This window comes from Collinsella aerofaciens, assembly GCF_040910245.1.
Lineage (GTDB): Bacteria > Actinomycetota > Coriobacteriia > Coriobacteriales > Coriobacteriaceae > Collinsella.
Genome location: NZ_JBDGAY010000009.1, coordinates 1 through 57,671 on the forward strand (window position 1 = coordinate 1; position 57,671 = coordinate 57,671).

Sequence of the window (57,671 nt, forward strand, 5' to 3'; positions counted from 1 at the left end):
GGGGCCGCGGGGGCGTTCGGCTAACTGCGGGAACGGCCTATTCGCTCAATATGTTCGGTTGAGATCGGAAATCAACCCCCAGTCATCAGGGACACTCTCCCTCAAAAGCGCCTTGAAATGTCGCGCCAGAGGAGTGAAGCCGTGGCATCCGGAATAGCCGCGCCACGTAACGCGCCTATCTACTACGTTTGACCCGCGACCCCTGACCATCCCCTCGATCTTCCTAAAATCGCAAGCCCGCTACCTGCGGTTTTAATATCGCACCTTTAATCATGGTTCGGGGTATGCGACTAAACGTAGTAGATAAGCCCGATTCGTGGCGGACGGTTTCGCATCGCTCCCCCCCCCGGACAAAAATAATCCGTTTTCCTCCGTCCCCAAGGGGTCGTTTTCAAAACGATAGCGGATTACGGTGCAAGAACGGCACAAGCCAACCATACCCTGCATTTTCAAGAAACAATAAACCGTCTACCTGCGGTTTTAATTTCGCTATTGGCGCCATGGTCGCCAGTTGGCGATTCAGCCCCGTAAACCGGTATAGTTGCGTTTTTGTAGCATTTTCCAACACGCCAAAAAGCCCCGTCAAACGCAAAAAGCCCGACCTCCGCGATGGAGATCGGGCTTTCAAGGCTCAGTTAAACCAAACCTGGACAGTCAAATGACCCGCAGCTTACATCTGCTCGGGTGCGGAAACGCCAACGAGGGTAAGCACCAGGGCGAGCGTTACGCGGACGGCGTCGCAAGCGGCCAGACGGGCGCGCGAGAGCTCGGGGTCGACGGGACGGCCCTCGCTCGGCAGGACCTGGCAGGCAGCGTAGAAGCTGTGGAAGTCGCCGGCGAGCTCCTCGGCAAAGTGCGTCAGGCGGAACGGAGCGCGGTCGCGAGCGCAGCTGGCGATGAGGTCGGTGAGCTCGTTGAGCTTGCGCGAAAGGGCGAGCTCGGTCGGGTCGGTCAGCAGCGAGTAATCGACATTCTCACCGATGGCCTTGGCGGCAACGGCCTTCATGCCCATCTCGGCGGCCTGCTCGGCGGTAACGTCAGCGGCGCGACGCAGGATGGAGCACACGCGGGCATGAGCGTACTGCACGTAGTACACCGGGTTGGAGTTGTCGCGCTTCTTAACGGCTTCGATGTCGAAGTCGACCATCTGGTTGGAGCTCTTGGAGATGAGCGTGTAACGAGCGGCGTCGGAACCGACCTCGTCGACGAGCTCCTGCAGGGTCACCATGGTGCCCTTGCGCTTGGACATACGGACGGGCTTGCCGTTGCGCAGCAGGTTGACGAGCTGGCCCAGCAGAACCTCAAACTTGCCGGGATAGCCAAGAGCGTCGCAGACGCAGCGGACGCGCTCGATGTAGCCGTGGTGGTCGGCGCCCCAGATGTCGATGACGTGGTCGACGCGCTGGAACTTATCCCAGTGATAGGCAACGTCGGAGGCGAAGTAGGTGTACTCGCCGTCGGACTTGATCAGGACGCGGTCCTTGTCGTCGCCCAGATCGGTGGAACGGAACCACAGGGCGCCGTCCTTGGTGTAGAGGTAGCCCATCTTGTCGAGCTTCTCAAAAGCGCGGTCGACGGCGGAAGTGCCGACAGTCTCGCCCTCGGTGTCCTTCACATACAGCGAGCGCTCGGAGAACCAACGATCGAAGTCGCAATTGACGGCGTGGCAGAGGTCGCGCATGTTGTCGACCATCTTTACGTAGCCGCGCTCGCGGAAGCTCTCCATGCGCTCCTGCGGATCGGCCTCGACCCACTTGTCGCCGTCGGTGCGCCAGAACTCGGCAGCCTCGTCGATGATGTAGTCGCCGCCGTAGGAGTCCTTGCCCAGGGTCTCGGCAAAGTTGTCTTGATACGGATGGGTCTCGGGGTGCTCGTCGTTCTCGTCGGCGACAAAGGCATCGCGGTCGGCGATCAGCAGCTTGTGAGCCTCGTCGATATCCACGCCCTGCTTGGCGATGATGTCGGCAAGCTGCATATAGCGCGTGCTGATGGAGTTGCCGAAGGTGTTCATCTGAGAGCCGTGGTCGTTGATGTAGAACTCACGCTGGATGTCGTAACCGGCGTGGTCCATAACACGGCAGAGGGAGTCGCCCAGCGCGGCCCAGCGGCCATGGCCGATGTGCATGGGGCCGACGGGGTTGGCGGAAACGAACTCGACCTGGGTCTTCAGGCCGCCGCCGACGTTGGACTTAGCGAAGTCCATACCCTTCTCGCGGGCCTCGCCAAAGATGGCGTTCTTGACGGCAACGGAGAGGTAGAAGTTGATGAAGCCAGGGCCGGCGATCTCGACCTTCTCGATCGCGGGATCCTCGGGCATATGGGCAACGACGGCCTCGGCAATCTTGCGCGGGGCGCAGTGGGCCAGCTTGGCGGACTTCAGGGCCATGGTGGAGGTCCACTCGCCATGAGAAGTGTCAGCCGGTCGCTCGATGGCGCAATCGTCAAGTTCAAATGCGGAAAGGTCGCCGGCCTCCTGGGCCGCAGCAAGCGCAGCGCGTACCAGCTCTTCAATCTTCTCGGGCATAGATCCTCCTTGTGTTAAAGCCCCCGAGCTCTTGGTCACTCGTAGGGCAAAAGCCAGAGTTTGTAGCACTCTATCACAAGCGACGCACACTGTCGCAGGGTAAAGCTAATAGATATTGCATATGCACAAAAATGACTACCGCTCCTGCGCGGCAGTACAAAGTTGGCGGTTTGCCTGCAGATTATGCACGCGTTGGAACTGCATAAACATATGAATGGGTGGTGTATTTTATCGAATACTCTTACCTATCGGAGTTGTGTGCTTTTCCTGCATAAAGTAAGGGTTTACGCACGTCAGCGTGGTATTCTAAACATACGTGAATTCGTATAAGTTGGAGGTAGCATGTTCTCAATCGGTCAACACGTCATTCATCCGGGTCAGGGAGTCTGCACCGTCGTCGGTTTTAGGGACGACACGCCGCAGCCCATGCTGTTGCTCGAGACCAAGCAGGGACATGCGCAGACGATTCTCATGTACCCCGTGGCGCAGGCCGACCGTTTGCATGCCGCCATCTCCCAGCAAGATGCCGAACACCTGCTGAGCCACTACGACGAGTTGGAGTGCGACACCTTTACCGAGCGCAACAGCTCGCTGGAGGAGACGCACTTTAAGCAGCAGCTCAAGCTGGGTGCGCCCGAGACGGTCCGCGTGGCGAAAACCATGATGCACCGTATTCGCCAGGCCGAGGAAGCAGATAAAAAGCCAAGCTCTTACTACATGCGCGTACTCAAGGAAGCCAAGCGCCGCTCCATCGAGGAGTTCGCCGTGGCCCTGGGCGTCACCGAGGAGGACGCCGAAGCCCGCCTAGCCCAAGCCGCCCTCAACTAACCCATCCGCACCAAAAACCACCACAAAGGGGACAGGCACCTTTGTGGTGGTTTTCTTGTTCTAGTAGTATTCATTCTTATCGATACCCACGAGCAAAAGGAGTCCCTTATGGCAGAGCCGCTTACCGCCGGAATCACCCGCGACCGCGCGTTCGAACTGCTCAACGAGCACAACAAGGACCCGTTCCACATCACCCATGGCGAGACGGTCGAGGGCACTATGCGCTACTTTGCGCGCGAGTTCGACCCCGAGAACGAGGAGTTTTGGGGCATCGTCGGTCTGCTGCACGACTTGGATTGGGAGGAGCATGAGGATGACCCCATGAACCACACCATCTATGCCGCCGAGATTCTTGAGGGCGAAGGTGCGTCTCCCGAGCTTATCCGTGCCATCCAGACGCACACGTCGGACTTCAACTCTTCGCTGCCCAAGCCCGAGCTGCAAATGGAAAAGATCCTGTTTGCCTGCGATGAGCTCACCGGCCTGATCGGCGCCGCCGTCATCATGCGCCCGAGCAAGAGCGTCATGGACTTTACGACCAAGTCGCTCAAAAAGAAATTCAAGGACAAGCGCTTTGCCGCCGGCTGCTCGCGCGACGTGATTTCGCAGGGTGCCGAGATGCTGGGCTGGGAGCTTCCCGAACTCTTCGACCGCACCATCGCAGCCATGCAGTCCTTCGCCCCCGACCGCGACACCTTCCAGGCCTAACCGCTCACGCCACCTAAAACCACCGCAAAGGTGCCTGTCCCCTTTGTGGTGGTTTTCGTTTATACGGAGTTTAGGGACGGACCTGGCCGGTGCCGCGGAGCTTGTATTTGTAGGTGGTGAGGGCCTCGGCGGCAAAGGGGCCGCGGGCGTGGAGCTTTTGGGTCGAGATGCCGATCTCGGCACCCAGCCCAAACTCGCCGCCGTCAGTGAAGCGCGTGCTGGCGTTGGCATACACAGCCGAGGCATCGACCGCATCCAGGAAGCGCTCGCAGGCATCCTCGTCCTCGGCAACGATGGCCTCGGAGTGCATGGTGCCGTAGCGGTTGATGTGTGCGATGGCCTCGTCCTCGTTCGCCACGACCTTCACGCTCATCTCGAGTGCCAGGTACTCACGGCCCCAATCCTCCTCAGTCGCGGCAACATAGTCGTCGCCCTCGGCAAGCCCAGCGTCAGCGCATGCAGCGCACGTGGCCTCGTCACCGTGAATCAGCACGCCGTGGTCGTGCAACACGGCAACGACTGCGGGCAGGAAGCGATCAGCAACGGCACGGTCGACCAGCAGCGACTCGGCAGCATTGCACACGCCCACTCGCTGGGTCTTGGCATTGACGATAATGTTGAGCGCCTTGTCAAAGTCGGCGGATTCATGCACGTAGATATGACAGTTGCCCGTGCCCGTCTCGATCACCGGCACAAGCGACTCGCGCACGCAGCGCTGAATCAGACCCGCACCGCCACGCGGAATAAGCACGTCGACGATGCCGCGGAGCTTCATGAGCTCGCCGGTGGCCTCGCGGTCGGTAGACTCGATCATCGAGATAGCCTCGCGCGGGAAACCCTTGGCCTCGAGCGCATCGGCCAGCAGCTCGGCAATCATGGCGCACGAGTGATAGGCCAGCGAACCGCCGCGCAGAATGCAGGCGTTTCCGGTGCGGATGCAGATGCCCGCGGCGTCGGCCGTCACGTTGGGGCGCGCCTCGTAGACCATGGCGACCAAACCCAGCGGCACGCTCACGCGGGTGAGGTCCACGCCACTTGCAAGCACGCGATGGTCGAGCACGCGGCCGACAGGATCGGGCAGCTCGGCGAGCTTCTCCAGGCCGGCGGCCATGCCCTCGACGCGCTCGGGCGTCAGCAACAGGCGATCGAGGAGCCCCGCCGAGGTCCCCGCATCGCGCGCGGCGGACATATCGAGCTCGTTGGCGGCGACGATGGAGTCGACACCGTTGCGCAGTGATGCGGCCATGGCGCGCACGGCCTCCTGGCGCTGCTCATCGCTCGCCGTGGCAAGCGAGGCCGACGCTGCCTTGGCGGCAACGGCAAGATCGTGGACATACGTGGCTATATCGACCGACATGGGCGGCCCTTTCTCCTAGAAGTTTGCAACCATGGTAGCCGATTTGCGCATGGCCTCGCCCGCGGCGGTAGAATTGGTCAACCCGAAACACCGCAACGAACGGAAGTACCGCATGGCCCTCATCACTTCGTACCACGTCCCCGGCCTCTACGTCGAGGACCACAGCATCGACGTCCCCCTTGACTGGCGCGGCCTGGAGCCGGTGCTGTTGGCCGTCGGCAGCACCATGCGCCGCGGCGCCATGCCGGCGCCCATCGCCGGCGCGCCCGAGAGCATCAAGCTTTTCTACCGCGTGGTTTGCGCACCCGACCGCATTAACGACGATCTGCCGCTGCTCCTGTTTTTGCAGGGCGGCCCCGGCGGCGAGAGCCCGCGTCCGCTCTCGCCCACGAGCGACGGTTGGATTGAGGAAGCCGTCAAGCACTTCCGCGTGGTCCTCCCCGACCAGCGCGGCACCGGACGCAGTAGCTGCGTGGACGGGCGCACGATCGCGGCTCTAGGCGAGCGCGCGACGGCGGCCGGCTCCGATGCCGCACGCGCGCAGGCGGACTTCCTCAAGCGCCACCTCGCCAGCTCCATCGTGCGCGATTTTGAGTACCTGCGCCTGGTGGGCTTTGGCGGCAAGCCGTGGGTCACGCTCGGCCAAAGCTACGGCGGCTTTTTGACGCTGAGCTATCTGTCGCTCTTCCCCGAGGGCGTGGCGGCGAGCTTTACCTGCGGCGGCATCCCCCACGTCCCGGCGAGCGCCAACGAGGTCTACGCGCACACCTTCCCGCGCATGGCCGCCAAGACGCGGCAGTATTACGACCGCTACCCCGCCGACGTCGAGCGTGTGGCGGTTCTTGCCGATGCGCTTGAGGAGCAGAAGCCCGTGCTGCCCGACGGCTCGCCAATGACGGTGGAGCGTCTACAGCTTATGGGCAGCGACTTTGGCATGAAGCCGAGCTTTGAGCGCATGCATTGGATCATCGATCACGCTTTTGTTAACGGCGACGGCACGCTGAGCTGCGGTGCCTCAGTATCCGATAGCTTTTTGATGCGTGCCTTCGAACGCACCAACACGCGCACGAATCCGCTGTACTGGACGCTTCAGGAGTTCATCTACGCCGACGGCGACACCATGCCCATTCGCTGGGCCGCGGCAGAAGAGAAAGCTCATCGTGCCGAGTTCGACACACTCGCGCGCCCGCTCATGTTTACCGGAGAGGCCATGTTCCCGTGGATGTTCGAGCAGATGCCCGAACTTAAGCCCTTCAAGCCCGCGATGGACCTGCTGATGGAAGACACCAGCTGGGACAAAATCTACGACCCGCAGCGCCTAGCATGCAACGAGGTGTCACTCCAGGCCGCGGTGTATTTCGACGACATGTACGTCGATTCGGGTATGCAGCTCGACACGCTCAGCCGCGTGGGCAACTCGCATGCCTGGGTAACGAACGAGTTCGAGCACGACGGCCTGCACGGCAGTGTGGTATTCAAGCACCTCTTCGACGAAGCCCTCAACCGCGGAGACCTGCGCCGAATCTTCTAGCAAAGGAGTGTCCCCACCTGCCGGCACAATAGGAACGTCCCCAAGTGCCAGGTTCATGAAGTCATTGCAGAAAGAGGACGGAAAGCGAAAACGCCCCTAAGCGAGTGGCTTTGTATCGTAGGTCGAACAAAAGAAGCGAGCGCCGCCCAGAGCGAACAAGTTGGCATGAAAAAGGCGAGGCATAGACCTGATGGTCATGCCTCGCCTTTTGAATGACAAATTGTCGCTCTGGGCGGCGCGCAGCGTCGACCCGTTAGGCGAAGACAATTAAGTTGTCTCGATGAATCGCGGGCTTCTCGGCCAGGTCTGCCAGCAGGCGGTTGCCGGCGATCTGGTCCTGGCGGCGGCCGGCAGCAAGCTCCATCACGTCCGAATCGGCCTCGGCGATACCGCGGGCGACAACCATACCGCTCGGATCGCACACATCGAGCACATCGCCCTCGGCAAACTCGCCATCGACCTCGCGAATACCCACCGCGAGCAAGGACGAGCCACGGCTGACCAGCGCCTTCGCGGCACCGCCGTCAACCGTTACCGAGCCATGTGCCTTGTCACCCAGCGCGATCCACAGCTTGCGCGGCGCAATATCCAGGCGCTCCGCCGGCGGGTCGAACAGCGTGCCCACGCTCTCGCCGCGGGCCAGACGCACGAGCGCATCGGGTTCCTCGCCCGAGCAAATCACGCTCTGAATGCCGGCCGTCATCAAAATGCGGCTCGCGCGAATCTTGGTGATCATGCCGCCCGTACCCACCGACGTCGAAGAATCTCCCGCCGAGGCAATGATCTTGGCATCGATCTTATGCACGACCGGGACAAACTCGGCCGTCGGATCCTCATGCGGATTGGCGGTGTAGAGGCCGTCGATGTCCGAAAGCGTCACGCACAGGTCCGCCGAAACCAGGCAGCTCACGAGGGCCGCGAGTGTATCGTTGTCGCCGAACTTGATCTCGTCGACGGTGACGGTGTCGTTTTCGTTGACGACCGGCACCACGCCCAGCTCCACCAGGCACAGCAGGGCGTCGCGCGCGTGCAGGTAGGATGTACGGCGCGCCGTGTCGTGGCGTGTGAGCAGCACGAGCGAGGTGAGTAGGTCACGCGCATGGAACTCCTCGTCGTAGGCCGACGAGATGATGCACTGGCCGGCCGAAGCGCATGCCTGCAGGCTCGGCAGATCGCCAACCGGTTTGCGGTCGAAGCCCAGCACGGGATAGCCACAGGCAATGGCGCCGGAGCTCACCACGACCAAGCGCCAGCCGAGCTTGCGCAGGGCCGCGGCCTGATCGGCCAGGCCACCGATAAACGCACGGTTGACCTTACCGTCGGCACCCACCACCGTGGACGAGCCGATCTTTACCACCATCGTTTTATAAGAAGTCGTCATACGTCAAACCAATCGAGTGTTGAGCAGGCGGGCGAACGGGCGAACGGGAATATGGTCCGTTTTTCTCCGTCCCCTTCGGATCATTTTGCCCAGGGGAAGGCCGAAGCCGCGGCCATGTTCTTGCGCACGAGCTCGTCGCGCACCTGGGCCAAGCCCTGTTCCATGCCCACCACGTAGGTCTGCGGATACAGGAAGCGCTTGAAAGCCGCGTCCAGATGATCGAGCGCCCAAGCACAGCGCTCGCGCGCATCCTCGATGCTCTCGCGAGGAGCCACCGCGCTGCCGTCGCGCACAATCGGCACCAGCAGCTCACGATACTCAAGCTCGGACACATCGGTCACCAGCGCCGCATCGTTTACGGCCACGAGGGTATTACCGCGCGCGGCGCCCTCCCCTGCCAGATGGTCCTCGTCATAGATCATGTCGCAGACCGGGCCGCCAAAGCCGTCGTAATAGCGGCGCACACGCTGCACGCCCGGAATCGTGCGCTTGTAGGGCTGCTCGGAAAGCTTCACCACCGGCGTCCACGGTTCCGCGTCGCTCGCGCGGCGGGCCGAAAGCTTGTACACGCCGCCCAGCGCCGGCTGATCGTAGCAGGTCGCAAGCTTGGTACCCACGCCAAAGCTGTCGATGGGCGCGCCCTGGTCGAGCAGTGACTGAATCGTGTACTCATCCAGGTCGTTGGACACCGAGATTCCCACATAAGGCAGGCCCTCGGCATCGAAACGACCACGGACATACTTGGAGAGCTTGGCCAAGTCGCCCGAGTCGATGCGAATGGCCGACAGGCGCTCGCCCGCCGCCTCCATCTCCTTGGCAACCGTAATGGCATGCTCGCAGCCCTCGCGCACATCGTACGTGTCGATGAGCAGCGTGCAATTCTTGGGGCTCGACTTGGCAAACGCACGGAAGGCCTCGAGCTCGGAGTCAAAGCTCATCACCCAGCTGTGCGCGTGTGTGCCAAAGACGGGAATACCGTAGCGGCGACCGGCGAGCACATTAGACGTAGAGGAACAGCCGGCAACGTAGCTCGCGCGCGCGACGGCCAGGCCGCCATCGGGACCCTGGGCACGGCGCAGGCCAAACTCGGCCACGGGACGACCGTCGGCCGCCAACACCACGCGCGCCGTCTTGGTGGCGACAAGCGTCTGGAAGCCGACGATGTTGAGCAGCGCGGTCTCGAGCAGCTGGCACTCCAGCGACGGGCCGGTGACGCGCACCATGGGCTCGCGCGGAAAGACGAGCTCGCCCTCGGGCACGGCGTCAATGTTCACGTGCGCACGGAAGTTGCGCAGGTAGTCGAGGAATGCAGGCTTAAACATCGCGCCGCCGGCCGGAGCCTGGAGCGAAGCTAAATAGTCGATGTCCTCGGGCGTAAAGCGCAGGTTCTCGACAAGCTCGGGCAGCTCGGCGGTGCCGCACATGACGGCATACGCGCTGCCAAAGGGATGGTCGCGGTAAAACGCCGTAAAACAACCCTGCTCATTGGCCTTGCCGCTCTCCCACAGGCCCTGGGCCATAGTGAGTTCGTACAGATCGGTGAGCATTGCGATGTCGGTGGGATGCGAGATGTCGGTCAAAGCCATGGGGCGACCTTTCGGATGTGTTGTGCAGAGGTTGAGGGTTGGGCGAGGCGGACGTACGGGCATGGAGCCCGGCGTGAACAGGTTAGTGCAGGCCCATGCTGCCCGTGATCGTGTAGACCATAAAGACGATAAACGCGATGAGGGCGAGCACGATGATGATTTTTTGAGCCGGAGCCATGCCGGGGATCTCGTTCTCGCCCGTAGGCTCCTTGGAGGTGACCATGCGCTGGGCAAAGGTCATCTCGTCACGGCTCGGTCTGGGCTCGACGGGCTTGGGACGAGCGGCCTTTTTAGACTGAGGTTTGGGTGCGGTGGGTGCGGGCTTCGCAGCGGCAGGCTTGGGTGCAGGCGCGGGCTTGGGCGCGGGCGCGGGCGCAACCTTCGCAGCGGCCTCCTCGGCCTTCTCGCGCTCGGCACGCAGGGCGGCCAGCTCCTCACGCTCGCGGCGCGCCTCTTCCTGGGCCTCGCGACGAGCCTTCTCGGCGCGGAGCTCTTCCAACTCGGCGCGCTCCTCGGCAGACAGTGGTTGGGACTCAAGCTCGGCCATGGTATTGCCCTTTCTTTTTAAAAAAAGCCGCCGACACAATGTCAGCGGCTTATCAAATCCAAGGGTGGAGACGAAGGGAGTCGAACCCTCGGCCTCTGCCATGCGACGGCAGCGCTCTCCCAACTGAGCTACGTCCCCAGGACAAGTTGATATTTTACCTACGGCTCGCCAACTGTCAACGCCCAATACCCAGTCTTTTTGGGACGGGGCTGTTTTGACTACTTTTCGAACGCCCGAGCCACCCGATGATTTTTCTGGGACGGGGATTAAAAAATCATCATGTACCGAATGATTTTTTAATCCCCGTCCCAGAAAAATCATCGGCGAACGCGCTACTTTGCGCTGGTGAGGACACCGGTGGTGTCGAACGCCGGGGTAAAGCTCTCGTCTACCGCTCCGCCTTCTTGCCAGAACATCGTCGTAAAGCCCAGGTCGTCGGCATGATCGAGCACCTGCTCGTACTCCTCGCGCGTCACGGCGCGTGCCAACTCGCCGCCTTGCTCGCGCATGAGCGCATTGGGCGTGTACTGGTTCATGACCGAAATCGGCACGTCGCCCACCGTCTGCCACACCAGGTCCAGCACGCGGCACGAATCGTCCGCATGTCCCGGCAGCACTAGGTGACGCACGATGATGCCGCGCTTCATGAGCCCGTCCTCGTCCACCAGCTCTCCCCCGCGGCGCTTAATCTCGCGCGCCATCTGAGCCAGGCCCGACGCGGCCACACGCGGGTAGTCCTGAATATGAGAGAGCGACTGCGCAAGCCCCGCATCGGCATATTTAAAGTCGGTAAGCCACACATCAACCAGGTCACCCAGGGCAGCCACGGCACTCGCCCGCTCATAGCCGCTCGTGTTGTAGACGATCGGGATGTCCAGCCCGCGCTCCCGCGCTGCGGCAATCGCGGACGGCAGCAGGTGAGCATAATGCGTCGCAGTCACCAGGTTGATGTTGTTGGCACCCTGGTCCTGAAGCTCCAGCATAATCTCGACCAAACGCTGGGGCGTAATCTCAAGACCGAAATTGCCCGTCGAAATCTCGTGGTTTTGGCAGTAGACGCATTTGAGCGAACAGCCGCTAAAGAAAATCGTGCCCGAGCCGGCCTCACCCGAGATGGGCGGCTCCTCCCACATATGAAGCGCCGCGCGGGCGACCTTAAGCGTGTCGTCGGCGCCGCACACGCCACGCGCGCCCTCGTCGCGTGCCGCGCCGCAACGGCGTGGACACAAATGGCAGGCGGGCGAAAAAAGTTCGGTCAACGACGTCGGCATAAAAACATGCTCCAAAACAACGATTCAGCAGCTCAAACGTAAAGGCTCGGACCGCACAGACGGCCCCAAGCCCAAGGCGCCGTAATCGTCCGACACGATTTTTGTAATGTCAAGACTGGAATCAACAAAGTGCCGCTTTATGATGTAGGTATTCCGCCCCCCGCGGAGCAACTGGGTGAACCGTCGCGTTTATTTAGGGAGCCCACACAGTCGTACTTAGTACAGGTATCCTTCGTTGTTAAGGACGCTGGAACAGTCGATGAGGGCACCCACCTGTTTTAGGTGGGTTCATTTTCGTAACGTGGGGGGTGGTTTTCTTTTGCCGATTTTGCCAAAAATTGCCATCGCAGATCCCGTATGACACCCAACAGCACTCGGCAGAACCCCCGCCAACATCCCAATATCTGGTAAGCGCGTGATAATCGCACGGCGCAAACCCCCGCACCCCCTCGGTCGAGTATCATGGGTAAGCTATGCCCTTTTGCGCGTAGCGCCCTTTGACCTTTTCCTTCGACGCTTGGCGGTTTTTTGATTCATGGCTTCCTCCACGAGCTTCATACCGTACTTATGCGTGGCGGCCGCTGCCTTTATCACGACCTTTCTCACGGTACCCCTAGTCAAGCGTCTGGCGATTAAGCTCGACGCCGTCGACTATCCCTCAAAGCGCCGCATTAACACCAAACCCATCCCGCGCATGGGCGGCACGGCAGTCTTTTTGGGTCTCGTCGTTGCCTGCATCGTGCAGATCCTGGGCACCTGGTACCTGGGCTGGCCGCCCGCTTTGGTGCCGCACCCGCGCCTGCACATCAGCTACCCCGTGTTGGCACTCTCCTTTACCGTCATCTTTGCGACCGGCGCGATCGACGACGTCTTCCAGCTCAAGCCCAAGCAAAAGCTAGCCGGCCAGGTCCTCGCCGCGCTCATCGCCTGCATCGGCGGCTTAAAAATCGGCGTCATCATCAACCCGTTTGCCCCCGGCGAGATCATGCTTGGCTGGCTCGCCTACCCCATCACCGTGATCTACCTAGTGGCGTTCACCAACATCATCAACCTCATCGACGGCCTCGACGGCCTGGCCACGGGCATTTGCGGCATCGCATCATTCACCATGTTCACGATGGCCATGCTTTCGGGCCGTATCGACGCCGCCGCGCTCTCCATCGCGCTCTTTGGCTCGTGCGTGGCTTTTCTGCATTACAACTTCAACCCCGCGAGCATCTTCTTGGGCGACTCGGGGTCGCTGCTGCTGGGCTTCGCTTTGGGCTCCATCTCGCTGCTCAACGTGAGCCGCACCGCCGCGCTCACCTCGCTCATCATCCCGCTCATCGTGGCAGGCGTGCCCATCATCGACACGTTCAGCGCCATCGTGCGTCGCAAGCGCGCCCACATTAGCATCGGACAGGCCGACAAGGGCCACATCCACCACCGCCTGATCCAAGAGGGCTACAACCAAAAGCAGGCCGTGCTGCTCATCTACGCCTGGTGCATCATGCTTTCGGCCGGCGCCGCCGCGATCAATCAGGTCGAGGTGCCCACGCGCGTGCTCATCTTTGTCGTGCTCGCCATTGGCTCGGCGGCCTTCGCCAAGCACCTGCACCTGTTCGAACCTGTGCTACGCCACCATTACAACAAGCGCACGCACGAGGACGAGCTGGTAACCCCCGACGATCCCGCTTTTAAGCAGGAGGAGCAAGCAGCCGAGGAACGTAAAGAAGAGCGCCACCACAAGCTCTAGGATAAGCTGCCGAGGATGCGCCCAGGCAACGCTGGCCAAGCACAGCCGCGCCGCTCCCATCGCACAAGCCGTCCCTCTCCCGCCCCTCGCCTACTTACGCCCCGACCCTCCAATAAACGCGTTATCATCTTGACCCATGAACATACGTTAGGAGCAATCATGCCAAACGAGAACAGCTACGAAGTCGCGCTGCAAAAGAGCAACGCCATTCGCGAGGGCCTAGCGAGGACGCCCGAGAAGTTCACCATGCTCACCGGCGACCGCCCCACCGGACGCTTGCACCTGGGTCATTACTTCGGCACCCTCAAGGGCCGCGTTGAACTGCAGAACATGGGCGCCAAGACCAACGTGCTCATCGCCGACTACCAGGTCATCACCGACCGCGACACCACCGAGCATATCCAGGACAACGTGTACAACATGGTCATGGACTACCTTGCCTGCGGCATCGACCCCGACAAGACCATGATCTACGCGCACTCCGCCGTGCCCGCCGCAAACCAGCTCATGCTGCCGTTCCTGTCGCTGGTGTCCGAGGCCGAGCTGGCGCGCAACCCCACGGTCAAGGCCGAGATGGAAGCCTCGGGCCACGAGCTCACCGGCCTTCTGCTCACCTACCCGGTGCACCAGGCCTGCGACATTCTGTTCTGCAAGGGCAATGTGGTGCCCGTCGGCCGCGATCAGCTGCCGCATATCGAGCTCACCCGCACTATCGCCCGCCGCTTTAACAACCGCTATGGCAAGGTATTTCCCGAGGTCGAAGCGCTACTGTCCGAGACCCCGCTGCTGCCCGGCCTGGACGGTCGCAAGATGAGCAAGAGCTACGGCAACGCCATCAACATCTCGATGACTGCCGAGGAGACGGCCAAGCGCATCAAGAAGAGCCAGACCGACTCCGAGCGCATGATCACGTTCGATCCCGAGAACCGCCCCGGCGTATCCGGCCTGCTCTCGACGGCTGCCATCTGCACCGGTCGTTCCGAGGTTGAGATTGCCGAGGAGATCGGCATGGGCGGCTCCGGCCAGCTCAAGAAGTACGTGACCGAGGCCGTCAACGAGTACTTTACCCCGATCCGCGAGCGCCGTCAGCGCTACGAGAACGACTTGGATTACGTGAAGGACGTGCTGCACGAAGGCAATCGTCGCGCCAACGAGATCGCCGAGCAGACCCTGGCCGAGGTTCAGGACGCCATGGGCATGGTGTACTAGGCAAAGCGCTTTCGCACAACATAGACGGTGAGATTAGATTTCTCCCCGAAACAGGAACAGGCCCGCTGGCAGTTAGTTGCCAGCGGGCCTGTTCCCGAAGTACACCGTTGAATCGCACAGAGGGGAGGAATGCGAATCAAACTCAACAGGGCAGGCTTTTTCATCGCCTATTGCCTGCTCCGTTGCTGAAACCAATATAGTTCACCGTGGTTTACTTTCTGGCGAGAATATACGCCAACACATCGTCTCCATAAGTTAACCCCGGTAAACCTGCAACGGAAAACCACCACAAAGGGGACAGGCACCTTTGTGGTGGTTTTGGCCACGGCGGAGCCGCTAGAGCCCTGCTGGCCAGCGACAGGCGACCAAGTCGACGTGCATGGGATCGGTAAACGTCACGCCCTCCCCCATTAAGAACTCACGCTGAGCATCGGGGCCGCCAAAAGCAAAACCCTCACAGATACGGCCGTCGGCAAACACCACGCGGTGACAGGGAATCTGACCAGGGCGCGGATTGCTATGCAGGGCATACCCCACGTACCGCGCACTTCGTGGACGACCGGCAAGCAGCGCCACCTGACCATACGTGGCGACCATCCCCTCAGGGATCTGCTCGACTACCTCGTACACCCGCTCAAAAAAGCCCTCAGACGCCAACATGCGCTCCTTTCAACCGAAACCAGCATAAACCACCACAAAGGTGCCTGTCCCCTTTGTGGTGGTTTTTGGCGGGTAGGTTAGTTGGCGGGGCGAAAGAAGGCTACGGCTACGGCGCCGGGACCCACGTGGGTGCCGATGGTGGCGCCGATGGTGTGGACGGGAAGCTCGCTTTCGGCATGGCCGGCCCACAGCGCCGCGCTGTCCTCGATATATTTCTTGAGCACGGCATCCGAAAGACCCGTGTAGCCGAGCGCCAGCGGCATGGAAAAATCGACGCCGCCCGCCTTCTCGACCTTCTGGTTCAGCAGGTTGCGGCCGTTCTTGGAACCGCGCGCCTTGCCCAGCTGCACAATCAGGCCATCCTCGGCGGCAACAACCGGCTTCACGTTGAGGAGCGTACCCACAGCGCCCGCTGCGGCAGACAGGCGACCGCCGCGCACCAGGTACTCCAGCGTCTCAAGTAGGCCAATGACGACGACGCGGTCACGGACGGCCTCGACGGCAGCCGCAATCTCAGCCGCGCCGCGGCCCTCATCCACCAGGCGCAGCGCGTACTCGACCAGCACACGCTCACCCAGCGTCACGTTATTGCTGTCCACGACGAACACGTCGCCACCCGGCATCTCGGCAAGGGCCGTGCGCGCACTCTGGTTGGTGCCCGAAAGCTTGGCGCCCACGGTAATAATCACGGCCTCGTCGCCGGCCTCGCGCGCCTCGGCAATCGCCTGCGAAAAGGCATACGGGTTGACCTGGCCGGTCTTGGGCAGCTCGTCGCGCTCCACCAGCATCTCGTAAAAGCGCTGATGATCGATGTCGACGCCATCCATATACACGTCAGTGCCAAAGCTAACAGACAGCGGCAGGACGTGCAGGGCAGGATGCTCCGTAGGCGACATATCGCTCGCGGAGTCGGTAATAATGCGAACGGACATAGTGAATCCTTTCTTGCGCGTACGGCCTCAGGCCGCTCGGCGCGGGAATTTTGACAGCAATGCCCCAGCACGGCATGCGCGCTCAAACGGGACGATGCAATTATTAGTTGAAAGCTAACGCCGGCGCGGCTCTACATCTCGCGCAGGGTGTTGAGAATCGTGCGCAGCGACGCATACATCATCTCGCGCTGCTCCACACCCATGGCCTTGCCGGTTGTATCGAGCACTTCGCGAATGATGCGATCGGCCTCGCTCATGCTCTCGCCGCCCAGGGCGGTCAGGCGCACCGGGGCACGGTACTTGACGGCGGCATCGCCCGAGTCGTCGACCTCGACGTAGCCACCTTCCTCAAGATGTGCCAGCGTACGCGAAACGGCAGCACGAGTCACACCGGCCATGCGGGCAAGATCGGCACCAGTCAGGCCGTCCTTGCTGCGCTCGAGATAGTACAGGCACATGACATCGGAGCCCTTGAGGCCCAGCCTTGCGCCCTCGGACGTCTTGATGCGCTGGATCTCCTTGTAGAGGCCGCTGATCAGTCCGACAAAGTCCTCAAAACGTGTCTCGTCGTTCTGCTGCATGAGAGACGACCGCCTTTCGCTTGCATGATGCTAACGGGTAAACATCTTAGCCGTACCAGACAACCCGCGTACCCAAATACCTCATTTGTTAACCCATCAACATAAAAACCACCACAAAGGTGACAGGCACCTTTGTGGTGGTTTTGGCCGTCGAATAGGATCCGCAGGCGTCGCTACAGCTCCACGCAGGGATTGTCGCGAGTAACGAGCGTCTTAACGACCACCGTCGCGCTCAGGTAACGCTCGAGCAGCTCAGCCAAACGGCCAATCGCGGCCTGGCAATCCCCCATCCGCGCGGGTTCGACGCATTCAATCGCCAAAAACGCGTCAGCGGAATCGTCAGTCAACGCCGTTCGCACGCCATCACGCCAGTTCCAGCAGCGACACACGGCACCCGCATCATCGATATAGGCAAGCTCACCGGGCAATGTGGGGTCATCTGTGTCTTCACCAAGCGGCAAGAACGCATCCCCGCCGTCGGTAACCGCCAGACGCAGGTCGCCCTCAATCGCCTGCAGATCCTCGCCGCCCACAGGCAGTGCGTAAGACAGCGACACCGTGTTGTAAATATCCACCGCTGGCGTGATATGACCCACCGGCTTGCCCTTGAGCACGCGCTTCAGCAGATTTTCGATCGAGCAACGCGCGCCCTTCTTGGTCTTGAACTTGCGATACGCCTCACGCCAGGCCTTCACCGGCGCATTCTCGCTGATGGTATCGCTCGTTAGATAACGCTCGGCATCAATGTTGGCGCGGTCGAGTAGCGCCGCGACCGCCTTGACGTCCTCCTCGGAAATCTCTGCAGCGGGCTTCATGCCCGTCACGACCACGACACCCACCGCTGCCTGCGGAAACAGCTCCCAAAACGAATCCTCGGCAATAAAGTTCTTCATGCGCGCTCCCTTCGCGATTCGCCCGTGCGCGGGCACCCAAACAAAAAGCGCTCTTACGACGGCCACCTTCAAAGTCCTACGGTGCCGCCACAAGAGCGCTTACGCTGCCCCCATCCGGAGAAGGGGACGATATGTCAGACGTATTGTAACCCTACTTACTGCGGCATGCAGGCAAAACCACCACAAAGGTGCCTGTCCCCTTTGTGGTGGATATGGACTCGAGGCGACGCTAGTGGCGGAGTCCCAGCAGGCCGCGGCCGCGGTGACGAGCCTCGGCGGGCACTTGGGCGTGCGGACCGGCGGCCTTGACGGACTCAGGCAGGTGCGAGTACTTCTTCTCGAAGTTCTCCTCGAACATCACGGCCAGGTTGTGCGCGGCCTCGTCGTAGCGCGCGGTGCTCTGCCAGTACTGGCGCGGCACCAGGATGCCGTCGGGCACGCCGTGGCACGTGGTGGGAATGTCGACGTTAAAGATGTCGTCGTGCACGAACTCGCTCTCCTCGATGGTACCGTCGAGGGCGCGGGCGACCAGGGAGCGCGTGTAAGCCAGCTCAATGCGATGGCCCACGCCGTAACCGCCGCCGATCCAGCCGGTGTTGACCAGGTAGACGCGCGTGCGGCCGTCGGCGATGCGCTCACCGAGCATCTTGGCGTAGACCATGGGGTCGAGCGGCATAAACGGCTCGCCGAACAGCGAGGAGAACGTGGGCGTGGGTTCGGTGACGCCAACCTCGGTGCCGGGGACCTTGGCCGTAAAGCCCGTCACAAAGTGGTACATGGCGGCGTCGGCCGTCAGACGCGAGATAGGCGGCAGCACGCCAAAGGCGTCGCAGGTCAGGAAGAGCACGACGCTCGGAGTGGTGCCCATGCCCTTGGTCCACGCGTTGGGAATGTGCTCCACGGGGTAGGCCACGCGCGTGTTGTGCGTGATCGAGACGTCGTCGTAGTTGGGCTTGCGATTCTCATCGAGTACCACGTTTTCACAGATGGCGCCAAAGCGAACGGCGTTGAAGATCTCGGGCTCGTGGAACGCGTCCAGGCCCTCACACTTGGCGTAGCAGCCGCCCTCGACGTTAAAGATGCCCATATCGGACCAGCCGTGCTCGTCGTCGCCAATCAGCAGGCGCGTGGGATTGGCCGAAAGCGTGGTCTTGCCGGTGCCGGACAGGCCAAAGAACACCGCGGTCTCATGCGTGACGGGGTCCATGCTGGCGGAGCAATGCATGGGCAGCACGTCGTCCTCGACGGGCAGCAAGTAATTCATGACACTGAAGATGGACTTTTTGATCTCACCGGAGTAGCCGGTGCCCGCGACCAGAATCACGCGCTCCTGGAAGTTGATGACCACCGCGGCGCTGGAGTTGAGGCCCTTGATGGCGGGGTCACACTGGTAACCTGGCGCGGCAAGGACGCAGAAGTCCGGCTCGCCGGTGCGCGCGATTTCGCGAGCGAGCGGGCGGGCGAGCATCTGCTTAATAAAGAGCGCCTGGCTGGCACGCTCGCAGGCGACGAGCAGACGGCGCGTGTGGTTGCGGTCGGCGCCGGCCATGCCGCGGGTGACGAACACATCGCGCTCGTTGAGATAGTCGACGATGCCGGCTTTGATGACCTCGTAGCTTTCGACGGACAGCGGGCGGTTGACGGCGCCCCAGGCAATCTTGTCGTGCACGTCGGGCGTATCGACGATAAAGCGGTCGTTGGGCGAACGTCCGGTACGCTCCCCCGTCTCGATCACGAGTGCGCCGTTGGAGGCCATACGGCCCTCTTCGCGGCGAATCGCATGCTCGACGAGCTCGGCTGCCGGCAGGTCAACCAGCAGGCGGGGCTGGTTCTCGGCGGGATCTTCGACCAGCGTAATGCCAAAGTTGGATAGAACTTCTGCAGGGGTAACACCAGGCATGGGGCCTCCTTTAAAAGCGCGACACGTGGACGCGGCACGCACTTTACTCACGTAAAGCCCGTTGTACCCGATATGCAAAAACGTTTTTGCGGCAACGGCGAAGCGCCCGCTCAACGGTCAAAAATCGCACGCAAGCGGCCTAGTCATTTGGGACGTTCTTAAACGACTAGTCGTTGGGGACACTCTTGAACAGGCAACAGCCAAGGAGTGTCCCCAGATGCCGGCACTTAGGGACGTTCCTAAAGTGCCGGCACATAAGTAATGTCCCCAAGTGCCGACTACAGCGGCAAGCCTTGGCCGAGCATGGCGATGGCACTCATGAGGACCAGCATGCCGGCGGCGTAGGGCAGCACTGCGCCCAGGAGCTCGGCATCCTTACCGCGCACGTGAACGGCGGCAAGACCGATGGCGAGGGTCTGTGGCGAGATCATCTTACCGGCGGCGACGCCCAGGGCGTTCAGCGCGACCATCCAGTAGTCACTCACGCCCAGCGCCGTAGCCGCCTGGCTCTGGATGGGACCAAACAGCATGCCCGAGGACGTGCCCGAACCGGTCACGAACGCACCGACGGCACCGATCCACGGGGCCAGAATCGGGTACAGACCACCGGCGACGGCGATGCAGAACGCGCTAATCGAAGAAATCATGCCCGCATAGCCCATCACCTTGGCGCAGCCCAGCACCGAAAGCATGGTAATGACCGTCGGCATCATCTGCTTGACGGTCGCGGCCAGTACCTCGCCCATCAGACGCGGCGAAGCGCCCTGAATCGCGCCGCCGACAAACGCGGCCAGGAAGATCCAAACACCCGGTGTGTTGATCCACGAAAACGTAAGCGTACCGGGGTTCTCGCCGCAATACACCTGCACGTGGCTCGCAAACGGCGCGAGCACGGCGTGCACGACGGGAACCAGGTTGGAGGTACCCAGCAGCAGCACAAAAATCAGGATGAAGCACGACCAGGCAGAAAGCGCCGACTTAACGGTGAGCTGTTCGCCGGCCTCGATATTCATATGGAAGCGCGCATCCAAATGCCCCGACTTCTCGGCGCGCATGGCAAGCGCGGCAGTCAGCGCAAGCGACACGATGGAGCCCACGACTACGGCAAGCTCGGGACCCACAAACATGGCAACGATCAGGGCCGCGCCGACAAAGGACACACCGGAAAGCAGTGCCACGCCGGCAACGCCGTGCAGACGCTCGCTCACGCTTGCAACATTGCCTTGGTCATCAGCGACACGGCCCGCAACCAGCACGATAAGCAGCGGCATCGCCACAAAGAAGGGCGCGAGCTGCACCAGCTGAACGGTCGCCAAATGCAGGGAATCCAGGCCCACCAGGTCGGCAACGGACACCGTGGGGATGCCAATGGAGCCGTAGGGCGTGGGCACGCCATTGGCCAGCAGACAGATCAGCACGGCGGGAACGGCCTCAAAGCCCAGACCAGCAAGCATGCCGGCGGGAATGGCAACGGCAGTGCCAAAACCAGCCATGCCCTCCATAAAGCCGCCGAAGCACCAAGCCACGAGCAGCGCCAACAGACGACGGTCGCTGCTGATGGAGGTAATCATGCTGCCGATCACGTCCATGGCGCCCGTGCGCACACACAGGTTATACGTGAACACCGCGGCGATAATCACGAGCACGATGGGCCACAGGGCCATCAAAAAGCCCTCGAGCGAGGCCGTGGCTATCTGCGCCGCCGGCAAATGCCACCACGCAAAGGCGAGCACGCACGAAAGGGCGAACGAGCCAATGGCGGCCTTCCAAGCCGGCCATTTAAAGCACAGCAGCATCACGACGAGCCAGATGATCGGCACAAGAGCCAGCAAAAACGCAGCGACATCCATGGGTAAAAGCTCCTTGGTACCGCGCAAGCGGCATCGGGGGGTCACAAAACTTCAACAGGATACCGCACGTTTACCGACAAATTACAGCCGCCCGCCGAAATTATTGAACAACCTGTTCAAAAATACGAATGGACACCACCGCGACTATACTAGAGCACAGTAAGAGAAAGGAACCGCCTTGAGCATCACGCCCCTCGATAGCATCCGCCGCGCCATCGCCCGCCGCAATGGCGTCGCCGACCCCGCCGTATCGGGCGGGGCGCACGGACAGGGCGGACGCATCGAGAACGGCCTGTTCCCCGCATCGCACACCGCCGAGGAGCTCGCACGAATCCAAGAGCTGAGCCAGCGCAACGCCGGCGGTCCCGACAACAGCCAGGCCGCACGCCGTCGCCGCGAGCGCGATCGCCAACCCGGGCCCATCCACCGCATGGTCAATGCCTGGTGGAACCGCCTGCTCGGAGCCGTCTACGGCGGCGGTTTCTCCACGCAAGAAGCCGAGTACGAAGATCACGCCACCCGTCGCGACTACCTTTGGAATACCCTGGGCACCGCCGTATGGGGCATGGCATTTCCGCTGCTCACCATTGTGTCGACGCAGCTTGCGGGCGCCGAGGAAGCCGGTAAGTTCTCCATCGCCTTTGTCACCGGCACGCTCATCATGATCGCGTGCAACTACGGCGTGCGCAACTTTCAGGTCTCGGACATCGACGAAAAAACCTCCTTCGCCTCCTACCAGCTCAACCGCTGGCTTTGCGGAGCGCTCGCCCTAGGCTGCGGCCTCATGTACAGCAGCGCCCGCGGCTATGACGCGCAGATGGCAACGATCGGCCTGGGCGTCTACCTCTATAAGGTGATCGACGGCGTGGCGGACGTGTACGAGGGCCGACTGCAGCAGGCCGATAAACTCTACCTGGCCGGCATGAGCCAAACGCTGCGCTCCGCCGGCGTCATCGCGGTCTTTAGCGTGGCACTGTTCCTCACGCGCAGCATGCCTATCGCGGCCATGGCCATGGGTGTCACCGCCATCGCCTCGCTCGTGCTGGTCACCGCCCCGCTCGCCCTGCTCGAAACCGAAAAATCGCGCCGCGTGAGCCTGCGCGAGGTCGGCCACCTGTTTGTCCAGTGCGCCCCGCTCTTTGGTGCGCTGTTCCTGTTCAACCTTATCGAGAGCATGCCCAAGTTCGTGATGGAAGGCACGCTGGCCTACAAATACCAGCTGTACTTTAATGCCCTGTTCTTTCCGGCGCAGGCCATTTTGTTGAGCATTGGATTTATCTATAAACCGCAGCTTTTGCGTCTGTCGAGCATTTGGGCGAATCCGCGCAAGCGTCGCCGCTTTGACCTGATTATTGTTGCCGTTATGGTACTGATCGTGGTCATTACCGGAGCGTGTGCCGCATTTATGGCAGGCCCCGGCATCCCCATCATGAGCTTTATGTACGGCCTCAACTTTGAGCGCTACCGCACGCTGGCGCTACTGATGGTTATCGCCGGTGGCATCACCGCGGCAATCGACTTTATCTACGCCATCATCACGGTGTTGCGCCACGCCGGCGACGTCACCAAAATCTACCTGATCTGCTTCGCCGTAAGCGTGGTGCTGCCGTTGATCCTGATTAAGATGCTGGGTCTGATGGGCGCTGTGGTGAGTTACCTAGCCATCATGGCCCTACTCCTGGTGCTACTGATTATCGAGTACGCCCACATCCGCCAACGCATCGAGCGCGACCGCAACCCATACGGCGCCTAATTAGCTGCCCCCGGTCGCCGGAATTTGCGATGGAATCGCCCCGGCTGGGGTCTCGTTGCGGACAATACGCATCACGCAAAACTAAGTGAGTAGACTTTTACCGAATCCCCGACCACACCGACATAGCACAAGTCTGTGACCTGCGGTTTTATTGAGGCAAATTTGTTGGGTGCTCGGCATTCCCAAAAAAGTCTACTCACTTAGCCAGCGGGCAGCCAAATGATTGTTTAATCCCCGTCCCAGAAAAATCAATTAACGGACAGAAGGGCAAAAGTAGTCAAAAAAAGCCCTGTCCCAAATTAGCTACCCTTTGCGTAATCATTTGCCAGGAAGAATGTTCGCGTAGAACTCGGCCCCGTCGTCTAGGCGAAGGATGCCCACGCGGCCGAACTCGGAGCCCGTTGCGGCGGCGCAGTCGATGTCGATGCGATCGGGCACGCCAGCGGTATCCTCGCCGCCCAGGCGCACAATCTGCCCGCGCCCCGACTCCTCATCGAGCCCCGCCAAGCCGCCGACCTCACAATAACGCCCGAGCGACACCGTGGGCGTGTGGCCGCTCACCACGACCGGACCCTTGCCCTCGGCAGAAAGCAGCCCCGTCGGCGCATCCCAATAGCCGTGACGAATCCACAGCAGGTCATCGGACGACTGCACGGCAAGCATCTGCTTCAGCAGTTCGCGATCGACATCCACCGCCCCCGTACCATCGGCACAATCAACCCCATGTTCAAGCAAAAACGCCCGGGCCGCCTCGGTCTGGATGCCGGCATGTACCAGCAGGTACGGACGCTCGTCAGTCTCGACCACCGCGTAGAGCGGCAACGTCGCCATCCAACGCACGAGCTCCTCGTACGCCTCAAATTCCATATCGTTGAGCTGCTGACGGGTAGTCCAACCGCCGTTGATGTCCCAGGTCTCGGCGTCGAGCGGATCCTGGCCAATGATGGCATCGAGCATAATCTGCTCGTGATTGCCCTTGAGCACGCGAGCGTTGGGCAGCGAGCGCACCAGTTTAATAACGCCAACCGGATCGGGCCCGCGATCGATCATGTCGCCCAGCACGTACAGTGTATCGTCGGACGCCAGCGAAATCTTGGACAGGGCCTCGTCAAGCGCACGCACGTGCCCGTGAGCATCGGATGTCACATAGATCGCCATGGAACGCCTCTCTTTACATTGCGGCCGAAGCCCGGAGTCGCAACTAAAACTTCAAGTTGAACTTAAACGTTACCCATTGTACTCCGTTGCAATAAAGCTGGAAAGGGTTGCATACCGTCAACGGTCACCAGCGCACGCCTGCCAACCCGCATCGCTCACGCCACGTCGTCTGGCCCGGCGCCCCAACCAATGCCGCCCGCGCCTCTGCTTCGTGTCGAAAATGCGCGTGCCCGCAATCCAGACCCATAAACCCACCACCTTTGGGTACAAATGACTGCAGACAACTGACCGTGCCACGCCAACCACCCAGGAGCGGACACCATCCATGAACCAGATACTTCTCTTTATCGGCCTCGTCATTATTCTGTGCCTGACCATCAAACCCGTCGGAAAAAAGCTCCCCTTTCCCACCCTGCTCATCTTTATCGCGCTGGGCATGCTGCTGGGCGTCAACGGTCCGGCGCACATCGACTTTAGCGACTATGCACTCACCGAAACCGTCTGCAGCACGGCGCTGCTGTTCATCATGTTCTACGGCGGCTTTAACACCAACATCAACCGCGCCAAACCTGTCGCCGTGCCCGCGGTGCTGCTGAGCACGCTCGGCGTCGTCATCACTGCCGGCATCACGGGTGCGTTTGCGCACTTTGTACTGGGTTTCGACTGGATTGGTGGCCTGCTGCTGGGATCGGTCGTGGCATCCACCGACGCGGCCAGCGTCTTTAGCGTACTGCGCGAGCACAGTCTTTCGCTGAGAGGTGGCACCGACTCGCTGCTCGAGGTCGAATCGGGCTCCAACGACCCCGTCGCCTACATGCTTACCGCGGTGCTCGCGACCCTTGCGGCGGGCGGCAATATCGACATTCCCGTGCTGCTGACCAAGCAGATCATCCTGGGCGTGGGGTTGGGCCTTGCCATCGGCTGGGCATCGGGCCGCTTGATCGAGTGCGCGCATGCAACGGCCGAGGGCGCGCAGACTATCTTTTTGTTCGCCGTAGCGATTGTCGCCTACGCGCTGCCGAGCTATCTGGGCGGCAACAGCTTTTTGGCCGTATACCTTGCAGGCATCGTGCTGGGCGCAAGCGACATCACCGACAAGGTCGAGATGGCGCACTTCTTCGACACCCTCACCGAGATGGCCGAGATGACTATCTTCTTCTTGCTCGGCCTGCTCGTGACGCCCGCCCGCCTGCCGCAAATGCTGCTGCCGGGCCTGGCACTCATGGCGTTTATGCTCTTTGTGAGCCGCCCCATCGCCGTCGGTGCGCTCCTGGCGCCCTTTAAGACGAACCCTCGCCAGGTCGCGCTCGTAAGCTGGGCGGGCCTGCGCGGCGCGGCTTCGGTCGTCTTTAGCCTCTTTGCCGTTGTGGCCGGCGTTCCCGGTGGACACGACCTGTTTGACCTGGTCTTTGTGATTGCCGTGTCGAGCATTGTGGTGCAGGGCTCGCTGCTGCCGGCAGTAGCGAAGAAACTCGATATGATCGATGCAGAAGGCGACGTGCGCCGCACGTTTAACGACTACCGCGACGAGGACGGCATGTCGTTCGTTAAGCTCAAGGTGGGCGCGGGACATCCGTTTGCCGGTCGGTCGCTCGCCGATATTGGCAGCGCGACGGACATGCTGGTGGTCCTGGTGCTGCGCGACGGCGCGCACCCGGTGCTGCCCAACGGCGATACCGTAATTGAAGAAGGCGACCTTCTGGTTATGGCCGCGGCGACGTTTGAAGAACGTGCCGAGGTTACGCTGAGCGAGGTCACCGTGACGCCCCATGGACGCCTGGCCGGACAGCGCCTGCGCGACGTGCCGCAGGGCAAGCACCCGTTTATCGTCGTGATGCTCAAGCGCGACGGCCAAACGATCATTCCCGACGGCAACACCCTCATATACGCCGGCGACGAAGCCGTCATCGCCACGCTGGCGTCGTAGCGGCAAGGGGATAACCGTCCCGAATTGGCTACATTTGAGCATCAATCGCCCCGGCTGGGGTCTCGTTGCGGACAATTAGCGCCTCTCAAAACTAAGTGAGTAGACTTTTGTAGAATCGCCGACCACGTCACCAAAGCACAAGTCTGTGACCTGCGGGTTTGTTGAAGCAAAATTGTCGGGTGCTCTGGATTTCCAATAAAGCCTACTCACTTAGCCAGCGTGCAGTCAAAATAGATCGGTCGCGAGCTCATTGGACTCCATTGCGACGGCTTATCGTGCATTTTCGCGCAGCTGCGGGTACAGACGCCCGTCCCAAATTAGCTACCCTAGTCATCGTCGACGGCAAAATCGCGGAGGTCGAGGCCTTCGCGTTCGGCTCGGGCCAGGAGCTCTTGGGGCGACTCGTCCTCAATATCCACCACGTCGAGCATGGCGGCCGGAAAGCCCACGCCCGCCGCACTCCCCGCACGATCGAGCAGGCTCTCGCGCAGCTGGTCTACATCGACATCGATCTTCACGGTGGAACCTCCTACCGAGCCAAGCCCTACTTAGCAGCGCCAAGCTCATTCACAGCAGCGACAAAAGCCGCAACCTGCTTGTCGTCCATCTGCGCAGCCAAACGCCCCACCGGCTCGTCGTAGGCGAACTGAACCTTATCGATAAAGCAATCCCAAGCGCGCTCGTCCACACGCACGGCGGCCTCGCAATACTGGCTGAGCTTTTTGAGTCCATACCAAAACGCATTCACATGACGCGCGGGGTCCTCGTCCAGCACACCATCGTAGCGGCGCCCGTTAAACTCCTGCATGCGCGCCACGGCGACCTCGAGCGAATCGCCGCCATCAGCCGAAGCCTCGTCCACAAGCTCGGGAATCGGAACCTCGCGCCGAACATTATGCCTGGTAGCACCGTCGTACTCACCCACCAGTACGTCCTCATCAAGCCGAGAATCGTAGTCCAAATAGCTCGAGCCCCTGCAAATCCCATGCGGCGAACCGGTTCCAAAGGCGCAGAACAACCCACCGTCGGCGACAACGCGACGGTAGGTTTCAAACGACTTCTTAACCTGAGCGAGCAACTCGGCGAGCAAACCGGCATCGCACACAACCTCGCATGCAACGCGAGCAGCCTCCGGCAGCCCCGAAGGCTCCACCGTGCTCCCTGCAACGCGGGCGGCACGCTCGGCCCGATACGCCTGCGCGGCCAAGCGCGCCCGCTGCGCAGCGCCGCGCACGTTAGCAAGTTCATGCTCCAACGCCACGTCGCCAGCAACATCACCGACCACGTCGTCCACAAGCCCGTCAGCGTCCTGCGACCCCGTCGCACTCAGCTCGGACTCAAACGTCGCCGTGATCATGCCCGTAAGGTCCGTTGCGTCGGCGGCACAGCGCATCTGCTCCAGCTGCGTACACAGCAAATCGGCATCCAGGGGCACGGCATCCACAACGCGCACGTCACTCAGACGCGCCACGCCCTGCAACACCAAAGCCCCCGCAGCATCGTACGCCGCACGAACCCTATCCGCTGTATTAGCCCGCAGCTTTATCTCGATAAACGAAAGCGTCTGCTCCAGGCGCGTCAACAGCTCAGCCTTGTCCTCCATGCGCAAAAAGGCAGCATAGCGCCGCTCCATCTGCAACGGACCCGCAACGCCCGCTTGCTTCCGAGCACGCGCAAGGGCCGAACCCTCAACACGGCGCACGTACGTATCAACAGCCCGCACGGCAGACTCGCGTGCAGCGCGCTCGGCGGTCTCGACGCCCCTAAGCACACCCAGTAGCTCGCGGGAGCGTGCCTTGCGCACCAACTCCCCGCGATCGTACTGCTCGAGCGCCGTCTGACGCTTGGCTACCGATTCAAAGCCAAACAGCTCGTCGAGCAGCTCGCCAACAGAACACTCGTCCGCCATGGCAAAGCCTCCTCACGCACTACGCACCAACACGCCCGCGGGCCCACGCGCACGCAAGCCCACTCACCCGCGCTCCTACAGATCCAGTGCCTTCTTCGCGGCATCGACCGGGTCGCCATCCATGTAGAACACCGGGCTCAAGCCCGAGATAATCTCGGACGGCACGCTCTGCAGGCCCGCAATGGCGCTCAGCGGCAAAATCACGCGCTTGGCACCGGCATTTTTGGCCACGCGCATAATGTCCTCGAGCCCGCGGATCTCGTCCATAGAGCCCGACATGCGCAGGATGCCCGGAACCGCCAGCGCAGGCATCACCGGGCGGTTGCACGCCGCGGAGCACAGACCCACAAACTCGGCGAGCGAAACCTCCTCGGACAGGCCCTTGCTCTGTAGGTCGTTATAGAACAGCAGGTAATCCTTGGAGCCAATGTGCATGCCCGGTGCCACGCGGTTCGCCAGGCCCACAAAGTTGTCGAACGCGGCTTCCAGCGTATCGCGCACCGGCTTGTTAAAGGCCACGCCCTCGTACTTAAACTTGCACTCGCCGGCAACGGCCTTGTTCTCCAGCTTGTACACGGCAACCTCGCCGCCCTGCGACCTGCCAACGCCAAACACGTGGCCGGACAGCAGCGGTCCGTCGGGAATCAGCGTGTCCTCGCTCTGCTCGGGCACACGCACCACGTGCACGTCCTGCGGGTTGTCGGCATCCATATAGCCCAGGTTGACGTCGATAAACTCAACGCCCGCCATAATCTTGAGCTGCTCCTTTACGCGGCGACGGCCCTCAATGGCGTAGTCCAGCAGCCAGTGCACGTCGTCCTTGTCCATGGCCTCGTCGGGGAACAGCAGCTTGGCCAGACCGCTAAAGGTCTTGCGCACGGCGATCTCGTCACGCTTGTTAAAGTCACTGTTAAAGCGGAAATAACGGTCGATATGGTGCGTAAAGTCCTTGCGGCGCATCTCCTTGCAAAACTCCGACAGGCAGTCGGTGATCAGGCCGTAATGCCCGGTCAGCAGGCTCGAGCGCATCTTGGGAATCTCCCAGCCCGGCAGGTAGTAATGGATGCGGTCGAAGAAGGCCGAATCGTTGTTAAACTCCGGCGGGAACGGATCAAACAGGTGCGTGGTCTTAAGGACGTTTTGCACGGTGTCGTTGATGTTACCCTCAAAGACCATGGAGGCATCGGCGTTGATCTGGTCGCGGCCGCGCGCATAGCTGCCGCTCGCCATATAGTCCTTCATGACCTGCACGGCATTGGTATCCTTAAAGCGCAGGCCGGCGACCTCGTCGAACGTCACGCAGTCCCAGTGACCTACCAAGCCCACACGGTCGGCGCGCATGGAGTTCATACGGCCGAACAGGTTGGCCGTGGTGGTCTGACCGCCAGAGAGCAAGATGGCGTAGGGCGAGACCTCTTTGTAGATATGGCTCTTGCCGGTGCCGCGCGGACCCAGCTCGCATAGATTGTAGTTGCGCTCGATGAGCGGCACCATACGCTCGATAAAGTGCAGACGCTCTTTCTCGGAAAGCTCACTGGGCTCATAGCCAGCGGAGCGCAGCAGCATGTTGAGCCACTCGTCGCGCGTAAAGTACTGGCGCTCGTCGACCATGGCATCCAGGTCCAGATTGGGCATCTGGATGGGCGTGAGCGACGCCACGCTAAACGGAGAGTCCTCGGGTCCGCGCTTTTTGCGCTTGGCCTTGGAGCGGCGCGGTGCAGCGTCTCGATGCCCATGAGGTCGCGCGCGATGAGGTAGAGCCCGCGCCCCGCCTGGAGCTTCGGCCGCGTCGTCGTGTAGCGCTTGACCTGCGAGAAGGCGTGGAAGGTGCACCTCTGGACCCTGGTGCGCGGCCAGGTCTCGCGCACGGCCTTGGCGAACCCGCTCCCGCCGTCGGTGACGACCACCTCGGGCGCCGGGATCGGCGCCATGAGGGCCGACCACGCCCTCGAGTTCTCGGACCTGGCCATGTACCAGGAGACCACCCTCTCGCCGCTGCAGCATATGAGCACCACGAGGTCGCGCGCGACCCAGATCCCGTCGACGTAGAGCACGCGGTGCAACTCGCCGTCGGGGACGGGCATCGGCCAGACCTCCCAGAACTCGGCCGTCCTGCGCCTGAAGGACCGTCCGCCGCCCGGCATCGCCGCCTGGGAGTCCTTGGAGAGGAGCCACCCGATGAACTCGTCCAGCCTCGTCGCCGTGTCGTCGTACCTCACCGTCGTCGACGCGCCGCAGGCCGTGCACCTCCACCGCCGGGATCCCGATGAGGTCCTGCCGTTGCGCTTGGTCCGACCGCCGCAGTAGGGGCAATAAACGGCCTTCATGGGCACCTCTTCCGAAAGGGTATTTAACGGTTCCGGAAAAGGTTATCTACCAGCGGGAACGATGGGCAACCGGACACACATTCTGTCCGAGCGGTTAAAAGCGGCCACGGAATTTAAACGGCTGAAAAAGGGGCATCGACCTGCGCCGATGCCCCTAAAGTAGACACACATTTTGTCCTATAAGCCACAAAACGGTCGTGCCGTTTTTCGTCTAATTAGCATTCGTCAATACGAATTCCAAAAGCACAGGGCAGCTCGCCCAGGTTGTCGATACGTACTTGAGACTCCTTTATCCCTCAAGCCGTCTAATCTCTTCCCAAATCTTGCAATAGGCCTTTTCCCAATTACCGGCAATTACTTTGCATGGCTCGCACTCAACATGAAGGGCGTCGAAAGGACTAAAATCGCGCTGCTCATCTTCGGAAATAAGAGGGAAATAGATGATTCTATTTGTTATTTTTCCGTTCATGTCCCGGTCCGCCAACAGCTGAGCCCTCCTCATGAGAAGCCACCAGATATCGAGCTCGTCCGACGACAAACCAAGACCAACAATATAGATATTAGAATTAAAGAAGAGCTCGGCCCAGGTCTTTTTCCAGCCAGGACCCCTAGTAAGCACATTTAAATCAATCAAACGACCAAGACTTGAAACGTCCTGACTAGACTCCCCATCAGATAGCAATTCCATTGTTTTAGCCAAATTATCAATGTACTTGGTAATGCCCAAACAAATACTTTTAGGATACGAGATTTCTCCGTGAATGTGATGGACTTCCAAATCGCCAATTACTTTATTTCTCTTATCGCTAGCTCTCGTCTCAAACGTGTAATGTTCTTCTACTTGCTTGCCAAACAAGGGAGATGAAGCCCCGTGAATGAGAGCGTTTTCAAGGTTGTGGTCATAATTGGTCGTCAAAATTGTTTTAACACCAGAATCGAGTATGGAAACGAAATAATCAGATTTTTCGATTGCAGTCTGGGGTGTATCGAGGCAATTCAAACAATCTAAAACTCTCTTTGAAACGCTGTCGTTGCTATAGCGCCCCTTCGCCTCACAAAGAATTGCGTCGTACTTCAACAACGAATTGACCGTTGGCCCCAATTTACTGAAGAACTCACTCTCGATACCCTGCAGCAAATCGTCCCAAGATGGATAGTTCTTCAAGCAGCGGTTCAAACCGTTGCCGAGTAGAATTGCACTCATGATTCGGCTCCCTTGAGCATAATGTTGCAGATATCGAATCGTTAATAACTAATATTTGACAAGAAATTCGTACACACCCATGGTTGATCCATGGGCAAATCCGAGCCGAGCACCGCTTTCACGGACATCTAACGAACATTTGAGATCAATCATTTCCTCCCCGAATACACAGAATCTCGAATTGCTTGTTAGACGGGTTGAACAAGTTTAAATGCCTCTCTCTCGTTTTTTCGATAAGAGCCCCGAAGCTTACTTGCCTCCTCCTCGTAAGCATAAAGATCGTCCACTTGTTCGATATACTCTGGAGGATGCTCATCATCAGGCTGATTAGAAATAGTATACATATGATTCTATGTAAGGAATTTCATACGCCCGTTGTAAAGCCCATATTCGATCTGCAACGCAACTTTGGCTCTATTGCGGATAGCCGTCACAAGACCAAAGAGCCCGTCTACCTGACCAAAAACGGATCGGCGTCGCTTGTCGTCATGAATGCCGAGGCCTATGACGAGCAGACGCGCGCTAACCGCCATTCAGGAACGCGAAGATCGCATTCAACGCGCCATCGCCCGCGGCTACGATGACCTCGTAAACGACCGAGTGCGTCCTTGGAAGCAAGCAAAAGCCGAGGCAGATCGGATGCGAGCCATCAGGTAAGGTCACCCCTCCCCCATGTAATCATCCTGTAAATCATAGCGGCGCACTCGGGTTTTGCTGTGATGCGGTCGCGCCTGGCGCTGCACTGTGCTAAAGTATCCCGAACGTTCAAACGACTACGAGGGGGAACTAGAAGATGGCACGTGTGCACAACTTCTCAGCTGGCCCGGCCGCTCTGCCCACAAGCGTGCTCGCCGAGATCGCCGACGAGATGATGGACTACCGCGGTTGCGGCATGTCCGTGCTCGAGATGAGCCATCGATCTAGCATGTATCAGCAGATCATCGACGACGCCGAGGCAACCCTGCGCCGTCTGCTGAGCATCCCGGACAACTACCGTGTCCTGTTTTTGCAGGGCGGCGCCACGTTGCAGTTTGCGGGCATCCCGATGAACCTCATGCGCCGCGGCCGCGCCGGCTACGTCGTGACCGGCAACTTTGCCAACAAGGCGTACAAGGAGGCCGCCAAGTACGGCGAGGCCGTGCTGCTCGCGAGCTCCGAGGACACCAACTTCGACCGCATCCCAAACATAGCCGACATCAACGCGCACATTGCCACCGAGGCCGCGGGCGACGGGCTCGACTACGTCTACATCTGCCAGAACAACACCATCTTTGGCACCATGTTCCACGAGCTGCCCAACTGCGGTGATGTGCCGCTGGTCGCCGATGTCTCGAGCTGCTTTTTGTCGCAGCCGCTCGACGTTGAGCGCTACGGGCTCATTTACGCCGGCGCTCAGAAAAACGCCGGCGCCGCGGGCGTCACCGTGGTTATCCTGCGCGACGACCTGATCGCCGAAGGCCCCGCCTTTGCGCAGACGCCGCAGTACATGGACCTTAAGACCCAGGCCGCCAAGGGCTCCATGCTCAACACGCCCAACACCTTTGGCATCTACGTGTGCGGCAAGGTGTTCCGTTGGGTTGAGCAGACCGGCGGGCTCGCAGCCATGGCCGAGCGCAACTGGGCCAAGGCCAACCTGCTCTACGACCTGCTCGAGCACAGCAAACTATTCCACGGCACTGCGCAGACAGACAGTCGCTCCATCGCCAACGTCACCTTCCGTACCGGCGACGCCGAACTCGACGCGGCCTTTGTCGCAGGCGCGGCCGAGCACCAGATTCAAAACGTCAAGGGCCATCGCCTCGTCGGCGGCATGCGCGCCAGCGTGTACAACGCCGTCACCATGGAGGACGTGCAGGCGCTGGCCACGTACATGAAGGACTTCGAAGCGCAGCATAGTTTGAGTCCGCGATCTAACTAGCCCGCAACACGCGGGCCGACCAGCCACCTCAGACCACTCTGCTTAGATCAAAACCTGCTAAGGAGTTTTTCCATGCGTAAGATTAAGACCATCGACGACATCACTAAAGACGGCAAAGTCGAGTTTGGCGAGGGTTACGAGTTTGTGGGCACCGCCGAGGAGGCCGATGCGATCCTGATGCGCTCGACCGACCTGCACGGCTACGAGCTGCCCGAGGGCATCCGCGCCATCGCCCGCTGCGGTGCCGGCGTCAACAACATCCCCGTCGAGGAGTACGCCAAGAAGGGCGTCGTCGTCTTTAACTCCCCCGGCGCCAACAGCAACGCCGTCAAGGAGCTCGTCCTGGGCATGCTGGTGCTCTCGAGCCGCGGTGTAGTGCAGTCGATGAACTGGGTGCGCGACAACGCCGACGACCCCGAGATTCAGGTCGATGCCGAGAAGGCCAAGAAGGCCTTTGTAGGCCGCGAGCTCAAGGGCAAGCGCATCGGCGTCATCGGCCTGGGCAACGTGGGCTCCAAGGTCGCCAACGCCTGCGTCGATCTGGGCATGGACGTCTACGGCTACGATCCGTTCATTTCCGTTGAGCACGCGTGGGTGCTGAGCCGCGAGGTGCAGCGCGTGGGCACGCTCGAGGATCTGTGCCGCGGCTGCGACTACCTCACCGTGCACGTGCCCAGCAAGGCAGACACCATCGGCATGATCAGCACCGAGCAGATTAACCTGCTGGCACCCGACGCCGTGCTCATCAACTACGCGCGCGAAACCATCATTGACGAGGACGCCGTCGACGCAGCCCTGCGCGAGGGCAAGCTGAGCTGGTTTAGCTGCGACTTTGCCACGCCCAAGACCGTCAAGATGCCCAATACGTTTATCACCACGCACTCGGGCGCCGGCACTGGCGAGGCCGAGGCCAACTGCGCCGATATGGCCATCAGCGAGCTCAAGGATTACCTGGAGAACGGCAACATCGCGCACAGCGTCAACTACCCCGCCTGCAGCATGGGCAAGGCACGCGCCGCGAGCCGCATCGCCTGCCTGCACGCCAACGTGCCCAACATGATCGGCCAGATCACGGCGATCCTGGCCAAGGACAACGCCAACGTGCAGCGTATGACCAACGAGTCCGCCGGCGAGAACGCCTACACCATGTTCGACACCGACGAGCACCTGGACAGTAGCACCATCGAGGCGCTCAAGCATATTCCGTCGATGTATCGCGTGCGCGTGATCAAATAGCGCCGGCTGATCTGACGGGCAGTTCCCCATGTGGCCTGCCCGTCACTGACATTGAATGCCCGCGGGGACGCCTTTCGCACGAGAGGCGCCCCCGTTTTTGTGAGCACTCCATTAAATACACCGAGCCGCTTCTTGACATACAATCTGTATGTTGACCTAACTATCTGTGAGGTGCCTATGGTTGATACAGATTTTGCTTGGCGGCTTACGCAAGGACTCGTGCGGATCGACAGCTCAGACCCGGGTGCGTATGAGGACGAGATTGAGCGCTATATCAAAGCGTTGGTTGAGGAACGGGTGGCACAGCTGAGCCATCCGGTGCTCCATGCCGTGCAGGTTGAGGAACTCGAGGTGCTGCCCGGGCGCCGCAACCTTATGGTCACCGTGCCGGGACTGAGCGACGAGCCACGGCTCGTCTATATCTGCCATATGGATACCGTTACGCTGGGCGATGGCTGGGACGCGGACATTCCGCCGCTCGGAGCGATCGTGCGCAACGATAAACTCTATGGCCGCGGTGCCTGCGATATGAAGGGTGGCCTGGCCTGCGCCATTGCCGCACTGGTCCATACGCTCGAGCGCGTGGCGGCAGAAGGCGAGCTGCCCCGCCGTGGCTTCTCACTCATTTGCTCGGTCGACGAGGAGGACTTTATGCGCGGCTCAGAGGCCGCGATCGATGCCGGCTGGGTCGGCTCGCGCGAATGGGTGCTGGACACCGAACCCACCGACGGACAGATCCAGGTGGCGCACAAGGGGCGCACGTGGTTCGAGATTGAAATGGCTGGCGTAACGGCGCATGCGAGCCAGCCGTGGAAGGGCGCGGATGCCGTCGCCGCCATGGCCGAGGTCGTGTGTTCGCTCCGTCGCGCGTTTGTGGCGCTGCCCGCGCACGATGAGCTGGGGCCTTCGACCATCACGTTTGGCCAAATCGAGGGCGGATATCGCCCCTATGTCGTGCCCGACCGCGCCAAAGTCTGGGTCGACATGCGCCTGACCCCGCCGACCGATACGGCCGCCGCGACGCGCATGGTAGAGCAGGCCATCGCCGTTGCCGAAGCCGCGGTCCCCGGCTGCCATGGAAGCTACACCGTGACAGGCGACCGCCCCGCTATCGAGCGCGATCCAAGCTCTCCTCTTCTAGCCGCGCTCAAGCGTGCCGCCGATGACGTGACGGGGGCGGACACGACCGTCGGCTTCTTTACCGGCTACACCGACACCGCTGTCATTGCCGGCAAGACAGGTAACCGCAATTGCATGAGCTACGGTCCCGGGTCGCTCGCGCTCGCGCACAAGCCCAACGAATATGTGCCCCATGCCGATATCGTTCGTTGTCAGCAGGTGCTGATCGCGCTCGCCGATAACGTGCTCTGGGACGCGAGCGGCCAAGTTGGGGCATAATAAGCCGCGAACAAACCGACTCGTGCGTTAGGACCGCCCATGAAAGCACTTCCGTTTCCCTGCATCCGCCCGGCTCAGGACCGCGTGCTCGAGGCGCTGCCTGCAATGGGCAGCATCCTGAGCGGCAACGATGCTCTGCGCGGAGCCATTTCCGATGGCCTGATGCTCAAGGACCCGGGCGCGGCGTATTACGTGTACGAATGCTCGGGCGAGCCGGGGCGCGTAACAGGTGTCGTGGCGATCTGCCCGACGAGTGTACTTGCGGGCGGCAAGGGCGTTGCCAGCGCTGACGTGGCCGCCGCTGCGCACGCGATCGCCGAACTCAAAGTTCAGCCTCGTCCCGTGTCGCTCGCCTACGAGGCCTCGCCCGTCATGGATATCATCCTGGGCGCCGCCAAAGAGGGCGCGTCGCTCTACGCCGTCACCGACCCCGCGAGCATTACGCACCGCGCGTGGGAGGTCAAGCGCGAGGACGCCGTCGGGGCCATCCGCGCTATGCTCGACCAAGCACCGGAGCCAGCACTGGTCGACGACCCTACCTACGCTGCCGCGCTGGTCGGGGCATCACGGCTCCTGACCGACGATGCCCGTGCCGCCGGCACCTACACGGGCAAAGAGCCGTTCAACTTTGCCGTAGCTGTACTCTTCCCCGCCGCGCAGGTCAGCGGCGGCGTGCCGCAGGTTCCGACGGGTCTGCTCACGCACCAGGTCGCGCGGTTCTAGCAAGACCAGACCGTCCAGCACAAAAATCGGCAGCCCAACAAACAGGGGGCGGAGATGCAGCAGGTACATGCATCTCCGCCCCTTTTGCGTCGAGAAGTTATGCCGGCGACCCGTGCCGCCGTGCTCGCGTTATCCGCGCTGCGGACCCGCAGTAGCCACGAGCGGTTCAAGCCCCAGCTCGCGCGCGTAGTCTTCCTGCGTAAAGACTTCGACCAGTTCAAACGTACCGGCCGCATCGTCAAACGCAAAATGCAGCACTGAGCAGTTGCCCGGCACGCGATCGCGCTCGTCGGCCGCCGCACCCCTCACGTGGTCCATGAACTCCTTGATGGCCGAGCCATGGCTTACCGCGAGCACGCACGTATGGTCCGGACGCTGCGTAAGCTCGGTCAGCGTCGCCACCATGCGCTCGCGCACCTGCATCTGGCCCTCGCCGCCAAACTGGCGATAGAAGTCGCGCCACGGGCGCTCGGGCATGAGCATCACGCGCTCGGCCTCAAAGTCACCAAAGAACCACTCACGCAGGCCGTCCAGGCGCTCGTACGCCAAGCCCGGCCACAAGTTGGCGATAGTCTGCTCGGTGCGATGAAGCGTGGAGGTGTAGGCATGATCGGGCTCAATGCCGCGCGCACGTAAAAACATGCCGGCGCGCGCCGCCTGGTCGCAGCCCAACTGCGTAAGCGGCGAGTCACTCCACCCCTGAATGATACGCTTGAGGTTGAATATCGTCTGTCCATGACGGACCAGATACAGATCTTTATTCATAGGGGTCCTTTCGTTCGTTACCAATCAAGGAGCGAAAACGCCCCGTCGCAATAGCCAAAATGAAGCACGGCGCCGTTGTCGGGTAGCTCCCCCTCGCCAGTCACATACTCAAGAAACTCCTGGCAGGCTGAGCCGTGGGAAACCGCCAGCACGCAGTCGTGCTGCGGCCTGGCCATGATGCGGGACAGCGCCGCGACCATGCGCGACTGAAGCTCACTTTCCGACTCGCCACCAAAGGCAACCGGATAATCACCCCAGGGCTGCGGCGGCATCTCGCGATTTGATGTGCCCTCCAGCGAGCCAAAATGCCACTCACGCAGGTCATCGACCAGCTCTATGGAACGGCCCTCGCCAACGATAAGCTCGGCCGTATGCCGCGCCCGGCCCAACGGCGAGGAATACACATGATCAAAGGCCACGCCACGCGCCGCAAACGCCGTACGCGCCGTCAGCGCCTGCTCGCGCCCGCGCGCCGTAAGCGACGAATCGTGCCAGCCCTGCAAAATGCTCTGCACATTGAGCTCAGTCTGCCCATGCCGCACCAAATACAGATCTGCCACACACCCTCCCCTCGTACCACCACAAAGGGGACAGGCACCTTTGTGGTGGTTTACCGCTGGATCACACCGCGGTGACACTCAACTACACCAGCACGTCGGCGAGCGAACGCTTGGGTACGTGGTGCACCTGCGCCTCGTCGCGCCAATAATTGATGGAGCCGTCGGGGTTGGAATCGATCGCATCGATCACCTGTGTCTCGGCCGGAACGCCAAACGCCATGATCAGCTTGAGCTCATATTTGTCGTTATCGAGCCCCATGGCATCGATCGCGCGGGGCGTAAAGGCCTTGAACATACAGGCTGCCACCTCAGGCGTGGCGCTGCGGGCGGCGAGCATCATCGTCTGCGCGGCAATGCCCGTGTCGACCTCGGTAATGGGAGCGGCTGGCTTGCCCGGAACGGCGCGCTCAGCCAAAATCGCGATGTAGCCGGTCGGGCGCTCACCCTCGGCAGGACCCGGCCAATCCTTAAGCGCACCGGCCCATGCAAGCTCATCAAATACGCGCGCGCAATCCACGGCACCGCTCACCACATGAAAACGCAGACGCTGAGCATTGGCGCCGCAGGGAGTCAGGTGAGCCAGCTCTGCCAGCTCGAGCAAAAACTCACGCGGCACGCGCATGGACTCGTCAAAACGGCGGCACGTACGGGCACGACGGACCAGCGCATCAAACGCTTCCAAGCCGAGCTTTTCGCAACCCTGCTCTGCCATCGATTCGACACTCGACGGCGCCTCGGGAACTGCTTCGTTCATAGGGACCCCCAATACAAGCCAATTGTCCTTAGGAAAATCTAACCTAAAACGTAGGCAATAACGAACAGGGCTGCAATGTTCTACACCTGTTGAATAGAAAATCGCAACGTGGGGAACAACGGAAACAATTCGGGGCCTTTGGGTTACGTTTCGCCCTCTCCGACCCATACGCCAGCGCCTTTAGGCGATACTGGTTGTAACGATCAAGGCTTACGCCGCACGGAAAGGAGACATTATGGGCATCTTTAAGAACGATGACCAAAAATCGAGCCAGTTTGGATTTGACGAGAAAAGCATGGCGGGCAAAGCCGTCAAGGCCGTGCGCTGGATTTACGCCATCACGGGCGTCTTAGCGCTCATTGCTGGTATCGCGCTGCTTTTTGCACCCGCCAAGTCCCTCGTCTTTTTGACGACTGTCCTGGGTTTTTACTTTGTAATCACTGCTGCCATCAGGCTGTTCACTGCCATTTTTGAGCCGCTGCTGCCCACCGGCTGGCGCGTGACGAGCATCATCTCCAACCTACTCATTATCTTGGGCGGCGCCATAATCCTGCGCAACCAGGCCTTCTCGACCGCGACGCTCACCACGATGGTGGTTATCGTGGCCGGCTTTGGCTGGATTGTCGAAGGTGTCATGTCCATTCTGGAGTCCGAGCTTTCGTCCAACCGCGCCCTCGCCATCCTGAGCGGCGCACTCTCCATCATCGCCGGCATGTTCGTGTTTATCTATCCGCTGTGGTCGGCCAAGATGCTCGTCATCTTTAGCGGCGCCGCACTGCTGGTGTTTGGCGTAACGCTGATTGTTCGTGCTATTCAATTTGGCAAACTGGTGCACTAGATGCCACGAACGCTCTTTATTGATGCAGACGCCTGCCCGGTCACGCGCGAGTCGATTGACTGCGCGCGGCGGGCGGGCGTCGCCGTTGTTATCGCCGGCAACAGCACGCAAAACCTAGAACGGCACATTCGCCGCGACGACCCGCGCGATGCTGAGCACGCGCGACGCGGATTTTGGGTCACGACGCTCGATGTGAGCGTGGGCGCCGACAGCGCCGACTTTGCCATTATCGAGCGCCTGCAGGCTGGCGACGTGGTCGTGACGCAGGACATTGGCCTGACGAGCATGGTGCTCGGACGCGATGCCGCCGCTATCGGCGTGCGCGGGCGTGTCTACGATAAGGCGACCATCGACATGCAACTGTTTATTCGCCACGAGGAAAAGAAGGTGCGTCGCGCTGGCGGTCGCACCCGCGGGCCGGCAGCCTTCACCAGCGAGGACCGAGCCCGCTTTAAACGCAACCTCACCGAGTTGCTACGCTAACCAAGGCAGATTTTTGGGATATGCCCGGAAATCTGCCTTTTTGTTTAGAGCGGTGTGAGCGCTCAGGATCCATGGCTCAACAAAAAAACGGGCTTCAAAATGCCATGCGTCGCCGCACTGCGCAGGCGCCGAGCATGGCTATTTTGAAGCCCGTTTTGTTAGGCCTACTTAGAGGCCGAAGGCGGAAAGAACGAGTCCCCAACCGGCGCCGATGACGTACATCATGACCAGGAACACGGCATTTTCGCGAGCGCTGCGGTTGGTACGGAACAGCACCAGGTAGCCCACGCCGGCAGAGATAAGCGTGCCGGCGAGCATCGGCGCCAGCTGCAGCGCACCTTCGAGGTACAACTGCGTAATAACGACGCTGGCAGAGCAGTTGGGGATCAGACCGACAAGCGCCGAGCCCAGGACAGCGAGCGTCTCGTTGCCGCGCAGGAACTGCTCGATTGCGGACTCGCCAAAGGTCTCGAGGACGGCGACCAGAATCAACGTCACTAGGAAAATGAATACCGACACCTGCACGGTGTGCGAGATCGCGCTGCGGATGATCGACAGAACGGGCGCGCCCTCGTGGGAGTGACCGTGCTCATGACGGTGTTCATGCTCGCCCTCATGACCGTGATCGTGGCCGTGGTCGTGCCCGCGCTCGTCCTCATCCTCGTCACAGCCGCAATGATCGCGTTCGCACAGCTCGTGGATGTGATCGGCACTTACGCCCGCCTCGGCCACCTCGTCAATGATGTCGCCCCCGGTATGGTCGTCGTGCGCGCAGTTCACATGAGCCGGATTGGCAGCGGTCCCCAACACGGTACGGCGAATCGCCGCATGCGCGCGGGCATTACGACGAAGGCCGCGGATAGCCGCATCCACGATAAAGCCCGTGACCAGCGCGATCAGCGCCTTCGAGGCGAGCAGCATCGCCATGGTCTGCACGGGAACTTGCTCGGCGAGCAACAGCGGCAACATCTCGTCGGAGGTCGAGAGGAACACGGCGACCAGCGTGCCCAGCGTCACGACGCGGCCGGCGTACAGCGTCGCCGCCATGGCCGAAAACCCGCACTGTGGCACCATGCCCAACAACGAGCCAACCACGGGACCAGCGGCACCGGCACGCTTGATGGCGCCGTTGACGCGGTCGCCCGCAACGTGCTCAAGTGTCTCGAGGGCAAGATACGTCACCAACAAAAACGGCACCAGCGACAGCGTGTCCTTGCCGGCGTCGAGCAGAATATCAATCAGTAAATCCATGACGGATGGAACCTTTCGTGTCTTTCGGCAGCATTGTAAAAGTCCTAGCGGTCAACTAGGGTATTGTAGTTGTCCCGGGCGCGGTGCCAATAGTTGCCCATGGTAAACTATCATCTCGCCACAACTCAGTAAGCCCGAGCCGCGCGACGCGGCCCGTCCAAGGAGCAGCATATGAATGTTTCGCAAGCACTCGAATACGAGCGCCAGCCGTTTATCCCCATGTTTATCTACGGCGACCACGGCGCCATGGAGTCCGAGCGCCAGAAGGGCGAGGAGGCCCTCAAGGTGCTCGAGACCGAGTACTTTACCGCCGAGGGCGACCCCGGCTTCGACTTTGCCACTGTGCGCGACCTGGCCGACCGCAACCGCGACCTGTGCGACCAGATTGGCGAGGCGCGCCTGCGCAACGTGACGCCCGCGACGCTTTCGCGCGGCCTGTCCGATGCCGACACCTGTGCCGCCATCGGCAAGATGCAAAAGCGCACCGCCGCATCGGTCATGCGCGAGATCCGCGGTGACCGCGACGCACTCGGCGTAGCCTATGCCCGCAAGCCCATCCAAGGCACGGTGCTGGGCATCGACATCGAGACCACCGGTCGCGCGCCCGAGCGCGGCTACATCATCAACGTGGGCTGGGAGATCATGGATCTCACCAGCGACGCCGTGCCGCATGACGCCGAGGCACACTACTGCGGCCTGCCCGACATCTACCGCGGCGAGGATGTGCCGCTATCGAACATCCATCACATCACCTGGGACGACATCGACGGCAAAAAGCCGTTCCGCGAGAACAAGGAGCTGCAGAAGCAGTTGCTCAAGCTCATGAAGAAGTATCCCTATATGGCACATAACGCCGCCTTCGAGGACAGCTGGTTCAAAATTCATCTGGACGGTTACGCCGAGGCACGCCGCACAGGCAAGATTATCGTCATCGACTCGCGCCAGATCTGCCGCAGCCTGGACGCCGACGTGCGCTCGCTCCCCCGCGAGTCCGCACCCGCTGCGCTCGAGAACTGGGCGCGCCGACGCGGCACCCTCGCCGCCGACGCCAACGAGCAGCATCTGGGCCTCGACGACACTGACCTCATGCTCCGTACCGTCCAAGCCGAGTTCAACCTCAAGAACCTGTTTGCGAAATAACCGATCCACCTGCGGGAGCGCCCGCCAGGCACAGCACAATCCGTCTGGGCGCACCGGCACGCAGTAAACTAGGGCGCAGCCTTATGGCTGCACCCTAGTTTTCATCAAAACGAGCAAATACGCGTGCTTCACACAGTCGACTGGTTGGCCCACCTACATTTTTCGAGTTGTTCGGCCAGCTGAACCACTAGTCAAGGCCCCTCGAACCGCAATCGAGCGCTGTAGTCGCCTTAATTTCGCAACCAAGCCCCATTAATCTACCTGAATCAATTCGAATAAGACGTTGCGATCGCACCATTCATTTAGGATAAGGCCGAATAACTCAAATTATGTTGGTGAGGCATCTGGACGGTCAGCAAAAACGCTTAGAGGCTACGAATTCGCAACTAAAGTTCACCAAAAAAGGCGCAGCTGGCAGAAACCTCCCCAGCCGAAGCTGCTCCCTCGATACGACAGCTCAAAAGCCCACCGTTTGCAGAAGATAAGCCGCGCCCCAATACCGTTGCCCGAAGTTTCGAGCGTATGTGGCGTCTGCTATGCCATCATGCGCGTATGGGAATCGTTCTGTCACATACCACGGCACGCGCTGTATACCAAACAGCCAACTCGCTCGCAAGCTACGCGATCGATCCCTTACCTATGGAAAAGATCAGGGTGTCTGCGCCGACCACGTCCGACCTGGAAGCGGCGCGAGCATGGCTCAACAGAAAGAATGTCGATTCTGAAAGCATCCATGTGCTGACTTTTTCCAATAATGCCAAAAGGCACCGTAAGGGCTGCATCTGCCACTGCTCGCGCTATACGTTTGATGCAGAAAGCTACCTAGAACTCGAGCCGAACGTCTACATCGTCGATATCAAGCTGTGCGCGTTAGAAGCAACAGCCGACCTCAACCTTACTGAGCTCGTTGAGTATTACTTTGAAATCTGCGGCTCCTACGCGCTTGAAACGTCCGACGAAACTCAATATCGCGAGCGCCCAGCCCTAACCAGCGTTGAAGAACTCAGAGCCTTCTTTTCAGAGGCATCAGGGTATCGTGGGTCCAATAAAGCCCTTAAGGCACTTTCTTATGTACGCGGAGGCTGTCGCTCCCCACTCGAAACGGCGTTTGTCATGATGCTGACAATGCCCAAGTCAATGGGTGGCTTAGCCATACGTGCCATCAAAACGGATTATCCGATCCCAGTCCCCAAAAGATACGCCGCCCTAACGCGACGCACGGTTTTCTACCTCGACGCGCTGCTCGAAAACTCGATGACCGATATCGAATACAACGGCTTTTACCACGACGAGCCCGAGCAGCAATCAATTGACGAGGAACGCCGAAACACGCTGCGAAACATGGGATATGCCGTTATCACAGTTAGTCGTCATTCGTTTTTCAAACAGTCCGCTTTTAGACGGGTCATGGAAGCGATTCGCATTCGCGAGAAGATTTGGCCCGGTCGGCTCCCGGATAACTTCGCCATCCTGCAAGAAACTCTTCGTCAATTTGTCTTGCGGCGCTACTTCGAATACGGTCGCCGCGTCCTGAAGGCACTCAAAGAAGAAGAGGCCACCGAGCGCGAAATTGCAAGCCAATATCCGCAAGCTGATGACCCGAGCATCAACGATGTGCCCGAACCCGACGACATGCAACACGTCGGGGCCCTTGCTGAGGAAACCAATGGGCCTTGGGAATGCGGCATGTCCGTAAAAAACGATGAGAACCGCACGGAAGACGACACGATTATTGATCTAATTGAGAATTCGCTCTTCTAAAGGCGGTCTCTGCGGATGTCCACCTACATTTTTCGACTTATTCGGCCATCGATGTGCCTGATTGGCTACGGAAATGCTCAATATAACTTCAGATAAAACTGATTCTGCAGGAACTCCCGTAGAGAAAGAACTGATTCTCACGGTATTTAACAAGATAAAGTACAAATATGAACAGCTCTAATGCTTCTCGAGACGGCTTTCTTAGCATGCTGGCCGAACATCTCGAAATATGTTGGCGAGCATTGCGTCGATGCATCCCAACCCACAGAAAATCGCAGAGGCGGCAAACAGTCATCGAAATTATCGCAAATTGTATTGACATATGAACATGCGCTCATATACTTGGTAGTAAATTATATGAGCGCATGTTCATATGAAAGGATATTGCAATGAGCATCCGCGATGATGAAACGAAACCCGACATCGAGGCCACCGAACCCGTGATCCCCACCACCTGCTCGCCCGAGGACCTTCCCGACGAGGAGCTTCTCTACGACCTCGCTGACCTGTTCAAGGTCTTCAGCGACACCACGCGCATCAAGATTCTCTATGCCCTCATGGGCCGCGAGCTCTGCGTAGCCGACATCGCCGAGGCGACCGCAACCTCGCAGTCGGCAGTGTCGCACCAGCTGCGCACCCTTAAGCAGTCGCACCTGGTCAAATTCCGCCGTGACGGCCGCAACATCCTCTACTCGCTTGCCGACGATCATGTCTACACCATGCTCAATCAGGGCATGAGCCATATCTGCGAATAGCAACCAACCACGGTACCAGCGCGGCCTGCACCCAAGCCGCAAAACAGGGAAAGGAACCCACCATGAAAAAGCAGTTTAAACTCGACGAGATCGACTGCGCCAACTGCGCACGCGAGCTTCAAGACGAGCTGGCCAAGCTCGAGGGCGTCAAATCCGTGTCCGTCAACTTTATGACCCAGAAGCTGACGCTCGAGGCCGATGACACCGAGTTCGACGAGGTGCTCAACCGCGTCGTGGAGTTTACGGCCGACGCCGAGCCGGACTGCGAGATCATTCTCTAGCCCAGGTTTACGCCAGCCTGCAAGGCCGCGCTTGCCGCGGCCTTTGCTCGCGAAATTATATGAGCGAGTGTTCATACATTCAATTGGGAGGATACGAGTCATGGCCACTGCCGACCCCAAAAAGAAAAAGAAGAAGCGCAAGAAAAAAGAGTCACTCGAGCATAAGCGCAACCGCATCCTGGTAGCGCTGGGCATTTTTGCCGTGGTGTACGCCCTCGATGAACTTGGCACCCTCGCCGCCGCATTCGGCACCCCGGGCGACATCTACGCCAGCTTTGTGCTGTTCCTCGTGCCGTTTTTGATTGCCGGCTACGACGTACTGCAAAAGGCATTCAGTAACATCCGCCGCGGCAAGGCCTTCGACGAGAGCTTCCTCATGGCGGTCGCGACCATCGGCGCGTTTGCCATGGTGCTCTTCCCCGATACCGACCCGCACATGGCCGAAGGCGCCGCCGTCATGCTGTTCTACCAGGTCGGCGAGCTGTTCCAGGCATACGCCGTGGGCAAGAGCCGCAAGTCGATCAGCGCCATGATGGACATCGCGCCCGACTACGCTAACGTCGAGCAAGCCGACGGCACACTCGAACAGGTCTTTCCCGATGACATCGCCGTCGGCACCGTGATCGTGGTCAAGCCCGGCGAGCGCGTGCCTATCGACGGCGTCATCGTCGAGGGCGAAACCCAGCTCGACACCGCCGCGCTCACGGGCGAGTCAGTCCCCCGCCCCGCCAAGTCCGGCGACGATATCATCAGCGGCTGCATCAACATGACGGGCCTCATCCACGTGCGCACCACCAAGCCCTTTGGCGAGTCCACCGTCGCGCGCGTCCTGGAGCTCGTGGAGAATGCCAGCGAAAAGAAGGCACGCACCGAGAACTTCATCACACGCTTCGCCCGCGTCTACACCCCCGCCGTCACCGGCGCGGCCGCGGTGCTCGCCCTTGGCGGCGGCCTGGTCACCGGTGCCTGGTCCGACTGGATTCTGCGCGGCCTGACCTTCCTGGTCGTCAGCTGCCCGTGCGCGCTCGTGATCAGCGTGCCGCTGAGCTTCTTTGGCGGCATCGGCGGCGCCTCCAAACTGGGCGTTCTCATCAAGGGTTCTAACTACCTCGAGACGCTCGCCGACGTGGACACCGTCGTCTTTGACAAGACAGGCACCCTCACCAACGGCACTTTCTCGGTGGTCGCGGTGCACCCCGAGGCTGGCTATACCGAGCAGTCGTTGCTTGAGGTCGCAGCCCTTGCGGAGTCGTTCTCCGATCACCCCATCGCGCAGTCGGTGCGCGCCGCCTACCAGGGCGAGGTCGACCCCAAGCGCGTGAGCGACTCCGCCAACGACGCGGGCCACGGCGTGACGGCAACCATCGACGGCAAGCACGTCGTCGTCGGCAACGCAAAGATGCTCGCCGCGGCCGGAGTCGAAGCGCCCGATTGCGAGGTCGTCGGAACGATTCTGCACGTGCTCGTTGACGGCGTGTACGCCGGCCACATCGTGATTGCAGACACCGTTAAGGCCGATGCCGAGCAGACGATCCGCGACCTGCACGCCGCCGGCGTCAAGCGCACCGTTATGCTCACGGGCGACCGCGAGGAAGTGGCTGCTGCGGTGGCCAAGCAGCTCGGCCTCGACGAGTTCCATGCGCAACTGCTGCCGGGCAACAAGGTCGAGCGCGTTGAAGCGCTGCTCGCGGCCGAAAGCGGCAAGGGCAAGCTCGCCTTTGTCGGCGACGGCATCAACGATGCGCCCGTGCTCACCCGCGCCGATGTGGGCATTGCCATGGGCGCCATGGGGTCCGACGCCGCGATTGAGGCCGCCGACGTGGTGCTGATGGATGACAAGCCGTCCAACATTTCCCGCGCAATCCGCGTGGCGCGCAAGACCATGACGATTGTCTGGCAGAATATCATCTTCGCGCTGGGGATTAAGCTGTTGATTCTGGTGCTTGCGGCACTGGGCATCGCCAACATGTGGCTTGCCGTGTTCGGCGACGTAGGCGTGGCGATCATCGCCATCCTGAACGCCATGCGCGCGATGGGTGTCAAGAACCTGTAGCGTTTGTGGGCTGTCCGGCCGGGACCGGGCTTGGTTTTGAAAACGTCCTCGCGCATGAGGCCCGCCTTTCCTGCTCCTGCGGAGCAACGGAAAGGCGGGCCTCGCGCTGCGGAGTGTTTTCAAAACCAAGCCCGGTCCCGGCCTGCGGTGACGTTGCTGGTGGTTCTTGGGCATCGCTTGCTGGCGGGGTTCCTTGTCTGAGCTGGACTTAGTTGGTGGGACCTTTCGTCCCGGTCGCTGTCCCGCGCCTTTGGCGCAGGAGGCGCGCCTCTTTGGGGACGCGGGGATAGCTCGGCCGTGAGGACATCGCGCACCGATTGCCCCACTTTGGGCTGCGTCGGACTCGTTGTTGTTCGAATCTCCTATCCCCTTTCGCTGGTTCGCGCTTTGCGCGAACTCCGCGCTACTGCGGATCCGTCAGGCTCCCGGTGTTGGATCCGTCACTTCGTCCCGGCCCAACATCGCCCTCAGCTTCTCGAAGCTCTCCTCACTCAGGCAGTGCTCCATGTGGCAGCCCTCTTGCGACGCAACATCCGCCGAAACACCGGCTTCCTCGAGCAACCGCACGAAAAAGCAGTGGCGCTCCCACATTTGGCGAGCGACCTCCAGACCACGCTCCGTCAGATGAACGTCGCGCTTGCCCATTTCGACATAGCCGCTGTTCTCCAGCGTCGCCATGGCTTTAGAGACGCTCGCCTTGGTCACACCCAGGTATTCGGCGACATCAATCGATCGAACGATGCCTTGGCGCTCCGAGAGCACATAAATAGATTCGAGATAGTCTTCTCCGGATTCACGCAGGGCCATGGGCCGCCTTTCGCGATGGCTTCTAGTTAGCCTTTGGATACTTTTGCTTGATTTACTTTACCGCAAAAGTTGCCCATGTCTTACTACTTTGCCTAAAAGTTAGCCGTGTTTCACAAAACGTGCGGGACGAAAACAAAATGGGAACGCTGCTCAAGGAGTGTCCCCAGGTGCCGGGTGCCGGCCCGCGGCTAAATCAGGCCAAAGTGCTTGGCGGCGTTGTAAATTCCGTCGTCGTCCACGGCGGTCGTCACGTAGGTCGCCGCGGCCTTCACGGTATCCTGCGCGTTGCCCATTGCCACACTTGTGCCCACGGCCGAGAACATCGACAGGTCGTTCTCTCCGTCGCCAAAGGCAATCGCTTCGCTCGCGTCGATGCCCAGGCGCTCCAGCGTCGCCGCCACGCCCAGGTCCTTGCCGCCGTTGGCAGGAATAATATCGCAGAACAGGTCGCACCAGCGCGTAGTGAGCGAATGCGACACCGCATCGGTCACGATATGTTCGTCGGCCGGGTCCACAAAGGCGCAGAACTGGTAAACCGGCGCATCGAAGGCGTGCTCAAACGGCTCCTCGTGGTAGACGATTCCCGCGTTGCTGCCGGCCGTCACCACGCGCTCGGAGAGGCGGTTCACAAACGAGTTCTCGCCCTGCATGCACAGCGAGTCGTAGCGCCCCTGCGCCACCTGGTCCACAATCACCGCAACGTCGCCCGGGTCAATCGGGCAGCTACGGTAGACGCCCTCGGCATCAAAGCAGTGCTGGCCCGAAAGCGTAATGTACGCATCCCAACCCAAGTTGAACAGCCAATCGGGCATCTGGTAGGTCGGACGACCCGTAGCAATCACGCATGCAATCCCCTGCTCGCGAAAGCTGTCGAGCACCTGCTGCGCCGACGCCGGAATCCGGTGGGTCTTAAAGCTCAGTAGCGTGCCGTCGATATCGAAAAACGCGGCTTTGATCATCCTCGTCTACTCCTCGCCCTCGAGCTTTTCGCTCGCCTCGAGCCACGCCATCTCCAGCTCGTCCATGGCAGCGTGGACCTCGTCGATCTTTGCCTGCTGCTCGCCCAGCGCCGTGTAGTTAGTGGGATCGACCTGGGCCATGGCGGCCTCGGCCTCCTCCACGCGGGCGCGCTGCGTCTCCATCTTGCGCTCGAGCGAGCTCACCTCGCGGCGGAGCTTCTGGCGCTCGGCGTTGGAAAGGCCATTGGGCTGGCCGCTCGACTTGGGCTTTTCGGTCGCAGCTGCCGCGGCACCGGTATCGAACGTGCCGGTCTTGGCGCTCGGCGCACCCACGGGCTCGCCCTCGGCCGTGGCGTTGCACAGGCGCAGGTACTGGTCGACGCCGCCGGGCATATGCGTCAGATGGCCATCGAGCAGTGCCCACTGCTGGTCGGTCACGCGCTCCATCAAGAAGCGGTCGTGCGTCACCAGGATCAGCGTGCCCGGCCAGCCGTCAAGAAGGTCCTCGACAATCGCCAGCATATCGGTATCCAGGTCGTTACCGGGCTCGTCCAGGATGAGCACGTTGGGCTCGTCCAGGATCGTCAGCAACAGCGACAGGCGACGGCGCTGGCCGCCCGAAAGATCGCCGATGCGACTCCAGAGCTGCTGGGTCGTAAAGCCCAGGCGCTCGCAGAGCTTCTCGGGAGAGGTCTCCTTGCCGTCGATGACGTAGTACTTCTTATAGTTGCCGAGCACCTCGCGGATCGTGTCACCCATGTAGGGTTCGAGCTCCTCGAGCTGCTGCGACAGCACGCCAAAGCGCACTGTCTGGCCAATCTTCACGCGGCCGCGCGTGGGCGCAATCTTGCCCTGAATCACATCGAGCAAGGTCGACTTGCCGGCGCCGTTCTCGCCCAAAAGACCATAGCGGTCGCCCGCGCCGATAAGCCAGGTCACGTCGGAGAGCACCTGCTTGGGCGCGCCGTCGGTATCCGCATAGCCGGCATCAACGTCGATCACGTCGATGACCTGCTTGCCTAGGCGGCTCACGGCGAGGCGCTTGAGCTCCAGCTCGTCGCGCACGGGCGGCACGTCGGCGATCAGCTCGCGAGCAGCCTCAACGCGAAACTTGGGCTTGGTGGAACGAGCCTGGGCGCCGCGGCTCAGCCACGCGAGCTCCTTGCGCGCCATGTTGCGGCGGCGCTCCTCGGTGACGGCGGCCATGCGGTCGCGCTCTACGCGCTGAAGGATATATGCCGAGTAGCCGCCCTCGAAGGGGTCGACCTGGCCGTCGTGGACCTCCCACATGCTGGTGCAGACCTCGTCCAAGAACCAGCGGTCGTGCGTGACCACGAGCATGGCGCCCTGACCGCGCTGCCAGCGGGCCTTTAAGTGGTGCGCGAGCCAGTTGATGGTGCGCATGTCCAGGTGGTTGGTGGGCTCGTCGAGCATGAGCACGTCGTAGTCGCCGATCAGCAGGCGCGCAAGGTCCACGCGACGGCGCTGACCGCCCGAAAGCTCGCCCACCGTGCCCTCCCAGGGCACATCGCTAATGAGACCGGCGAGGATCTGGCGCGTACGCGGACTCGACGCCCACTCATACTCGGGCGTGTCGCCCACGACGGCATGATGCACGGTATCGGTGTCGACAAGTTGGTCCTTTTGGCCGAGCAGACCGATCGTGGTGCCGCGGCGATGCGTCACGCGGCCATCGTCGGGCTCCAGCGTGCCGGCGAGCACGCTCAGCAGCGTCGACTTGCCGTCGCCGTTTTTACCGACAATACCAATGCGGTCGCCCTCGCCCACGCCGAGCGTCACGCTATCGAAAATATGCTTGGTGGGAAACTCTAGGCTGACGGAATCGCATCCCAAAAGAATCGCCATATGCCCTGCTCCTTCGTAGAAATTCAACGTTGTCCATGATAGCAGCGAGCCCCACCCCAAACCACCACGAAGGTGCCTGTCCCCTTTGTGGTGGTCGCTTCGGTCGCAGAGCAAAAAGGCGGGCCATCTCCCGCAAGAGATGACCCGCCCCTCCAATCAGTCCCGTGGCGACCGTGGCCGCCACGGGCCTCAAACATGTCCCGGACTAGGAGAACATGCCGGTGAGGTAATCATTCAGCCGCTTATCCTTGGGCCGTTGGAAAATCTCGTCAGTCTCGTCGTACTCGACCATATCGCCCATGTAGAAGAACGCCGTGCGGTTGGACACACGCGACGCCTGCTCCATATTGTGTGTCACGATGACGATGGCGCGCTCGGCCACAATCGACGACATAAGGTCCTCGATCGCCAGCGTCGAGATGGGGTCGAGCGCCGAGCAGGGCTCGTCAAACAGGATCACGTCGGGGTTGAGCGCCAGCGTGCGCGCGATGCACAGACGCTGCTGCTGGCCGCCCGAAAGCGCGTAGGCACTCTTGTCGAGCTTGTCCTTGACCTCGTCCCACAGCGCCGCGCCGCGCAGACTCTCCTCGACCATGCGGTCGAGCTCGTCACGGTCGGTGATGCCGTGGCGCTTAGGCGCAAACGTGATGTTGTCGCGAATGGACTTGCGGAACGGGTTGGGCTGTTGGAACACCATGCCAATGGAGCGACGCAGCTCGTAGGTGTTCTCGGTCTTGGTATTCACGTTGCGCCCGCGGTAATTGATCTCGCCCTCCACGCGGCAGCCGCGAATCTCGCGATTCATCAGGTTGAGGCTACGCAAGAAGGTCGACTTGCCGCAGCCCGAAGGCCCGATGAGCGCCGTGATCTCGCCCTTGTGAAAGTCGAGCGACGTATCGTGCAGCGCATGGTGGTCGCCATAGTACACGTTGACGTCCTTGGTGGAGAGCACGACCTCGTCGCTCACGGCCCTGCCGCTCACGCGCACGCGTTTTTCGCTCTCCCCCACACTCGACAGAAAGTCCTGGGTCTCGGACGTGGCCGCCTCGGTTGCGGGCGTTGCATTCATCTCGCTCATTCGGCCGTCATCTTCCTTGCCAGTTGCTTGCCCACGATACGGGCAACTATGTTAAACAGCAGCACGCAGATCATCAGCAGTGCAGCGGTGCCCCAAACGATCTGCTGGGCCTCGGGGCTGCCCTCGCCGTAAATCTTGTAGATGTGCACGGCGAGCGACTCACCGGGGCGGAACACGTTCCAAGCGCAGGTGGGGCTCGACAGGTTAAAGCTCAAGAAGTTCAAACGCACCGGCGAGCTCATGCCCGAGGTAAAGAGCAGTGCCGCGGCCTCGCCAAACACGCGGCCGGCCGAAAGCACGATGCCGGTCACGATGGCAGGCATGGCCTCGGGGATCAGGATGTGCAGCGTGGCCTCCCAGCGGGTAAGGCCCATGGCCAGGCACGCATCGCGCTGGGCCTGCGGCACGTCCTCGAGCGCCTGCTGGATCACGCGCACCAGGATGGGAATGTTGAACATGGTGAGCGCGACGGCGCCGGAGATGATGGAGTACTTCCAGCCCAGCTGCACCGAGAACACCAGGAAACCGAACATGCCGACAACGATGGAAGGCAGCGAGGACAGCGTCTCGATGGCGGTGGAAGCGATGTCGCGGATGGGACCGTCTGGCGCGTACTCAACCAAAAAGACCGCGCCGCCCAGGCTGATGGGCACCGAGATGATCAGGGTGATCAGCAGCAGATAGAACGAGTCAAACAGCTGGTAGAGCACGCCGCCCTGGGTTCCGTTGGCGCGCGCGGGCTGCGTGAGGAAGCCCGGCTGGAACAGCGTCGAGATACCCTCGAACAGGATATAGGCCACCATGGAAACGACGATGAGCATGACGATGGCGGCGATCGCCGTCAGCACGCCCGTGGCGATGCGGTCCTGTTTTTGGACACGCCCGAGTCTCGCCTCGTCGATGTGGATGTGCGTGCTAGCCACGAGCCTTCGCCCCCTTGCGGCCAATGAGATGGATGATCAGGATGAAGATGAGGCTCATGCCCATCAACAGCAGACCAAGCGCCCACAGAACATCGTCCTGGGCCGAGCCCTCGGCATAGACTGCCATAGACGTGGTGAGCGTGGTGGTGATGGTCGAGGCCGGCGACAGCAGCGACGTCGGCATGGCCTCGATGCCGCCGATGACCATGCGCACGGCGAGTGTCTCGCCAAAGGCGCGGGTCATGCCAAGGATGACCGCAGTCATGAGCGACGGCATGGCGGACTTGAGCACCACGTGCCAGATGGTCTGCCAGCGGGTGTAGCCCAGCGCAAGCGAGCCCTGACGGTAGCTGTCGGGCACGGCGCGCAGGCCATCGACCGAAAGGGTGGTCATCGTCGGCAGGATCATGACAGCCAGCACGATGGCGCCGGGCAGGATGCCCAGACCCGTGCTCACGTGGAAAACGGACTTCATAAGTCCGACGACCACGTGAAAGCCAATCAGTCCAAAGACGACCGAGGGAATGCCGGTCAAAAGCTCAATAAGCGGCTGAAAGACCTTGGAACCAAATTTGGGTTGGATCTCGACCGCAAAGATGGCGGAGCCGATGGCGATGGGCAGCGCGATGAGCGTGGAGAGCACCATGACCGCAAACGAGGTGACGATCAGGGGCAGGGCGCCGGTATAGGGCAGACCGTTTTCGGCTGTGTTGGCCAGGTCCCACTTGGTGCCGGTGAAGAACTCGACAACCGAAACGCCATCCTTGAGAAAAGCCGAGAGGCCCTTTTGGGCGACCATGAAGATAAGCGCGGCAACAACAAGCGTCACGAGCGCTACGCACGCGCCCGTGACGCCCAGGCCCACGTTCTCAAGGTCGCGCTTTGGCAGCTGTTTTGCCATTGCAAACCTTTCCGGGGGCGATTACTTATTTAGCAGAGACCTTGCCGCTGGCGTCCTTGACGACCTTCATGGCAGAGACGGGGATAAAGCCCTGCTCCTCGACGAGCTTGCCCTGGACATCGTCGGAAAGCATGAACTCCAAGAAGGCCTTGGTGGCCTCGTCGGCGTCCTTAGCGCAGTACATGTGCTCGGTCGCCCAGATCTTAAAGGAGTCGTCGGTGACGTTCTTGCTCTTGGGCTCGACGCCCTCGACCTTGATGGCGTTGAACTTGGAGTCATCGAAGTGCGAGAAGTCCAGGTAGGAGATGGCGTTATCGGTGCTGCCCATCTGAGTCTGGACATCGCCGGACTTGTCGAGCTCGGCGTCGCCCTTAAAGTCGGCTGCCTCGTCGCCAAAGACGGCAGCCTCGAAGGTGGCGCGGGTACCGGAACCGGCCTTGCGGTTGAGAACGACGATGGTGGCGTCGTCGCCGCCGACCTCCTTCCAGTTGGTGATCTGGCCGGAGAAGATGCCCTTGAGCTGCTCGAGGGACAGGTCGTCGACCTTCACGTTCTTAGAGACGACGGGACCCATGCCCACGACGGCGACCTCGTGGTCGACGAGGTTCTTGACCTGGTCGGCCTCGAGCTTGGTCTCGGCGAAGACGTCGGAGTTACCGATGGTGACGGTGCCGGCGGCAACAGCGGTCAGACCTTTGCCCGAACCGTTGCCCGAGCCGGAGACGGAGACGTCGGGGTTGGCATCCATGAACTTCTCGGCAGCGGCCTCGACGAGAGCCTGGAACGAGGAGGCACCGTCGTAGGTCACCTCGCCGGAGACGGACTCGGCAGCAGCGGCGCTACCCTTGTCGGCGGCGTCGGATGCGCCTGCGCCGCCGCAGCCAACGAGACCGAGACCGACGATGCTGGCAAGACCACCAGCAAGGCCGAGGAACTGACGACGAGAATAAGCCTGATCGAGCATGATCTTCCTTTCGTACATGCGAATCGCGGGCACCCTGCCCGCTTTGCTGTTTGGAAAGATACGATCCCGACCGGGCAGCACCCGCGCCAACTGCGGTTTCTTACGGGCATTTGATAAACCCTTACCGCAAGCGCGGCAGGGCTTTACAAACGAATAACAATCCAGCGCCAAATATGGCGCACCTTTTACACCAATAAAAGCAAAGTTGCGGTGAAATAGTTCCTGCTTGGCCATCAAATGGCCCATTCTAGGAACTATTCCACCGCAACTTAGATTGGGAAACCGCGTAACCTTAAAGCTCTAATTCATTCAAACGGAGGATCGCAACGATATAGATCTTGAGCGCTTGCTTGAGCTGTTCCTCGTTGGCGCACTCGTTGGGGCCGTGCATCTGGCCGCCCCATGCGGGCAGCTCCAGGCCGGTCTCCTCGGGGCCAAATGACACGGCGCGGGCAAAGTTGCGCGCGTACGTGCCGCCGCCCATGGCAAAGGGCTCGGCATGCTTACCCGTAAACTCGTTATAGGTGTCAATCAACGCCTTCACGGCCGGATCGTCGGCCGAAACTGAGAACGGCACCTTGGCACGACCCACGCGATACGTCACGCCAAAGCGGCCCACGAGCGGCTCGAGCTGCTCGCGGATGGTATCGGCGCTCGTGCTGTCGGGGAAACGCACGTCGATGACCTGCTCAATGTGGCCATCCACCACGCGGATGACGCCGGGGTTGCACGTGAGCGGGCCAAACGCCGCGCTCGTCGCATCGATGCCCAAGCCGCGACCATAGGCGTCCGCATGCACAAAGGCCAAGAACTTGACGAACTCGTGCTCGGCAGGCGTCAGCAGGCGCTCGTCGCGCGCACCAAACGCGTCCTCGGCCTCGCGCAGGTACGTCACGATCAGGCCGACGGCGTTGATCGTCCCCTCGGGCATCGAGGCATGACCGCCAATGCCGTGGGCGAAAATCTGCGCATGCCCGTTGCCGAGCGCCGTGATCTCCAGGCGGTCGGCGTTCTCAACAGGCGCCGGCAGCTCATCGGCGGCAATCGCAAGCTCGCAGATAGACTGCGACGGAATGGCGTTGCTCGCTTCGGCGCCGCTCCAGGACACAATGCGCCCGCCGTCGATCTTGGGACTCACAAACGTCGCCCCAAACTGGCCCTTCTCGGCATTACAAACCGGGAACTCGGCATCGGGCGTAAACAGAAAGTCGGGGTTCGCGTGGTTCTCCAGATAATGGTGAACGTCGGACATGCCCACTTCCTCATCGCATCCCAGCAGCGCGCGGAAGGTATAGCGCGGGGTAATGCCGTGCTTGAGCAGATAGGCGCCGGCGTAGAGCGATAGCACCGCCGGGCCCTTGTCGTCGATTACGCCGCGACCGAGCAGCCAGCCCTCTCGGCGCTCCATCGCAAACGGGTCGGTGTTCCAACCGGGACCGGCGGGAACCACGTCCACGTGGCAGATGGTCGCGAGCTGCTTGTCGCCGCGGCCAGGGATATCGGCAATGCCCACATAGCCCTCGTCGTCGCTCGTCTGGTAGCCGAGCTTCTGCGCAATGCCGAGCGCGCAATCGAGCGCGTCACGGACTGGGCGGCCAAACGGCGCACCGGGCTCTGCGTCGGCAGCAACGGCTACGGACGGATAACTCACCAGCTGCTCGATATCGGCGACGACATCTTCCCAGACCTCGTCGACATACTCAGCGACGCTCTGCTCCACCTGATTCATGGACGACCTCCTTACCAATGAGGGGCGAGCGTGCCCGCCCCTCACATCACATACTTATATAGCGAAAAGTTTAGCAAGCTCGGCCACCGAGTGCACCACCGCATCGGCACCCGCGGCCTCGTGCTCCCCCAGCGCCGCCGCGCCCGAATAGATGCCGATACACGGCACACCCATCGCGTGCGCGCCCTCCACATCGTTAAAGCGGTCGCCGATCATCACGGCCTCGTCGGCCGTCGCACCGAGCGCCGCCAGCGCATCGCGAACCGAATCTGCCTTGGTCTCGCGCCCCTGCGGCGGATTCATGCCAACCACGGCTTCGAACTGGCAAAGCCCCAGCTCATGCACCATATCGATGCACTTCGCCTCCATGCGCGACGTCGCCACGGCCATACGCTTGCCCTGGGCGGTCAACCCATCCAGCAGCTCGGGAATCCCATCGAACACGGGGTACTCCTCCGGCCCCAGCTCATCAAAAAAGGCACGGTACTCGTCGGCCACCACAAGCGACTCCTCGCGGGAAAAGCCGTAAAAGTCGTGGAAGCTCTTCCACAGGGGCGGCCCGATCATGCGGCGCAGGTCACCCATCTGCGCCTCAGAAAACCCGCGCGCAGCCAGCGTCTTGCGCGTCGAGGTCATCACCGCCCGGCCCGTATCTGCCACCGTGCCGTCAAAATCGAACAGCACAATCGGCCGTCTGCATATCTCCAGCGCCTCCATCGGCATCCCTCTTCCCCAGTTGGTGATTTCCACACTTACA

General features: G+C 61.0%; 48 protein-coding genes, 1 tRNA gene and 2 pseudogenes. 18 read left to right on the forward strand and 33 right to left on the reverse strand.

The window, feature by feature from the left end:
- Window positions 1–670 precede the first annotated feature (670 nt).
- The gene (gene argS / locus AB5Z20_RS04645) at window positions 671–2,524 is read right to left on the reverse strand and encodes an arginine--tRNA ligase (RefSeq protein WP_368156443.1); all 1,854 of its coding nucleotides are present in this window, start codon (window positions 2,522–2,524) and stop codon (window positions 671–673) included.
- Between the two features lie 342 nt (window positions 2,525–2,866).
- Here argS and AB5Z20_RS04650 point away from each other — a divergent pair, with 342 nt between their 5' ends.
- Both AB5Z20_RS04650 and AB5Z20_RS04655 read left to right on the forward strand, forming a co-directional pair.
- Window positions 2,867–3,352, forward strand: a complete 486-nt coding sequence (locus AB5Z20_RS04650) for a CarD family transcriptional regulator (RefSeq protein ID WP_022094807.1) — start codon at window positions 2,867–2,869, stop codon at window positions 3,350–3,352.
- 108 nt (window positions 3,353–3,460) lie between these two features.
- Window positions 3,461–4,060: an HD domain-containing protein gene (locus AB5Z20_RS04655; RefSeq protein WP_343007537.1), complete on the forward strand. Its 600-nt coding sequence runs from the start codon at window positions 3,461–3,463 to the stop codon at window positions 4,058–4,060.
- A gap of 70 nt (window positions 4,061–4,130) precedes the next feature.
- Here AB5Z20_RS04655 and AB5Z20_RS04660 read toward each other — a convergent pair whose 3' ends face one another.
- Window positions 4,131–5,417, reverse strand: a complete 1,287-nt coding sequence (locus AB5Z20_RS04660; RefSeq protein WP_368156444.1) for a glutamate-5-semialdehyde dehydrogenase — start codon at window positions 5,415–5,417, stop codon at window positions 4,131–4,133.
- 112 nt (window positions 5,418–5,529) lie between these two features.
- On the opposite strand from AB5Z20_RS04660, the gene AB5Z20_RS04665 reads away from it, so the two are divergent.
- Window positions 5,530–6,948 (forward strand): alpha/beta fold hydrolase, encoded by a 1,419-nt coding sequence (locus AB5Z20_RS04665; RefSeq protein ID WP_368156445.1) that lies wholly within the window; start codon window positions 5,530–5,532, stop codon window positions 6,946–6,948.
- A gap of 253 nt (window positions 6,949–7,201) precedes the next feature.
- Here the strand turns inward: AB5Z20_RS04665 and proB are convergent, their stop codons facing one another.
- The 5 genes from proB to AB5Z20_RS04690 form a co-directional block, all read right to left on the reverse strand.
- Complete coding sequence (gene proB / locus AB5Z20_RS04670; RefSeq protein ID WP_368156447.1) at window positions 7,202–8,329, reverse strand: glutamate 5-kinase; 1,128 nt, start codon at window positions 8,327–8,329, stop codon at window positions 7,202–7,204.
- A gap of 80 nt (window positions 8,330–8,409) precedes the next feature.
- Window positions 8,410–9,915: a nicotinate phosphoribosyltransferase gene (locus AB5Z20_RS04675; RefSeq protein ID WP_368156448.1), complete on the reverse strand. Its 1,506-nt coding sequence runs from the start codon at window positions 9,913–9,915 to the stop codon at window positions 8,410–8,412.
- Between the two features lie 82 nt (window positions 9,916–9,997).
- Window positions 9,998–10,462, reverse strand: a complete 465-nt coding sequence (locus AB5Z20_RS04680) for a hypothetical protein (protein ID WP_368156450.1) — start codon at window positions 10,460–10,462, stop codon at window positions 9,998–10,000.
- Between the two features lie 65 nt (window positions 10,463–10,527).
- Window positions 10,528–10,600, reverse strand: a tRNA-Ala gene (locus AB5Z20_RS04685).
- A 194-nt stretch (window positions 10,601–10,794) separates the two neighbouring features.
- Window positions 10,795–11,733 carry a radical SAM protein gene (locus tag AB5Z20_RS04690; protein ID WP_368156451.1) on the reverse strand — a complete coding sequence of 313 codons (939 nt, stop codon included), beginning with the start codon at window positions 11,731–11,733 and terminating at the stop codon, window positions 10,795–10,797.
- A 535-nt stretch (window positions 11,734–12,268) separates the two neighbouring features.
- Between AB5Z20_RS04690 and AB5Z20_RS04695 the strand changes: the two genes are divergently transcribed.
- The gene (locus AB5Z20_RS04695) at window positions 12,269–13,468 is read left to right on the forward strand and encodes an MraY family glycosyltransferase (protein WP_368156452.1); all 1,200 of its coding nucleotides are present in this window, start codon (window positions 12,269–12,271) and stop codon (window positions 13,466–13,468) included.
- Window positions 13,469–13,627: 159 nt separating this feature from the next.
- Complete coding sequence (gene trpS, locus AB5Z20_RS04700) at window positions 13,628–14,677, forward strand: tryptophan--tRNA ligase (protein WP_368156453.1); 1,050 nt, start codon at window positions 13,628–13,630, stop codon at window positions 14,675–14,677.
- Between the two features lie 336 nt (window positions 14,678–15,013).
- Here trpS and AB5Z20_RS04705 read toward each other — a convergent pair whose 3' ends face one another.
- The 6 genes from AB5Z20_RS04705 to AB5Z20_RS04730 form a co-directional block, all read right to left on the reverse strand.
- Complete coding sequence (locus AB5Z20_RS04705) at window positions 15,014–15,337, reverse strand: MGMT family protein (RefSeq protein ID WP_368156454.1); 324 nt, start codon at window positions 15,335–15,337, stop codon at window positions 15,014–15,016.
- A 77-nt stretch (window positions 15,338–15,414) separates the two neighbouring features.
- Window positions 15,415–16,269, reverse strand: coding sequence for a DegV family protein (locus tag AB5Z20_RS04710; RefSeq protein ID WP_368156455.1), 855 nt, complete (start codon window positions 16,267–16,269; stop codon window positions 15,415–15,417).
- A 131-nt stretch (window positions 16,270–16,400) separates the two neighbouring features.
- Complete coding sequence (locus AB5Z20_RS04715; RefSeq protein ID WP_368156457.1) at window positions 16,401–16,850, reverse strand: MarR family winged helix-turn-helix transcriptional regulator; 450 nt, start codon at window positions 16,848–16,850, stop codon at window positions 16,401–16,403.
- A gap of 173 nt (window positions 16,851–17,023) precedes the next feature.
- The gene (locus AB5Z20_RS04720) at window positions 17,024–17,743 is read right to left on the reverse strand and encodes a B3/4 domain-containing protein (RefSeq protein ID WP_368156458.1); all 720 of its coding nucleotides are present in this window, start codon (window positions 17,741–17,743) and stop codon (window positions 17,024–17,026) included.
- Window positions 17,744–17,972: 229 nt separating this feature from the next.
- The gene (pckA, locus tag AB5Z20_RS04725; protein ID WP_368156459.1) at window positions 17,973–19,643 is read right to left on the reverse strand and encodes a phosphoenolpyruvate carboxykinase (ATP); all 1,671 of its coding nucleotides are present in this window, start codon (window positions 19,641–19,643) and stop codon (window positions 17,973–17,975) included.
- Window positions 19,644–19,921: 278 nt separating this feature from the next.
- On the reverse strand, window positions 19,922–21,493 hold the full coding sequence (locus AB5Z20_RS04730; protein ID WP_368156461.1) for an L-lactate permease: 1,572 nt from the start codon (window positions 21,491–21,493) through the stop codon (window positions 19,922–19,924).
- Between the two features lie 178 nt (window positions 21,494–21,671).
- On the opposite strand from AB5Z20_RS04730, the gene AB5Z20_RS04735 reads away from it, so the two are divergent.
- Window positions 21,672–23,246, forward strand: a complete 1,575-nt coding sequence (locus tag AB5Z20_RS04735; protein WP_368156462.1) for a lipopolysaccharide biosynthesis protein — start codon at window positions 21,672–21,674, stop codon at window positions 23,244–23,246.
- Window positions 23,247–23,564: 318 nt separating this feature from the next.
- On the opposite strand, the gene AB5Z20_RS04740 is transcribed toward AB5Z20_RS04735, so the two are convergent.
- Window positions 23,565–24,404 (reverse strand): metallophosphoesterase family protein, encoded by an 840-nt coding sequence (locus tag AB5Z20_RS04740; RefSeq protein ID WP_368156464.1) that lies wholly within the window; start codon window positions 24,402–24,404, stop codon window positions 23,565–23,567.
- A gap of 325 nt (window positions 24,405–24,729) precedes the next feature.
- On the opposite strand from AB5Z20_RS04740, the gene AB5Z20_RS04745 reads away from it, so the two are divergent.
- Window positions 24,730–26,331: a potassium/proton antiporter gene (locus AB5Z20_RS04745; protein ID WP_368156465.1), complete on the forward strand. Its 1,602-nt coding sequence runs from the start codon at window positions 24,730–24,732 to the stop codon at window positions 26,329–26,331.
- A gap of 326 nt (window positions 26,332–26,657) precedes the next feature.
- Here the strand turns inward: AB5Z20_RS04745 and AB5Z20_RS04750 are convergent, their stop codons facing one another.
- From AB5Z20_RS04750 to AB5Z20_RS04775, 6 genes and pseudogenes are all read right to left on the reverse strand, one after another.
- The gene (locus AB5Z20_RS04750) at window positions 26,658–26,849 is read right to left on the reverse strand and encodes a hypothetical protein (protein WP_368156466.1); all 192 of its coding nucleotides are present in this window, start codon (window positions 26,847–26,849) and stop codon (window positions 26,658–26,660) included.
- 26 nt (window positions 26,850–26,875) lie between these two features.
- On the reverse strand, window positions 26,876–28,240 hold the full coding sequence (locus AB5Z20_RS04755) for a hypothetical protein (protein WP_368156467.1): 1,365 nt from the start codon (window positions 28,238–28,240) through the stop codon (window positions 26,876–26,878).
- 75 nt (window positions 28,241–28,315) lie between these two features.
- A complete protein-coding gene (brxL, locus tag AB5Z20_RS04760) occupies window positions 28,316–30,073 on the reverse strand; it encodes a protease Lon-related BREX system protein BrxL (RefSeq protein ID WP_368156469.1) in 1,758 nt (585 codons plus the stop codon).
- 26 nt (window positions 30,074–30,099) lie between these two features.
- Window positions 30,100–30,210, reverse strand: a pseudogene (locus tag AB5Z20_RS04765) (hypothetical protein); the annotation flags it as partial.
- Between the two features lie 291 nt (window positions 30,211–30,501).
- Window positions 30,502–30,567 (reverse strand): annotated as a pseudogene (locus AB5Z20_RS09855) (hypothetical protein); the annotation flags it as partial.
- Window positions 30,568–30,856: 289 nt separating this feature from the next.
- Window positions 30,857–31,771: an SIR2 family protein gene (locus tag AB5Z20_RS04775; protein WP_161161912.1), complete on the reverse strand. Its 915-nt coding sequence runs from the start codon at window positions 31,769–31,771 to the stop codon at window positions 30,857–30,859.
- Between the two features lie 793 nt (window positions 31,772–32,564).
- Between AB5Z20_RS04775 and serC the strand changes: the two genes are divergently transcribed.
- The 4 genes from serC to AB5Z20_RS04800 all read left to right on the forward strand — a co-directional run bounded on the left by serC (window position 32,565) and on the right by AB5Z20_RS04800 (window position 37,046).
- A complete protein-coding gene (gene serC / locus AB5Z20_RS04785; protein ID WP_368156470.1) occupies window positions 32,565–33,689 on the forward strand; it encodes a 3-phosphoserine/phosphohydroxythreonine transaminase in 1,125 nt (374 codons plus the stop codon).
- Between the two features lie 72 nt (window positions 33,690–33,761).
- Entirely contained in the window at window positions 33,762–34,925 is a 1,164-nt protein-coding gene (locus tag AB5Z20_RS04790; RefSeq protein ID WP_368156471.1) for a phosphoglycerate dehydrogenase, read from the forward strand.
- A gap of 177 nt (window positions 34,926–35,102) precedes the next feature.
- On the forward strand, window positions 35,103–36,323 hold the full coding sequence (locus tag AB5Z20_RS04795) for a M20 family metallopeptidase (protein ID WP_368144409.1): 1,221 nt from the start codon (window positions 35,103–35,105) through the stop codon (window positions 36,321–36,323).
- 39 nt (window positions 36,324–36,362) lie between these two features.
- Window positions 36,363–37,046, forward strand: coding sequence for a DUF1015 family protein (locus tag AB5Z20_RS04800; RefSeq protein ID WP_368156473.1), 684 nt, complete (start codon window positions 36,363–36,365; stop codon window positions 37,044–37,046).
- Window positions 37,047–37,175: 129 nt separating this feature from the next.
- On the opposite strand, the gene AB5Z20_RS04805 is transcribed toward AB5Z20_RS04800, so the two are convergent.
- From AB5Z20_RS04805 to AB5Z20_RS04815, 3 genes are all read right to left on the reverse strand, one after another.
- Window positions 37,176–37,811, reverse strand: a complete 636-nt coding sequence (locus tag AB5Z20_RS04805; protein WP_368156474.1) for a histidine phosphatase family protein — start codon at window positions 37,809–37,811, stop codon at window positions 37,176–37,178.
- Between the two features lie 17 nt (window positions 37,812–37,828).
- The gene (locus tag AB5Z20_RS04810) at window positions 37,829–38,371 is read right to left on the reverse strand and encodes a histidine phosphatase family protein (protein WP_152067871.1); all 543 of its coding nucleotides are present in this window, start codon (window positions 38,369–38,371) and stop codon (window positions 37,829–37,831) included.
- Between the two features lie 82 nt (window positions 38,372–38,453).
- Window positions 38,454–39,125, reverse strand: a complete 672-nt coding sequence (locus AB5Z20_RS04815; protein WP_368135065.1) for a nitroreductase family protein — start codon at window positions 39,123–39,125, stop codon at window positions 38,454–38,456.
- A 235-nt stretch (window positions 39,126–39,360) separates the two neighbouring features.
- On the opposite strand from AB5Z20_RS04815, the gene AB5Z20_RS04820 reads away from it, so the two are divergent.
- Window positions 39,361–39,963, forward strand: a complete 603-nt coding sequence (locus tag AB5Z20_RS04820) for an HdeD family acid-resistance protein (RefSeq protein ID WP_161145162.1) — start codon at window positions 39,361–39,363, stop codon at window positions 39,961–39,963.
- The gene (locus AB5Z20_RS04825) at window positions 39,964–40,446 is read left to right on the forward strand and encodes a DUF188 domain-containing protein (protein ID WP_368156476.1); all 483 of its coding nucleotides are present in this window, start codon (window positions 39,964–39,966) and stop codon (window positions 40,444–40,446) included. It abuts the gene before it with no gap.
- A 168-nt stretch (window positions 40,447–40,614) separates the two neighbouring features.
- Here AB5Z20_RS04825 and AB5Z20_RS04830 read toward each other — a convergent pair whose 3' ends face one another.
- Window positions 40,615–41,697, reverse strand: a complete 1,083-nt coding sequence (locus AB5Z20_RS04830) for a putative manganese transporter (RefSeq protein ID WP_368156477.1) — start codon at window positions 41,695–41,697, stop codon at window positions 40,615–40,617.
- Window positions 41,698–41,868: 171 nt separating this feature from the next.
- On the opposite strand from AB5Z20_RS04830, the gene AB5Z20_RS04835 reads away from it, so the two are divergent.
- The 5 genes from AB5Z20_RS04835 to AB5Z20_RS04855 all read left to right on the forward strand — a co-directional run bounded on the left by AB5Z20_RS04835 (window position 41,869) and on the right by AB5Z20_RS04855 (window position 47,687).
- Window positions 41,869–42,837, forward strand: coding sequence for a 3'-5' exonuclease (locus AB5Z20_RS04835; RefSeq protein WP_368156478.1), 969 nt, complete (start codon window positions 41,869–41,871; stop codon window positions 42,835–42,837).
- 639 nt (window positions 42,838–43,476) lie between these two features.
- Window positions 43,477–44,598, forward strand: a complete 1,122-nt coding sequence (locus tag AB5Z20_RS04840; protein ID WP_368156480.1) for a hypothetical protein — start codon at window positions 43,477–43,479, stop codon at window positions 44,596–44,598.
- 389 nt (window positions 44,599–44,987) lie between these two features.
- Window positions 44,988–45,353: an ArsR/SmtB family transcription factor gene (locus AB5Z20_RS04845; RefSeq protein ID WP_343006408.1), complete on the forward strand. Its 366-nt coding sequence runs from the start codon at window positions 44,988–44,990 to the stop codon at window positions 45,351–45,353.
- Between the two features lie 62 nt (window positions 45,354–45,415).
- Window positions 45,416–45,634, forward strand: a complete 219-nt coding sequence (locus AB5Z20_RS04850) for a cation transporter (RefSeq protein ID WP_117742982.1) — start codon at window positions 45,416–45,418, stop codon at window positions 45,632–45,634.
- A 100-nt stretch (window positions 45,635–45,734) separates the two neighbouring features.
- A complete protein-coding gene (locus AB5Z20_RS04855) occupies window positions 45,735–47,687 on the forward strand; it encodes a heavy metal translocating P-type ATPase (protein WP_368156482.1) in 1,953 nt (650 codons plus the stop codon).
- A gap of 417 nt (window positions 47,688–48,104) precedes the next feature.
- Here AB5Z20_RS04855 and AB5Z20_RS04860 read toward each other — a convergent pair whose 3' ends face one another.
- The 9 genes from AB5Z20_RS04860 to AB5Z20_RS04900 all read right to left on the reverse strand — a co-directional run bounded on the left by AB5Z20_RS04860 (window position 48,105) and on the right by AB5Z20_RS04900 (window position 57,631).
- Window positions 48,105–48,494, reverse strand: coding sequence for a metal-dependent transcriptional regulator (locus tag AB5Z20_RS04860; RefSeq protein ID WP_368156484.1), 390 nt, complete (start codon window positions 48,492–48,494; stop codon window positions 48,105–48,107).
- A 188-nt stretch (window positions 48,495–48,682) separates the two neighbouring features.
- Window positions 48,683–49,453, reverse strand: a complete 771-nt coding sequence (locus tag AB5Z20_RS04865; protein ID WP_368156485.1) for a Cof-type HAD-IIB family hydrolase — start codon at window positions 49,451–49,453, stop codon at window positions 48,683–48,685.
- A gap of 6 nt (window positions 49,454–49,459) precedes the next feature.
- A complete protein-coding gene (locus AB5Z20_RS04870; RefSeq protein WP_368156486.1) occupies window positions 49,460–51,319 on the reverse strand; it encodes an ABC-F family ATP-binding cassette domain-containing protein in 1,860 nt (619 codons plus the stop codon).
- Window positions 51,320–51,524: 205 nt separating this feature from the next.
- Complete coding sequence (gene pstB / locus AB5Z20_RS04875; RefSeq protein ID WP_368156488.1) at window positions 51,525–52,397, reverse strand: phosphate ABC transporter ATP-binding protein PstB; 873 nt, start codon at window positions 52,395–52,397, stop codon at window positions 51,525–51,527.
- Window positions 52,394–53,320 carry a phosphate ABC transporter permease PstA gene (gene pstA, locus AB5Z20_RS04880; protein WP_368156489.1) on the reverse strand — a complete coding sequence of 309 codons (927 nt, stop codon included), beginning with the start codon at window positions 53,318–53,320 and terminating at the stop codon, window positions 52,394–52,396. Before pstA ends, pstB begins: the two co-directional genes overlap by 4 nt.
- Window positions 53,313–54,221, reverse strand: coding sequence for a phosphate ABC transporter permease subunit PstC (pstC, locus tag AB5Z20_RS04885; RefSeq protein WP_117735919.1), 909 nt, complete (start codon window positions 54,219–54,221; stop codon window positions 53,313–53,315). The genes pstA and pstC overlap by 8 nt, the downstream gene beginning before the upstream one ends.
- 25 nt (window positions 54,222–54,246) lie before the next feature.
- Window positions 54,247–55,203 (reverse strand): phosphate ABC transporter substrate-binding protein, encoded by a 957-nt coding sequence (locus AB5Z20_RS04890; protein ID WP_368156491.1) that lies wholly within the window; start codon window positions 55,201–55,203, stop codon window positions 54,247–54,249.
- Between the two features lie 274 nt (window positions 55,204–55,477).
- Complete coding sequence (locus AB5Z20_RS04895; RefSeq protein WP_368156492.1) at window positions 55,478–56,914, reverse strand: M20 family metallopeptidase; 1,437 nt, start codon at window positions 56,912–56,914, stop codon at window positions 55,478–55,480.
- A 54-nt stretch (window positions 56,915–56,968) separates the two neighbouring features.
- Window positions 56,969–57,631, reverse strand: coding sequence for an HAD hydrolase-like protein (locus AB5Z20_RS04900; protein ID WP_368156493.1), 663 nt, complete (start codon window positions 57,629–57,631; stop codon window positions 56,969–56,971).
- Between the last annotated feature and the right edge of the window lie 40 nt (window positions 57,632–57,671).

Bases quoted from the DNA above. Each gene is read 5' to 3' on its own strand.
- argS (WP_368156443.1), bottom strand. From the start codon at position 2,524: ATGCCCGAGAAGATTGAAGAGCTGGTACGCGCTGCGCTTGCTGCGGCC.
- AB5Z20_RS04650 (WP_022094807.1), top strand. From the start codon at position 2,867: ATGTTCTCAATCGGTCAACACGTCATTCATCCGGGTCAGGGAGTCTGC.
- AB5Z20_RS04655 (WP_343007537.1), top strand. From the start codon at position 3,461: ATGGCAGAGCCGCTTACCGCCGGAATCACCCGCGACCGCGCGTTCGAA.
- AB5Z20_RS04660 (WP_368156444.1), bottom strand. From the start codon at position 5,417: ATGTCGGTCGATATAGCCACGTATGTCCACGATCTTGCCGTTGCCGCC.
- AB5Z20_RS04665 (WP_368156445.1), top strand. From the start codon at position 5,530: ATGGCCCTCATCACTTCGTACCACGTCCCCGGCCTCTACGTCGAGGAC.
- proB (WP_368156447.1), bottom strand. From the start codon at position 8,329: ATGACGACTTCTTATAAAACGATGGTGGTAAAGATCGGCTCGTCCACG.
- AB5Z20_RS04675 (WP_368156448.1), bottom strand. From the start codon at position 9,915: ATGGCTTTGACCGACATCTCGCATCCCACCGACATCGCAATGCTCACC.
- AB5Z20_RS04680 (WP_368156450.1), bottom strand. From the start codon at position 10,462: ATGGCCGAGCTTGAGTCCCAACCACTGTCTGCCGAGGAGCGCGCCGAG.
- AB5Z20_RS04690 (WP_368156451.1), bottom strand. From the start codon at position 11,733: ATGCCGACGTCGTTGACCGAACTTTTTTCGCCCGCCTGCCATTTGTGT.
- AB5Z20_RS04695 (WP_368156452.1), top strand. From the start codon at position 12,269: ATGGCTTCCTCCACGAGCTTCATACCGTACTTATGCGTGGCGGCCGCT.
- trpS (WP_368156453.1), top strand. From the start codon at position 13,628: ATGCCAAACGAGAACAGCTACGAAGTCGCGCTGCAAAAGAGCAACGCC.
- AB5Z20_RS04705 (WP_368156454.1), bottom strand. From the start codon at position 15,337: ATGTTGGCGTCTGAGGGCTTTTTTGAGCGGGTGTACGAGGTAGTCGAG.
- AB5Z20_RS04710 (WP_368156455.1), bottom strand. From the start codon at position 16,269: ATGTCCGTTCGCATTATTACCGACTCCGCGAGCGATATGTCGCCTACG.
- AB5Z20_RS04715 (WP_368156457.1), bottom strand. From the start codon at position 16,850: ATGCAGCAGAACGACGAGACACGTTTTGAGGACTTTGTCGGACTGATC.
- AB5Z20_RS04720 (WP_368156458.1), bottom strand. From the start codon at position 17,743: ATGAAGAACTTTATTGCCGAGGATTCGTTTTGGGAGCTGTTTCCGCAG.
- pckA (WP_368156459.1), bottom strand. From the start codon at position 19,643: ATGCCTGGTGTTACCCCTGCAGAAGTTCTATCCAACTTTGGCATTACG.
- AB5Z20_RS04730 (WP_368156461.1), bottom strand. From the start codon at position 21,493: ATGGATGTCGCTGCGTTTTTGCTGGCTCTTGTGCCGATCATCTGGCTC.
- AB5Z20_RS04740 (WP_368156464.1), bottom strand. From the start codon at position 24,404: ATGGCGATCTATGTGACATCCGATGCTCACGGGCACGTGCGTGCGCTT.
- AB5Z20_RS04745 (WP_368156465.1), top strand. From the start codon at position 24,730: ATGAACCAGATACTTCTCTTTATCGGCCTCGTCATTATTCTGTGCCTG.
- AB5Z20_RS04755 (WP_368156467.1), bottom strand. From the start codon at position 28,240: ATGGCGGACGAGTGTTCTGTTGGCGAGCTGCTCGACGAGCTGTTTGGC.
- AB5Z20_RS04775 (WP_161161912.1), bottom strand. From the start codon at position 31,771: ATGAGTGCAATTCTACTCGGCAACGGTTTGAACCGCTGCTTGAAGAAC.
- serC (WP_368156470.1), top strand. From the start codon at position 32,565: ATGGCACGTGTGCACAACTTCTCAGCTGGCCCGGCCGCTCTGCCCACA.
- AB5Z20_RS04790 (WP_368156471.1), top strand. From the start codon at position 33,762: ATGCGTAAGATTAAGACCATCGACGACATCACTAAAGACGGCAAAGTC.
- AB5Z20_RS04795 (WP_368144409.1), top strand. From the start codon at position 35,103: ATGGTTGATACAGATTTTGCTTGGCGGCTTACGCAAGGACTCGTGCGG.
- AB5Z20_RS04800 (WP_368156473.1), top strand. From the start codon at position 36,363: ATGAAAGCACTTCCGTTTCCCTGCATCCGCCCGGCTCAGGACCGCGTG.
- AB5Z20_RS04805 (WP_368156474.1), bottom strand. From the start codon at position 37,811: ATGAATAAAGATCTGTATCTGGTCCGTCATGGACAGACGATATTCAAC.
- AB5Z20_RS04815 (WP_368135065.1), bottom strand. From the start codon at position 39,125: ATGAACGAAGCAGTTCCCGAGGCGCCGTCGAGTGTCGAATCGATGGCA.
- AB5Z20_RS04820 (WP_161145162.1), top strand. From the start codon at position 39,361: ATGGGCATCTTTAAGAACGATGACCAAAAATCGAGCCAGTTTGGATTT.
- AB5Z20_RS04825 (WP_368156476.1), top strand. From the start codon at position 39,964: ATGCCACGAACGCTCTTTATTGATGCAGACGCCTGCCCGGTCACGCGC.
- AB5Z20_RS04830 (WP_368156477.1), bottom strand. From the start codon at position 41,697: ATGGATTTACTGATTGATATTCTGCTCGACGCCGGCAAGGACACGCTG.
- AB5Z20_RS04835 (WP_368156478.1), top strand. From the start codon at position 41,869: ATGAATGTTTCGCAAGCACTCGAATACGAGCGCCAGCCGTTTATCCCC.
- AB5Z20_RS04840 (WP_368156480.1), top strand. From the start codon at position 43,477: ATGGAAAAGATCAGGGTGTCTGCGCCGACCACGTCCGACCTGGAAGCG.
- AB5Z20_RS04845 (WP_343006408.1), top strand. From the start codon at position 44,988: ATGAGCATCCGCGATGATGAAACGAAACCCGACATCGAGGCCACCGAA.
- AB5Z20_RS04850 (WP_117742982.1), top strand. From the start codon at position 45,416: ATGAAAAAGCAGTTTAAACTCGACGAGATCGACTGCGCCAACTGCGCA.
- AB5Z20_RS04855 (WP_368156482.1), top strand. From the start codon at position 45,735: ATGGCCACTGCCGACCCCAAAAAGAAAAAGAAGAAGCGCAAGAAAAAA.
- AB5Z20_RS04860 (WP_368156484.1), bottom strand. From the start codon at position 48,494: ATGGCCCTGCGTGAATCCGGAGAAGACTATCTCGAATCTATTTATGTG.
- AB5Z20_RS04865 (WP_368156485.1), bottom strand. From the start codon at position 49,453: ATGATCAAAGCCGCGTTTTTCGATATCGACGGCACGCTACTGAGCTTT.
- AB5Z20_RS04870 (WP_368156486.1), bottom strand. From the start codon at position 51,319: ATGGCGATTCTTTTGGGATGCGATTCCGTCAGCCTAGAGTTTCCCACC.
- pstB (WP_368156488.1), bottom strand. From the start codon at position 52,397: ATGAGCGAGATGAATGCAACGCCCGCAACCGAGGCGGCCACGTCCGAG.
- pstC (WP_117735919.1), bottom strand. From the start codon at position 54,221: ATGGCAAAACAGCTGCCAAAGCGCGACCTTGAGAACGTGGGCCTGGGC.
- AB5Z20_RS04890 (WP_368156491.1), bottom strand. From the start codon at position 55,203: ATGTACGAAAGGAAGATCATGCTCGATCAGGCTTATTCTCGTCGTCAG.
- AB5Z20_RS04895 (WP_368156492.1), bottom strand. From the start codon at position 56,914: ATGAATCAGGTGGAGCAGAGCGTCGCTGAGTATGTCGACGAGGTCTGG.
- AB5Z20_RS04900 (WP_368156493.1), bottom strand. From the start codon at position 57,631: ATGGAGGCGCTGGAGATATGCAGACGGCCGATTGTGCTGTTCGATTTT.